The organism is Exiguobacterium sp. s5 (assembly GCF_018618075.1).
In the GTDB taxonomy this organism is placed as follows: Bacteria; Bacillota; Bacilli; order Exiguobacteriales; family Exiguobacteriaceae; genus Exiguobacterium; species Exiguobacterium mexicanum_A.
This window is the reverse complement of the sequence record NZ_JACSLK010000006.1, coordinates 114917-170396: the sequence shown is the minus strand read 5'-3', so window position 1 is coordinate 170396 and position 55480 is coordinate 114917. Positions and strand designations below refer to the sequence as shown.

Below are 55480 nucleotides of genomic sequence, written 5' to 3'. Positions count from 1 at the left end.
CTTTGTTAGAAGATGAGTATGGCATTCAGACGCTCAGTTTCGGGATTGGACCATCCGAGTCTTCGCTTGAAATCGATACGGATACATTCGATTGGGATCAAATCGAGTCGCTAGAACGAGACGTGCAACGCATCATCTTTGAGAACCGACCGGTCCATGTGCGTGAATTCCCAGCCGAAGAAGTCGAACAAGATCGTTTACGAAAAGTGACAGACCGCACCGGAACCGTTCGCATCGTCGCCATCGACGGCCTCGATTACAACGCCTGTGGCGGGACCCATGTGGATTCAACGGGTCAACTCGGAATCGTCCATGTGACCTCGATGAAGAAAGTCCGCGGTAACGTCCGTTTGACGTACGTCGCCGGTCTTCGGGCCTTGGCCGCGGTCCATTCGTCCCGGACCGCACTACGGACGATTCACCAAACGTTGTCGACGACGAACGAGACGGTCGCCGCCCGTGTCATCGAAGAACGGAATCTTCGTCTCGAGCGGGACAAAGAAGTGAAGGCGCTCGAGGCCCGCGTCGCGAAAGCGAAAGTCGCCGCCTTCTTGCAAGAAGACAATTATGTCATCACCCACATCGGCAAGACGGAAGCAGAGACGCTCACGACGACGATCGTCGAACGCATCGCCGCGACCGGACGGATTGCCGTCGGAGCGAACCACTCGGGACAGAAGCTGTGGCTCATGCATGACGGGACACACGACATCGCCATCGGTAAGTTTTTGAAACGGACGCTCGACGACCTCGGCATCGGTCGAGGGGGCGGCAGTCACAAACAAGCGCAAGCCCGTTTCGAGTCTGTCCTCGAGTTAGAACGAGCGACAGCGGAGATTGTGAAGCGGCTACAGGAAGGAATGGTATCATGTTGAAGATTGAACACGGGAACGACTCGAAACTGATTGAACTGGCCCGGTCTGTGCGGGAAACGGTGTTTATTGGTGAACAAGGGATCGCGCCGGAACTTGAGTATGACGAACTCGACCCGGACTGTATCCATTTTGTCGGAATGGTGGACGCTGAGCCTGTCACGACGGCACGTCTGCGCCCAATCGGTGACGGGGTCGGGAAAGTCGAACGGGTCGCCACACTTGCCACGAAGCGCGGCAACGGGTATGCCAAGGAAATCATGCTCGCCATCGAATCTGTCGCGCGGGCTAGGGAGTTACACGAGCTCAAGCTAGGGGCGCAACTGACGGCACTCCCGTTCTATGAACGACTCGGGTACGAGGCGTACGGCGATGAATTTTTAGATGCTGACATTCCACATCGGATGATGCACAAGGCGTGGTGACCATTGTTTGAAATTTTCCTTTTTTCTAAAAAAAGGTTGGCAAGCCGGGAAGCATTTGTTATAACTAAAACTAACAACTGACAGATAGAGGTTGCGAATGACATGAGTAAGCTTGATCGACACGGACGCATTCCGGATCGAGCCGAAAGGGGAAATTCGCCGAAGTCGACGTTCGCATGCGTACGAACGAAGGCTGGGGTAGTCGTGAATAACGCCTACACTGCCATGGATGAAATGCCATGGAGCGCTATCTACGGAACGATTCTTTAATCGTTTTTCAACTGCGCGTACAAGCGGCAGACCGTAGGGAGAGTGCTTCCTACCGGTCTGCCGCTTTTTCTGTTGGTGGACATCATGAAAGTGGGGAACCTGATGACAACCGTATTGAAATTCGGAGGCAGCTCCGTTGCCACGATTGAACAAATCCAGGCCATTTCTGAATATTTACAGACTCGGGCCGCCGCCGGTGAAAAGCTCGTCGTCGTCGTTTCCGCGATGGGGAAAACGACTGACTCACTCTTGTCACTCGCCAAACAAATTACGGAACGCCCGATGATTCGTGAACTTGACCGCTTGCTCGCGGTCGGTGAGGAGCAGACGATCAGCCTGCTCAGCATCGCTTTAAACTCTCGGGGCGTGGCCGCCATCTCGCTCACCGGACAACAAGCCGGCATCGACACGATGGGTATTCACACGAAAAGTAAAATCAAGGCGATTCGAAAAGAAGTGTTAGAAGAAAAACTTCGGACGTATGACGTCGTCATCGTCGCCGGTTTCCAAGGTGTCAACGAGTTCGGTGACGTGACGACGCTCGGACGGGGTGGGTCGGATACGACGGCCGTCGCCTTGGCCGCCGTGCTCAGCAAACGTTGTGAAATCTATACAGACGTCGCCGGGGTCTACACGGCTGACCCACGTATCCACAAAACGGCACGCCGACTAGACACGGTCTCATATGACGAGATGATGGAGATGAGCGCGCTCGGGTCGAAAGTGATGGAGATGAGAAGCGTAGAGCTCGCGAAAAAATTTGATGTGAACATCTTTGTAGGGAAGACGCTTGCAAGCGAAGGAGGAACATGGATCATGGATATGACACAGGCGATGGAACAAAAAGCGGTGACGAGCGTGAGCGTCGTGAAGAACGTGCTCAGTGTCTCAATCAAACACATTCCACATTCGGTGGCAGGAGTTGCCGACATTTTCGAGAAGTTGTCACAGCGTCATGTCAATATCGATATGATCAGTCAGACGGCGTTCGACGGAGAAGTGTTCTTATCGTTCACGTGTCCGCTCGATGAAGAGGCGTTCCTCGAAGAAGCGCTCGCAGAATTGACCGAGACGTTCCCGCAAATCAAAATTGACCGTCATACCGAACATGCGAAAATTTCGGTCGTCGGCATCGGGATGCGTGACGCGACCGGGGTCGCGTCCGAATTGTTCGCCACGTTCCGTGAAAGCGGGATCCCATTCTATCAAGTCACGACATCCGAGATCAGCATCTCGTACACGATTAACGATCAAGACGTTGAAACGGCGGTCGCAGCCATCGCCGAACGTTTCCATTTATAAGGGGGAGTCACCATGTATAATGTAGCCGTCGTCGGCGCGACCGGAGCCGTCGGTCAAAAAATGATTGAAGTCTTGACCGAATACGAGTTTCCAATCAACGAATTATTGCTTTACGCTTCAGCCCGTTCAGCCGGAAAGACCGTGAACGTGAACGGAAAAGATGTCGTCATCCGGGAACTGTCGGACGCGATTTACGCCGACCCGATCGATATCGCGCTTTTCTCAGCCGGGGGGAGCCTCAGTGAACAATATGCACCTCGTCTGAGTGAACAAGGGGTCATCGTCATCGATAACTCGAGCGCGTTCCGGATGCAAGCGGACATCCCGCTCATCGTCCCGGAAGTGAACCGAGTCGAACTGAGCCCGGACAAGACACTCATCGCCAACCCGAACTGCTCGACGATTCAATCGGTCGTCGCACTCGCACCGCTTGCGGAAGTATACGGGTTGACGCGCGTCGCTTACACATCGTATCAAGCCGTCTCCGGGTCGGGTCAAAAAGGGATTGAAGACTTGGAACGTGGAGCGCGCGGCGAGGAACCGAAAAACTATCCGTATCCGATTTACGATAACGTCTTGCCGCACATCGATGTGTTCTTAGAGAACGGTTATACGAAAGAAGAACAGAAGATGATCGAGGAAACACGTAAAATTTTGAACGCGCCGAACCTCGGGGTGACGGCGACATGCGTCCGTGTCCCGGTCCGTAACAGCCACGCCGTCTCGATCACGGTCACGCTCGACCGCGAGGCGACGCTAGCCGAAGTGAAAGCCGTGCTCGCGGACGCGCCAGGTGTCGTCCTCATGGACAACCCGGGCGAACTCGTCTATCCGACACCGCTCGATGCGAACGGGACAGACGACGTGTACGTCGGTCGTGTCCGTGTCGACGAGTCACAGCCGAACACGTTCCATCTCTGGTGTGTCGCTGATAACGTTCGAAAAGGCGCGGCAGCGAACGCCGTCCAAATCGCCCAATGCATGATTGGGCAGACTGCTACAAAATAAGGGGGAGATTATATGTTCACAGGAGTCGCAACCGCACTCGCTACACCGTTTCAAGCAGACGGTCAGCTAAATCTCACAGCGTGGGAAGCGTTGATTCAAGATCAAATTAAAGAGGGTGTCAGCGGTCTGGTGATCGGGGGAACGACCGGTGAAGGCATGACCATCACGGACGACGAGTTCGAGACGCTTCTCGTCAAAGCGATTGAAGTCGCTGCCGGTCGCGCCGTTATCATCGCCGGAACCGGGTCGAACAACACGGCGCTCAGCATTCAAAAGACGAAACGGGCCGCCGAACTCGGAGCCGAGATGGCGATGGTCGTCACGCCTTATTACAACAAGTCGACGCAAGCAGGTCTGATTGCCCACTTCACAGCGATTGCCGACGCGTCACCGATTCCGCTCATGCTCTACAACGTACCGTCACGCACGGGTGTCGCCCTAGATCCGGCAACGGTTGGGGAACTCGCCGATCACCCACGCATCGCTGCGCTCAAGGAAGCGAGCGGGGATATCTCGGTGATGGCTCAAATGATGGCGCACGTGCCGGAAGGCTTCCCAGTCTATTGCGGGAACGATGATCAAATCCTTCCTTATATGGCTTGGGGCGCGCAAGGTGTCGTCTCGGTCCTCTCGAACGTCTATCCGGGTGCGACGGTCGCTTTAGCCGAAGCGCTCCTCGCCGGAGATTTAGAGACGGCACGCACATGGCAGCTCCGACTGCTCCCGGTCATTGACGAATTGTTCGCGGAAGTGAACCCGATTCCGGTCAAAGCGGCACTCAATGCACGCGGCTTCGAGTTCGGTGCACCACGTCTCCCGCTCGTCCCGATGAGCGCGACGGCCGAGGCCCGCTTGTTGTCGGCAATGGAGCAGTTCAATGAGGTGAGACAGTGAACTTACTCATTCATGGCTTCGGAGCGATGGGACAGATCGTCGAAGAAGTCGCCCGGACACAAAACTTGAACGTTGCGGCCATCGTCTCACCGGCCGGAGGGGAGCATCCCGTCTCGTTGCAAGACGTCGAGGCCGACGTCGATGTCGTCATCGACTTCTCGAACCCGGCACTGTTAGATGATGTGCTCGCTTTCGGGAAAGCCAAGCAAATCCCGCTCGTCATCGCGACGACGGGTTTCTCGGAAGCGGAACTCGCCAAAATTGAAGCGGCGTCTCAGGAGATCCCGATTTTCCAGTCGTATAATACGTCTTATGGGATCGCGCTCCTGAAACAGTTGCTCGACCAACTCGTCCCGCTCACGCTCGGTTATGACATCGAAGTGATTGAGGCACACCACCGTAAAAAAGTCGACGCACCGAGCGGCACGGCGGAATTGCTCGCCCGTGCCATCGAAGCCAAACGCGATGTGACACCGGTATATGACCGGACACCGCGTCGCGAAGCGCGTGCAGCCGATGAACTCGGCATGCACTCGGTGCGCGGCGGCACGATCTTTGGGGAACATACGGTGCTCTTCGCCGGAGACGACGAAATGCTTGAATTGAAACATACGGCCCTGTCCAAACGCGTCTTCGCGAACGGGGCACTCGCCGCGGCGGCGACGATTCTCGACCGCCCGGCCGGACTATATAATTTAACGAACCTATACGAGGAGGCCACTCATGTTACTCACAAACGCTTATGAAATCGCGCAATACATTAAAGATGCCAAGAAAGAAACACCTGTCAAACTATACGTCAACGGTCAGTTGGCCGGTCTAGACATCGAAGGGGCGAAAGCATTCGGGACCGACGAATCGAAATTATTCCTCACGACGGCCGAACGCGCAGCCGCTTTCGTTGAAGCGAACGCAGCGGTCATCACAGATACGCATCTCGAATACGACCGCCGGAACAGCGCCGTGCCGATGCTCGACACGACGAAATTGAACGCGCGCATCGAACCAGGTTCGTTCATCCGAGACCACGTTCAAATCGGCAATAACGTCGTCGTCATGATGGGTGCCGTCATCAATATCGGTGCCGTCATCGGTGACGGATCGATGGTCGACATGAACGCGGTCATCGGTGCCCGTGGGACGCTCGGGAAGAACGTCCATCTTGGAGCCGGCGCGGTTGTCGCCGGTGTCCTTGAGCCACCTTCAAAAGACCCGGTCATCATTGAAGACGGTGTCATGGTCGGTGCGAACGCCGTCATCTTGGAAGGCGTCCGTGTCGGTGAAAACGCAGTCGTCGCAGCAGGGAGTGTCGTCACGCAAGACGTCCCAGCAGGAAGCGTCGTCGCCGGTACACCAGCCCGTGTCATTAAGCAAAAAGATGAAAAAACCGCAGAAAAAACACAACTTGTTGATGACTTACGCTCCCTGTAACGTATAATAGACAGAAAATATAAACAATGAATGGGAGAGTTGAACAATGGAACAGTATGGACAATGGATGTGGCAAGACGGGGCTTGGATCGAGCCGAGTGACGCGAACACGAGTATCATGACACACGCGATTCACTACGGTAGCGGGTTCTTCGAAGGGATTCGGGCATACCACACAGAGGAAGGCCCGGCCATCTTCCGACTCCGTGAACACTTGGAGCGACTCGTTCGTTCGTGTGCATACTATCACGTCGACTTGCCGTACACGGTCGATGAGCTCGAACAAGCGACAATCGAATTGATTGAACGCAACGGCTTCGAGGCTTGTTACATCCGCCCATTCGTTTTCCTCGGCACACCTTGGCAGGCACTCATGCCGACGCAGGAAACGAAAGTACACGTCGCGATCTCGTGCTGGCCGCTCGGCGAATATTTCAGCAAGACGGTCGGTATCCGCGCGAAAGTCGCATCGTATCGTCGCGTGTCTTCGACGATGATGCCGATGCAAGCGAAAGCGGCGGCGAACTATATGAACTCGCAACTCCTTAAAGGAGAAGCGGTGCGCGATGGATATGATGAAGCGATCGCCCTCGACATGAACGGAAACGTCAGCGAGGCGAGCGTCGCCAACATCTTCCTCGTCAAAGGAAACAAAATCTTCACACCGTCACTCGATTGCTCGGTGCTCGACGGCATCACGCGTCAAACGGTGATCGAACTCGCCCGTGAGGAAGGGTTCGAGGTCATCGAACGCCACATCGGACGTGACGAACTATATGTCGCAGATGAAATCTTCTTAACGGGGACGGCGGCTGAAGTGACGAGCGTCATCGAAATCGACAACATCTCAATCGGCGGCGGCGTCCAGACGGTCGCGACGAATATGCTCGCGCGTTACCGTGAAGCTGTGACGGGACAAATTCCGACACACCGCGATTGGATCACGTTCGTCAAAGCAGGAGTCATAGAATAAAGGAGTTTTTTGTATGGGAGTCACAATTGACTTGAATGCGATTCGCGAAAACAAACGTCGGATTGAAGCACTTGGCCGACCGGTGTTCGCCGTCGTGAAAAACAACGCCTATAACTTAGGGATGGAGCCAGTTGTGACGACACTGTACGAAGAAGGGGTACGTCACTTCATGGTGACGACGCTGGACGAGGCGAGCGAGGTCCGGGCATCAGCTCAGGAAGCGCGCGTCCTCGTCATGAACCCGGTCTACGACTGGGCAATCGTCCATCGTGACCATCTTGACGTCGCCATCGGTTCCTATGACTGGCTCGTCTCGCAACGGGATCAGTTAGACGGTGTCCGCCTTCATTTAAAGCTCGACGTCGGGATGAACCGATTCGGTGCCAAGACGTTCCAGGAAGCGCTGGCCATCGTCGCGTTTTGCCAAGACGAGGGGCTCGACCTCGTCGGGTTATGTACTCATTTCCCGCTTGCTGACGCCGACAACGCGGAAATCGAACACAGTGTGCACGTGGAACGGTTCGCCGACTGGTCGAATCGTCTCATCGAACGGCATTCGTTCGACATCGTGCACGCGGCCAATAGCGCCGCGACACTACAAGCGGATCCGCGCCTCGGGCATTGCACCCATGTGCGCGTGGGGATCTTCCTTTATGGCTATTCCTCGGTCGAACCGGTCGATTGGCTCATCCCGGCGTTTCACTGGGAAACAGAAGTCGTTGCCGTCCATGACATCGAGGCCGGTACCCACGTCGGTTACGGTACGGGCTACACGGCCGAGACGAAGGAACGCATCGCCGTGCTCTCCGTCGGTTATGGCGACGGACTTATGCGGGCTCGGCGCTTCTTACCGGCCCACATCGAAGGACGGGCCTATCCGTTCATCAGCAACATCTTCATGAGCCACAGTTTCTTGCGCGTCGATGACACGATTCAAGTCGGAGACCGTGTGGAGCTGTACGGCCATATCACGAAAATCGATGACGTGACCCGCACCGGGCACGCCAATAACTCAGAACAATTATGCGCACGCTCATGGCGTGTCCCGCATCGCTTTGAAGGAGGCAATGTATGTACACCACCAACCAATCAGTTTGTATGATCGAAGGCGTGTCCGTCCGTGAACTTCAAGCGACGTACGGGACACCGCTCTATATCATGAGCGAGCCTGAACTCGAGCGTCGCCTCGGCCTCGTCCGGAACGCGTTCCTCGACAAGTATCCGAACACATACGCGCTCTACGCATCAAAAGCGATGTCGATCGCGGCCGTGTACGATAAAGTGATGGCAGCGGGCTTAAGCATCGACGTCGTCTCACGCGGTGAGATGTTCGTCGCGCTCCACGCAGGTGTCCCAGCTGACCGGATTCACGTCCACGGGTCGAACAAGACGGTGCAGGACATCACGTTCGCACTCGAGAACGGCATCACCCATTTCACGATTGACAATATGCGCGAAATCGGACTGTTGTCGGGCCTCGCGGTCGAACACGATGTCGACGTCGACGTCCTGCTCCGCATCGTCCCACAAGTCGTCGGAGGCGCCCATGAGGCGATTCAGACGGGTGGGGTCGACACGAAGTTCGGCTTCCCGACCCACGACGACACGTATCTCGAAGCGATCAAGGCGACGCTGCAGGCGGAACGTCTGCACTTGCAAGGCATCCACTGTCACGTCGGCTCGCAGATTCAAGAACCGACGTTGTTCATCAATACCGTCAAGACGATGGTCAACTTCATCGAGACGATCCGTCAAGAGACGGGATATACGGCCGACGTCTTGAATATCGGTGGTGGCTTCGGTGTCGCCTATCTCGAGTCGGACGACCCGCTCGACTTCGCCGACACGATGACGCAAGTGATGGACACGCTCGTCGCGGAAGTAGAACGCTTCGGCTTGCCGCTTCCGAAAATCGGCATCGAGCCGGGCCGTTGGCTCGTCGCCAACGCCGGCGCGACGCTCTATGAAGTCGGGACGGTGAAAGAAGTGAGCGGTGTCCGCACGTACGTCTCGGTCGACGGAGGCATGACGGATAACATTCGTCCCGCCCTCTATGATGCCGAGTATGATGTGATTGCGGCGACACGGATGGATGAGCCGAAGACGATTGAAGCAAAAATCGTCGGGGCGTGCTGCGAGTCGGGAGACATCATCTCGAACCGTTCGCTCATCCCGCCGGTCGAAGCTGGCGATCTCCTCCTCGTCAAAGCGACGGGAGCGTACAATTTCTCGATGGCGAGCAACTATAACCAGATGCTCCGCCCGGCCGTCGTCTTCGTGAAAGACGGGACACATCGTCTCGTCGTCCGCAGACAGACACTTGAAGACTTGGTCGCCTGTGAGGTCGTCGGGCAATCGACATGACGGTGTAAATCAATAGAGAAAAGGGATTCAGTCACATCACAAGACTGAATCCCTTTTTATATGAATGGCTAATATGGCCTCACCGAATCAATCGATTCAGTTAATCTAGTTGTGCGTTGATTTCCTCTTCATATCGGTCAACGAGCTCGTTGTTATCGTCCGTCTGATACTTCTTTTCCAATTCCAATTTCAACTTAAGCCAAATTGTATTTTTTTCATAGATGTCTCGGTCAAACTGATGGTTTAATTCTTGTAGCGATAACCCAAGCGCGCTCGCGTAGGCAAGATGGTTCGGTAAATCACTTTGATCCGGTCCTTGTTGAATGTAATGGTCAATCTCATCTTCAGTAACATGAATGTTGTATTGATTTTTTGCGATTGTTTTCCATACGACATCCTTTTCCATCGCTTCAGTCGAGAGAGTGATGACTTGTTCATCTGTTAAGTCGGTTTCATAATACAGCCTCTCTTGTGCCAATGTTCGAATAATCCACTTCCGCAACGGCTCCTCGACGTCGAACTGATTTGCTTCAATGATCACGTCATCAAACAATTTTTTGTAATCATCGAACGAAAATTCATCTATGATTTGGCGTTGTTCTTCTTCACTTTTCATTACAATTGTTCCTTGGGGCGATGCCGCTGATTGACATGCTGTTATGAAGATGACGAACGAAAGCGTACATATGAGAAATAATTTGAAACGTGTGGGCACGGCGATCCTCTCCTTTTCCGTGTCATCTATAAACGTAATCAAAAGAGCGTGAAAAGCCTTCATCTTTATATACTTGATTGGAAGGCGTCAGGTTCCCATTCTTTTCGGTCAAATTTCTACACGTGAGAAATGTTTTCAATTATGATGATAGAGAGAATAGAGGGGGAAGTGACTTCAATGGAAAAGACAGCAGGACAACAGTTGATTGAGTCGCGGCGGACGATTCGGATGTTCACTGAAGAACCGATTGCGACGAAAGTACTCTATGGGTTGTTGGCATCGGCGCATCAGGCACCGTTTCATAACAAAGTCGAACCGTGGAATCTCTATTTGTTCAACGGAGATGGAAAAGACGTCTTGCTTCAGGCGCTCGAACCGGCGTTTCAAGATGGACCAGAGGCGAAGCGCGAGAAAATCGCGGGACGCATCCGGAACGCCGCAGCTTGCGTCTACGTGACGACGAAACATTTCGAGACGGACAAAGGGAAGAAAGATGCGCTGCTCGCGACGGCGACGATGATTCAAAACTTTCATTTATTATGTAGTGAGCAACAGATTGGCCTCGTCTGGCGGACGGGCGGTATTTTTGAGGATGCCAGGCTTCAAGAGATGATTGGAGCTGAGGGTGAGACGTTTGTCGGACTGCTCCAGCTCGGTCGTTACGAAGACGTACCGCCGACGAAGCAACGTCAATCGATTGACGCTTGCTTGACGATTTTTGAGTGAACGAAAAGGTCCGAGCGTAGGTGACTACGATCGGACCAGTATTTATAGGTCAATGAGACTGAGCCGTTCATGTGAGCGCTCAGTTTATTTTTTTAACTTGGCTGCGAGCCAGTCTTGAATGACATTCGTTGGAATCATTTTGTTCACGTTCCCTTAACTTTAGTTTCTTCCTCTTTAGTATTATCCGATTGCAATCGTTCCCAAACCTCTCGATGTGTTCCTTGCAGCGTATCGTCGAACGAATCCTCGATATGCAGGCAATAGCTTGGGTTAACGGACGAGGCGTACAAGTCTAACATGAGTTCGGCATGGTTTGGATACATTACAATTGGCCCCTTTCGACACGTCGGCTTGACTACATCCTCAGTATACAAAGGAAACATGAAGAAAAATCGGGATAATCGTTAACAATTTATGAATCTTGTAAACGCTTTCACAATCTTTGTGTCGATGTGAGTGGCTCGCATGTCGTCAAGTACTGCTCAGCCCGTTTCGCGTATTTGTTGACGGTCCGTTCCATGATGAAGCGATCCTCGTCATTGAGCGGACGGACGACTTTGGCGGGCACGCCCATGACCATGACGCCTTCCGGGATTTGCATGTTCGGTGTGACGAGTGCACCGGCTGCGATGAATGAACCTTTGCCGATTTTGGCTCCGTCGAGGACGGTCGCATGCATACCGATGAGACAGCCTTCTTCAATCTCGCATCCGTGAATCATCGCCATGTGTCCAATCGACACCCGGTCATGGATGATGGTCGGGGACCCTTCATATTGATGGACCATCGATCCGTCTTGAATATTCACGTACGAACCAATTTGAATCGGTCCTTCATCGCCGCGGATGATCGTATTGAACCAGACGCCGGAATGGGCGCCAATCGTGACATCGCCGATGACGTGCGCCCCTGGTGCGATGAACACCGTCTCATCAACATGTGGAATCAATTCTCCTAATTTGTATTGCATATGTGTAACCCCTTTCAAACGGATATGCTTTCATTGTCGCATAAGTTGAAAAAGAAATTGCACCGGAAAGATTATTCTTGTTAAGATAGTAAAAATACGTAGAAAAAAGGAGACACACAGATGGAGAAACAACATTTGATCGACATCGCGGCGAAAAAAAAGAAAGCAGCGGTCGTCTTTAAAGATGTGGCGGTCATCGACGTCTACAGCCGTGAGACGATTCGCACCGACGTCGCCATCGACGCCGGCTATATTGTGGCCATTGGGGACGGCTACGAAGGGGAGACCGAATACCATGACCCGTCTTGGACGCTCGCACCGTCATTCATCGACGCGCATGTCCATATCGAGTCGTCGATGGTACCCCCTCACGAGTTCGCCAAAGCGGTGCTTCCGCTCGGGGTGACGACGGTCATCGCCGATCCGCACGAGATTGCGAACGTGAACGGGGCACTCGGCATCGAGTATATGCTCGCCGACGCCAAAGGGTTGCCGCTCGACGTGCGGATGATGCTCCCGAGCTGTGTGCCGGCGACGCCGTTCGAGCACGCCGGGGCGAAGCTATACGCCGAGGACTTGGCGCCGTTTTTAGGGGACCCGGGCGTCCACGGTCTCGGCGAGGTGATGGACTATCCGTCTGTCGAGTCCGGAAGTGAGGATATGCTTCAAAAGATTGCACAAACTGAACACGTCGGGAAAGTCGTCGACGGCCATGCTTCGGGCCTCGGTCCGGACCAGCTGAACGTATACCGGACGGCAGGGATCATGACCGATCACGAATGCACGACGGCCGAAGAAGCGCTCGAACGGGTCCGGCGCGGCTTTTATGTTCAAATTCGAGAAGGGTCGGTCGCCCGGAACGTGGAGAAAGTCAGCCAGGCCATCACAGAAAGCAACGCTCACCGTTTCCTGTTCTGTACGGACGATAAACACTTGGACGACCTCGTCGCCGAAGGCGGGATCGACTACAACATTCGCATGGCAATCAAACAAGGTGTCAAACCAGAGACGGCCTATGCCGTCGCTAGTCTGCACGCGGCCGAGGCATACGGACTCAAAGATGTGGGTGCCGTCGCTCCGGGCAAACGAGCAAACTTTGTTATCTTGTCAGACGTCCAATCGGTAAAAATCGAAACCGTCTACGTGAACGGGGAAGTCGTCGCCAAAGATGGTAAGGCGACGTTCGAAGCCGACGGGATTGAAGTGCCGAAACCGATGAAAGGGGAACTCAAACTACCCGATTTGACGGCGGACTCGTTCCGTTTAGCCGTGAAAGAAGAAGCGGTCGATGTGATTCAAGTATTGCCGAACAGTCTCTTGACGAAGCGACAGCGTCTTGTCTTCACACCGGACGCGTCCGGAGCCGACCTCGCCCAAGACATTGCCACGCTGGCCGTCATCGAACGCCATCACGGGACGGGTCACATGGCCCTGGCCCCGGTGACAGGGTTCGGCTTGAAGCGGGGTGCGCTCGCGGCGACGGTCGCCCATGATAGCCACAACCTCGTCATCGCGGGAGTAAGCCCGGACGACATGTTGCTCGCTGCGGAAACACTTGAAAAAGTGGGCGGTGGTGTCGTCGCGGTGTCAGAAGGGAAGGTGCTGGCGGTCTTACCGCTCGAGATTGGAGGACTCATGACGAAACGTCCGTATGCGGAAGTGGCGGACGTACTCGAACAGTTGAACGATGCGCTCGACGTCGTCGGCGCCCATCGTCATTTCAATCCATATTTGACGATGTCGTTCCTCGCGCTCCCGGTCATCCCGGATTTGAAGTTGACCGATATGGGACTATTCGATGTGACGACGTTCTCATTCATCGAATCGTAAGTCAGTCTAACGTATGATTTTTGTTAAGAACGACCCGAAACGATTGAACGCTCTTGGTTAAGTTGGTATAGTTACGACAAGTTTCATCGGTACAAATGGAAAGGGGGGATATAACAGATGGAACAAGTTGCTTACAACCGGTCGTATGATGAACATGAGGATTTGATCAATTCTGTGTATCGTGCCTTCCAGGATCGATGTGAAGAATTGCCTGATGAGACGCGGACGAAACGGCGGTTGCGTCATCTCGTCTTACTGACGATTAAAGACCATACATCGTCACACGCCGAACGATTCGTCTTGTATCATTTCTTTAGTGATTTCTTTAAAGCGGTCGAGTCTGACGATCAAGCTGCACTCGCTGTGTTAAAACAAATCATCCGAGATGAAAAAAACTATTGATTAGTCACTATGACCTATGATAATTTAGACGTAACTTTAAATGAATATTCGTGCTATCGATGAGGTAGAGGTGCGATGCTGATGAGTAAGTAGTCCGAGGATGACAACGGTGAAGACTACAGAAAGGCAAGATCGCCGAAGTGTAAAGTCATGTCTCTGACTTTGTGCTGGGCTGACGGGAAATACCCGTCAGACTGCCATACATATTTACGTATGGAGCGCTCCAAGTCGGCTAAGAAAGACGGAACATCCAGCGAGGGTGTCGGCTTTGTTGCCGATGCCCTCGCTTTGCGTTTTTTTAAGCATAGGGGGGCCTCATCTCAAACAGAAGAGGAGGAAATCAGCATGGTAGATTATTCAACTTCGGTACTATCACTCGTACCGGCTTTACTCGCCATTATTATGGCCATCACAACACGGAAAGTCATTCCGTCACTCGGTGTCGGGATTATCGCAGGGGTGTTACTGCTTCACAATTTCAACCCGCTCGAATCGATTCAGTATTTATGGTCAAACATCATCGCGCTATTTTGGGCGGACGGGGCCATCAATGAATGGAACGTGCTGTTGATCGCGTTCTTGCTCTTGCTTGGCATCTTGTCATCCATCATTCAAACGTCGGGCGGAGCCCGTGCGTTCGGAGAATGGGCCGCTTCTAACGTCAAAACGGCTCGTGGCGCTCGCCTCGTCTCGTTCGGTCTTGGGATTTTGATTTTCATCGATGACTATTTCAACAGTCTTGCCGTCGGGAATATCAGCCGACCGCTGACGGACCGGAAAAAAGTATCACGCGCGAAACTCGCTTATACGATCGATTCGACGGCCGCACCGGTCTGTGTCATCAGCCCGCTCTCGAGTTGGGGAGCGTACATCATCGCCATCATCGCAGGAATTCTTGCGAAGTACTCGATCGACAGCTACTCGTCATTCTCAGCGTTCATCCAAATCATCCCGATGAACTTCTATGCCATCTTCGCACTTATGTTGACGGCGTATGTCGCTTACACGGGACTCGCGATCGGACCGATGCGTACACATGAGCTACGTGCCCTTCAAGGTGAGCTCTACGACTCATCGAAAGGCGCACCGATGGGGATGAGTGAAGATATTAAAGAACACGATGGCGGGAAAGTCCGCGACTTGATTGTCCCAATCATCGTGTTGATCATTGCCACTGTCTCAGCCATGTTGTACACAGGCGGACAAGCGCTTGCGGCCGATGGTCAAAGCTTCTCGCTTCTCGGTGCGTTCGAGTCGACAGATGTGACACGGTCACTCGTGACCGGTGCCGTCGTCAGCTTGCTCGTTGCGCTCTTGCTCTTGATTGGTCGTAAAATTCCAGCTAAAGACTACGGTCATGCGACGTGGGCCGGTATCCGTGCCATGTGGCCCGCCGTACTCATCTTGCTCTTTGCCTGGACGATCATTGCCGTCATCGGAGATATGAGAACGGGTGATTACTTGGCAAGTTTCGTCACAGATTCGATTGCAGCATCTTACTTGCCGCTCATCTTGTTCGCGATCGCCGGTCTGATGGCGTTCTCGACAGGGACGAGCTGGGGGACGTTCGGTCTCATGCTTCCAATCGGGGCAGACTTGATTATGGCCGTCGATCCGGAACTGTTGCTCCCGACACTTGCGGCGGTGCTCGCTGGTGCGGTGTTCGGTGACCACTGCTCACCAATTTCGGATACGACGATCCTCAGTTCGACGGGTGCCGGATCGCACCATATCGACCACGTGTTGACACAACTTCCATACGCGTTGATTGCGGCTGGTGTGTCAGCGGTCGGGTATTTGGTCCTCGGGATCACAGGCTCGATGTGGATCGGGTTCTTCGCAGCATTCGCGACGTTCGTCGTGGCCCTTGTCGTCGCGCAAATCATTTCTAAGCGCGGACGCGTGCCAGCTGAAATGCGCGCTGAACGCGAAGCGTAATTCATCTAGATCAAAGGCGTGCCACTGCTCGTGGCACGCCTCTTTTTGTGTATTGGCATAGGTGTCGATGCACAAACAAGCCCTGCCACAGGAGTGGCAGGGCTTGTAGGGCTTGTTGATTAGTTGACGTCCAACCACTTGAAGCTAGCGTCAGCTCCGAACGGATGGCGGTGCATGTTTTGAATGTTTGAGCGTTCGAGGTACGCTTCACCTTTTTGATAGATCGGTGCGATCGCGAAGTCATCTTCGAGCAAGATGCGTTCTGCTTCTTGCATCGTTTCCCAACGTTTCATTTGATCGGCTTCTTGTTTCGCGCTTTGGATCAATTTATCGTACTCGTCGTTCGAGTAGGCCATCCGGTTGAACGGACCGTCCGTTACCCACATGTCGAGGTACGTCATTGGATCCTGGTAGTCAGGGCCCCAGCCAGCAGCTGAGACGTCGTACTCACCTTTACCTTCAAGGTCAAGGAAGTTTTTGAACGGCTGTTGCTTGATGTTGAGCGTGAGGCCAGGGAGGTTCTTCTCGAGCTCACCTTTGATGTACTCGTTGACTTTCTTGAACGCTTCTTCATCACGTGAGAGGAATTCAAGTTCGATCGTTTCGACGCCAAGCTCGGCAAGACCTTTATCCCATGCCGCTTTCGCTTCGTCGACGTTGTAGCTTTGAAGGTCTGGATACTTCTCGCGGAAGTCGGCTCCGTCTTCTGTGAACGTGAAGTCTTTCGCGACGATATAGTTGGCCGGCTGTGAGCCGTCTGTCAAGATGACGTCTGTGACACCTTGCTTATCGAAGCCTTTCGCGAGCGCCTCACGAATGTTGACGTTTTGGAGCGCTTCGTTTTTCTGGTTGAAGCGAAGGAAGTTGATGCGTGCGTCGGCACGAGTCTTGAACTCTTCGCTGTCTTGGAATTGTGGCACGAATTCAGACGACAAGAGCGTGTAATCGACTTCGCCCGATTCGAACAAGTTGACACCCGTCGCGACTTCTTTGACGACTTTGACGTTGATCGTCTCCATCTTGACGTTTTCAGCATCCCAATAGTCCGGGTTCTTTTTGTATACCCAACCTTCGTTGTCTTGCCAACTGTCTAAGACGTAAGGTCCGTTGTAGAGCGTCTTATCGACCGCACTCGCGAACGACTCGCCTTGCTCTTCGACGAACTCTTGTTTTTGTGGCATGTACGTCGGGAAACCTGTCAACCCGAGGAAGTAAGGGGCTGGCGCCTCCAATTGAACTTCGAGCGTCTTCTCGTCGACCGCTTTCGCGCCGAGCGCATCGAGTTCTTCTTCGCCTGCAAGGATTTTGTTGGCGTTTTTCAAGTCTTGAAGGATATACGCATATTCCGCACCTGTCTCTGGGTTGAGGGCGCGCTTCCATGAATAGACGAAGTCTTCAGCTGTGACCGGTGAGCCATCTGACCAGTTCGCATCACGCAATTTGAAGGTGTATGTAAGTCCGTCTTCTGAAATCTCAACGTCTTCAGCAATTCCCGGTACCGGCTGGTTGTTCTCATCAAGACGATATAGTCCCTCGAAGACGTTGTTCGTCACGATAATCGATGTCGAGTCCGTTGTGAGCGTTGGGTCGAGTTGTGGTAAATCCGTCGCCGAGACGAGCGTGATTTCCTTCTTCGCATCACCCGATGATGATCCGTCCGACGAGCTCGACGATGATTCTTCTCCGCCGCCACATGCTGCTGTCGCAAGCAAGGCAACACCCGATAAAGCTAACCATTTCTTATTACGCATTGTCATACCTCCCGAAAATTCTGATTGTTTCGAATATATTGCAATTAAACTACAAACAAGATGAATGCGCAATAAAATTTTTTAAATTATTCGAAAATATAAACATTAGTGAAATACCTATCTAAACGTCATTGGATTCAGTAGAATAAGGAAATCATCGAATGATTATACATTATCCATGTATAGTTATTCGTCAGACGTTAACTTTTTTTGGAGGGTTTGGAATGAAGGGACAATCAGCCGGAATCGGCTTTTTCGGGCTTGCTGCCATGGTCGTCGGAACGATGATCGGCGGAGGCGCATTTAACTTGCCTGGTGCGATGGCGCAAGGTGCCGGGGTCGGTTCGGTATTGATCGGTTGGACGATCACGGGCATCGGCATGGTCATGCTCGCATTCGTGTTTCAATTTTTAGCGAATACGCGTCCTGAGCTTGAAGGCGGGATTTATGCCTATGCAAAGGAAGGGTTCGGCAAGTTCGTCGGTTTCAACAGCGGGTGGGGTTATTGGATGTCCGCGTGGATCGGGACGGTGGCGAACATCACGTTGATCTTTAGCACGCTCAGTTATTTCTTCCCGATCTTTTCGGCAGAGCATCGGGCGTTTCGATTGATTATGAGCGCGGTCGTGATTTGGGGGCTGTTCTGGATCATCTCGCGGGGGATGAGAGAAGCGGCACTCCTCAATATCGTCACGACGATCGCGAAGCTCGTCCCAATCTTTTTATTTATCATCCTTATCTTGTTCGCTTTCCGGATCGACACGTTCCAAATCGACTTTTGGGGTCAGTCGGGCTTCAGCTGGTCACAGGTGTTCCCGCAAGTGAAATCGACGATGCTCGTAACGTTATGGGCGTTCGTCGGCATCGAAGGAGCGGTCGTCTTATCATCACGGGCCCGTCATAAACGAGATGTCGGACGAGCGACGGTGATCGGACTGGTTGGGACACTCGTCATTTATATGATGATCTCAATCCTATCGTTCGGGGTGATGACCCAAGAGCAACTCGCGTCACTGGCGGAACCATCGATGGCGTATGTGCTTGAGGCGGTCGTCGGTCCCGTCGGTGCGACCCTCATCAATATCGGCCTCCTCGTCTCGCTCTCAGGTGCGTTGCTCGGTTGGACGATTCTCGCGACAGAGATTTCTTATGTGGCAAGTCGCGACGGGGTGTTCCCGAAAGTGTTCAATCGGCTCAATCGGAATGAGACGCCGGTGAGTGCCTTGTTCATCACGCAAGTCTTCACACAACTCGTCACCATCATTGCACTCTTCTCCGAACAGACCTATTTGGTGCTCTCGAGCATTGCCGGGATTGCGGCCCTCGTCCCGTACTTGTTTTCCGCCTTGTTCGGTTGGAAAGAGGCACGACGCACAGGGACGCGCTCGATGCTTGTCATGTCGGGCATCGCGACCGTTTACGCGGCATGGCTCCTCTATGCGTCGGGTGTCGAATATATGCTCATCGCGATGATTTTGTACGCGCCGGGCGTGTTCGTCTTCATGCTAGCCGAACGTGAACAGGGCCGGCCGTTCCTGAGCCGTCTTCAATATATGATTGCGGTCGTCATCCTGTTGGCAGCCACGTACGGCGTCTATGGACTATGGACGGCCACGATCAGCCTATAAAAAAGTCATCGAACGTCGTGAAGACGTCCGATGACTTTTTTTATTGCTTTCCGCCGGTTAACAGGCGAACGACTTCGATTGGAGGAAGTGGCTTGGCGTACAGGAAGCCTTGGAACGAGTCGCAGGCAGTTTGCTTCAAATGATCGAGCATCTCTTGGTCCTCGACGCCTTCGGCGACGACGTGCAGATTCAGGCTCTTGCCGAGATGGACGATGACATCGAGCAAGTGCGACTTCGAGGCGAGCCAATCGTCTAAAAAGACTTTATCGATTTTCAGCTCGTCGACCGGGAACGACTTCAAGTATTGGAGTGAAGAGAATCCAGTTCCAAAGTCGTCAATCGACAGGCGATAGTCGAGCCGCTTGATTTGATTCATCCGGGCGATGATTTCATCCGTCTGTTGCATGACGAGACTTTCCGTGATCTCGAGAATGATGTCGGACGGGTTTAAATTGAGCTGTTGCTTGATATTTCGGAGCGTATTGATGAAGCTGTCGCTCCGGAATTGGTTCGGTGAAATGTTGACAGCCATCGACAACGGATAATCAACGAGTCGTTGCCATGCTTTCAACTGTTTAGCGGCCTCAAGGATGACCCAGTTATTAATCGGGACGATCAGCGCCATCTCCTCGGCGAGCGGGATGAACTCCGATGGCGGGATTTGACCGAGCTCATCGTGATGCCAACGGAGAAGTGCCTCGAACCCGATGAGCCGGTCGGTCTTCAACTCGAACTTTGGTTGATACTCCAAATAAAAGTGTTTTTCCTCGAGCGCTTGATAGAGCGCTTTTTCGATATGGATTTGCCGTGAGAACGCGTCGTCCATGTCTTTCGTGACGAACTGAATCGTCCCGACGCCAATCCGTTTCCCTTTGAACAAGGCGCTTTCGGCACGCGTATATAGTTCTTCTAATGAAGATGTGGCCGATGGATAGAAGACACAACCGATGGAAATCGACACCATGATCGAGTGATGATAAATCCGGAACGGTCGTTGCAGTTCATGTTGCAATTGACGCAACAACTGGAACACTTCCTCTTTCGACTCTTCAAAGAACAGCAGTCCAAACAAGCCGCCCGACGGATGGAACATGACACTCGTCTCAGGCATGAACTGAGTGGCCCGGTCTTTGATTTGGACGAGTAGTTCGTTGCCGACACGAGAGCCGAACGATTCGTTGATGATCTTAAAGCGATCGATGTCGAACAAGGCGACATGGACCAAACCATCCCCTTGATCGACAGTTTTCAAGACGTGGGCATATTGGCGAAGCCACCCTTTTTTATTTAATAGACCGGTCAAATCGTTATGATAGGCGAGGTAGTTGACCTCTTGCTCGAGCCGTTTTTTATCCGAGACGTCAAATCCGAAGGCGGTATATTGCACGACTTCGCCTTCTTCGCTCAAGATTGGGACGACCGTCAAATTGAGCCAGCACGTGTTCGCCGTATGACGTTCCGAGCGGATGGGCATCTCGCCGTTCCAAATACGGTCGGTCGTAAGCGCTTGAAGCACGTCCTCGGCGATCGGGTCATTCTCGAATGACGGATGGATGAGCTCGAACCAATTACGACCGATAAATTGGTGATCAGGGGCCCCAATCAATCCGCATAACAACGGGTTGATTTCGGTGATTTCCCCATACGCGTTCGCAGCCAGATAATAAGTCGACTGCTCAATCATCGCCTGAAAATGATGGAGTAAGTTGAACTGTTCCGTGCTGATGAGCGGACTAAACCCTTTTGGTAAAAAGGCTAAAAAATAGCCGGTGAAATCGTTGATGGAGAAGGATTGTAAATAGGCGGTCGCATAGACGACCGAACCGTTTTTATGTTTGAACGGCGTCATCGCCGTCGTCGAGAACGGATATTGAAGGAGCAGTGGCGACCACGTCTCGAGCGTATGCTCTAAGTGCTGGACGACCGGGAGTGGGTGGTGAAGGACCTCGTCCCGTTCCCATCCGAAGAGCGTTTCCGCATGCTCGTTCCAAAGAAGGACGTTGCCGTCGAGGTTGATGTAACAGCATGGGACAGATAAAGCATCGATGAACTCGTCAATCGGCAAATCGCGCAATGAAGCCACAGCATTTCCTCCAATCTACATCAAATGAATCGTACTCTACGTTCAGTGTACCTTATTTTCCCAACCCGAGGAATGGGCAAGTTGGTCGTTGTCAAAAGAAAGACGGTCATCATATACTGAAGGAGTAAGATAGTTTTTTGATAAGGGGGAAATCAAATGTCAAAGACACAAGAAGTGATTGAATTGACAGAGAAGTTCGGGGCGCACAACTATCATCCACTTCCAATCGTCATCTCGGAAGCGAAAGGGATCTGGGTGACGGATCCAGAGGGGAACCGTTACATGGATATGTTGAGTGCCTATTCGGCCGTCAACCAAGGTCATTGTCATCCGAAAATCATCCAAGCGCTAAAAGATCAGGCGGATAAAATCACGCTGACGTCACGTGCGTTTTACAATGATCAACTCGGTCGTTTCTACAAAAAAGTGGCAGCGCTTACAAACAAAGAGATGGTGTTGCCGATGAACACGGGTGCGGAAGCAGTCGAAACGGCTGTCAAAGCATCACGTCGCTGGGCGTATGAAGTGAAACAAATCCCAGGCCAAGCGGAAATCATCGTCTGCTCGGGCAACTTCCACGGCCGAACGATGGCGGCGGTGTCGATGTCGACAGAAGCGGAATATCAACGCGGATTCGGGCCGCTATTGCCAGGGTTTAAAGTCGTGCCGTACGGTGACATCGATGCGTTCGAGGCGGCCATCACTGAAAATACGGCGGCGTTCATCGTCGAACCGATTCAAGGCGAAGCCGGGATTATCATCCCACCGGCTGGTTACTTGAAACGTGCCAGTGAGCTCTGCCAGCAGCATAATGTCTTGTTCGTGGCCGATGAGATTCAATCGGGGCTCGGTCGCTCAGGCAAATGGTTCGCCATCGAATGGGAAGATGTGGAGCCGGATATGTATATTCTCGGAAAAGCGCTCGGGGGCGGCGTATTCCCGGTATCATGTGTCGCAGCCAATGAGAGCGTCTTGAGCGTATTCAATCCAGGGTCGCACGGGTCGACGTTCGGCGGGAACCCGCTCGCGGCAGCCGTGTCGATCGCGTCGCTTGAAGTGTTAGAGGAAGAGCAACTGCCACAACGTTCACTTGAACTCGGAACGTACTTCATGGACCGATTGAAATCAATCGACAATCCGCTCATCAAAGATGTACGTGGACGCGGTCTGTTCATCGGAATCGAATTGACAGAAGCGGCACGTCCTTATTGTGAAGCGCTCAAAGAGCGCGGTCTGCTCTGCAAAGAAACGCATGAGACGGTGATTCGTTTGGCGCCACCACTCGTCATCACGAAAGAAGAGCTCGATGAGGCGTTCGAGGCGATTTCGGCCGTGTTCGCACCAGCCGCTATTTCGTGATTGCGCATCGCTTGTTATAATGAATACAGACTCAAACACCTGTCTCGCGACGTGCTCGCGGCAGGTGTTTTTTTGAAGGGAGACGGGGCCATGCTCTATGTATACGTCGGCTTGGCAGGAGCGCTCGGTGCCTTGGCACGTTATGGAATCGGGACAGGCATCGAGACGTTTTGGATCGGTCTGTTTCCGCTCGGGACGCTGCTCATCAATTTATCAGGAAGTTTCGCGCTCGGTTGGCTGACACACTTTCTGTTTCGGTCCGGACGTCTCTCCCCGAGTGTCGTCACTGCGGTCGGGACAGGGTTCATCGGCTCGTTTACGACGTTCTCGACGTTCAGTGTGGAGACGATTGAATTGCTAGAGGCTGACGCATTCGGTTCAGCTCTACTTTATGTGACGCTCAGTCTCGGACTTGGGCTGTTCAGTTCATGGTTCGGATTTTGGTTTGGGCGGCGACGGTTTGATCGGGCTGCCATGCGAGAGGAGGGAGTGCGATGACGCTTCTCGTCATCATGATCGGCGCGTTCTTCGGGGCGATGGCGCGATTCGGGGTCGGTCAGTTCGTCAAAACCCGGACGACATCGGCGTTCCCGTGGGCGACTCTCATCGTCAATGTGACTGGTTCGTTTGGACTTGGGTATTTATACGGGGCGAATGTTCACCAAACGCTCATGCTCGGTCTCGGTGTCGGCTTTCTCGGTTCGTTCACGACGTTCTCGACGTTCAAGCTCGAAGTGATGCGGTTCGTTGCCAAAGACTGGTTTCGTTTCGGGATGTATTTGCTTGCGACCTATGTACTTGGTCTGCTGGCGGCCTATCTCGGTTATCATCTGCCATGAAAAATCCCTCGGAAACTTGTTCCGAGGGATTTGCTTTATTCGCTAAGTTGGAGTTTTTCAGCACAAGATGGGCACGTGTTCTCGTAAGACTCGCACTGCTCATCCATCTGTTTCCCGCATTCTTGACACGTCTTGTCCGGTAACTTCCGATAAAATTCGACGGAAGATTCAAGTCGGCTTGCCCATTCATTCATTGTAACTGCCCCCTTTATTTAAGTAACTTAGCTGTTATGTTGGTTTGATTGTATTATAACAGTGGTGTGTAAGTCAACAATAATATATAACAGATTTATAAATCGGATTTTGTTAGAATGAGAGTACAGAAAACGAGGTGAGACGGATGAAAGCACCCCAGTGTGAAACAATCGCCATTCAAAGTGAAGATGTGACGGTATTACAACGGGCACTGACAGACCTAGATGCGGTTCGAGTCAGTCGATTGTTCAAAGCGTTCGCCGATTCGACCCGGCTCAAAGTGTTGTACGTCCTGACGTTAGAACGGGAACTGTGCGTCTGTGATGTGGCGGCCGTGATCGGACATTCAAACGCGACGGCGTCGCATCATTTACGGACGTTGCTCGAGCAAGGGCTTGTCAAATATCGAAAAGATGGAAAAGTCGTCTACTACTCACTCGACGATGATCACGTCCGGCTACTCGTCGAGATTGCGATGGCCCACAGTGCCGAACAAATTGATGCGTGACAAAGAGCCAGCTGGGATTCCAGTCGGCTCTTTTTTTGGTTGTAATTGTGATGGAACAGCGATACGATATATTCAAATGAACGTTTGAATGTAAAGGGGCGAGATAATTATGAAACGAGATGTATTACCTGTCGAAGGGATCACATGTACGAACTGTGCCGCCAAAATCGAGAAAAGCGTGACGGGAGAGGACGGTGTCGCCGCTTGTCAAATCGATTTTGCGACAAGTCGAATGATTATCGAATGGGATGATTCGAAGGATCACACGAAGACGCTCCGCACCATCGAAGCGACGATGGGGCGAATTGAACCGGGTGCACATTTTGTCAAAGACGAGGCGGAAGTGCCGATGTCGGGTCGCTTATTGTGGCGGTTTGGCGTCGCGTTCGCCCTGCTGCTCGTCGGTCTGTACACCGATTCGCTCTTTGTGTACGCGATTGCCTATGTGGTCGCAGGCTATGACGTCGTCTATGCCGCAATTCGTAACGTATGGCATCGGGAATGGTTTGATGAAAAATTTTTAATGACGATTGCGACAATCGGTGCGATTGCGATTGCGGAGTATCCGGAAGCGGTCGCCGTCATGCTGTTCTACCAGCTCGGTGAATACTTCCAAGCACGGGCCGTCCACGCCTCGCGACGGTCGATTCAATCGCTGTTGAACATGAAACCGACGATTGCGCGCGTGTTCGAAGATGGACGTGAAGTAGAAAGACGTCCTGAAGAGGTCGCGGTCGGTAGCATCATCATCGTTCGAGCAGGCGAACAGATCCCGATGGACGGTCGTGTGCTGCGAGGCTCGAGCTCATTGGATACGGCGTCGCTGACAGGTGAGTCGTTACCACGCCCGATCGGTCCCGAGGAAGACGTCCTTGCGGGAATGGTCAACCTTGACGGGCGGCTCGAAGTACGAGTCGAACGCCCGGCGACTGAATCGAGCCTGCAAAAAATGATTGCCCTCGTCGAACAAGCGAGCATGAACAAGGCGAGAACGGAACAGATGATCACACGGTTGGCGAAAGTATACACGCCGGTCGTCGTCGTGCTCGCGGCGGTCGTCGCATTTGTTCCACCACTGTTTGTCGGAAATCTCGAGGAATGGGTATACCGGGCCTTGATTTTCCTCGTCATCAGTTGTCCATGCGCCTTGGTGATCTCGATTCCACTCGGCTATTTTGGTGGGATTGGAGCAGGTTCACGGCGGGGCATCCTAGTGAAAGGCGGCGAATATTTAGATGTGCTCGCCGAAGTCGATACGGTCGTATTCGATAAGACCGGTACGCTCACGACCGGCCGCTTTGAAGTGACCGATGTCGTGACAAACGGGGAGCTGACGACAGACGAGTTGCTTCAGCTTGCCGCCCGTGTTGAGATGGCCTCCACGCATCCGCTCGCAAAAGCAATCGTCGAGCATGCGGGTCCGGTCGCACCGTTCTCGATGATTCAAGAAGAACCGGGATACGGGTTGATGGCGATCGATGGTGAAAACCGCATTTACGTCGGCAGCGCCCGCTATGTTCAAAAATTGGGTTATCCAACCCCGGCGGAGACATCGGGGACGATCGTCCATATCGTCAAAAATGACCGTTGGCTCGGCCGAATCGAGTTGAGAGACCAAGTAAAGCCAGATGCGCAAGAAACGATTCAAGCTTTGAAGCGCTATGGTTATCAGACGGTCATGTTGACCGGGGACCGGCAAGAAGTCGCAGCCGCCGTCGGTTCGGCAATTGGAATCGATGAAGTGAGAAGCGAATTGCTTCCGCATCAAAAAGTCGCAGAAGTCGAGCGGTTGGCGGCAACCGGCAAGGTCGCTTTTGTCGGTGACGGATTGAACGATGCGGCGGCGCTCGCACGAGCCGATGTTGGACTCGTGATGGGCGGCGTCGGGAGTGATGCAGCGGTCACGGCAGCCGACCTCGTGCTGATGAACGACGCTCCGCGCGACGTCGTGGCAGCGATTGAATTAAGCAAGCGGACACGGCGGATTGTTTGGCAAAACATCACGTTCGCGTTCGGTATGAAGGCGCTCTTCCTCTTGCTCGGTCTCTTCGGGCTCGCCTCGATGTGGGAAGCCGTGTTTGCTGACGTCGGGGTTGCCTTGCTCGCCATCGGGAACGCCGCACGTCTCATTCATTCCAAATAAAAAGACCTCACAATGGAAATTGAGGTCGAGGGATCGTCTCATTGGAGACGGTCTTTTTTTCGTGTTTTGAAGAGGAGAAACAGCAAAACGAGCAGTGCGGCGATGAGCAAGATGGCAATCGACGTGAGGGCTTGAATCAACACATCGATTTGATTCTCGGTCGCGACGAGTTGTTTGCGGATGTCTTCATACTGTAGTTTCTTCAATGCGCGCAAATCTTCGAGGATCGTTTGGCGCTGATCGGTCATCGTCTCGGCTAGCTCGGTCGCGGCCTCGAGATCGCCGCGCTCATAAAAGACAAGCACTTCGGCGGCGCCTTGCTCCCATATTCCGTCACGGTAAAGCAAATCAATCAGCGAGCTCGGTGTGCGCGGGTCGTTCGTGATCGAAGTCTTCAACTCTTCAGCTTGCTGGGACATACTGTAATACGATTCTAAAAAACGCCGGTCTTCGTAGGCGAGCAACCCGCGAATGGCGTTGGCTCGTTCAATGTTAAAATACATGATCTCTTCGATGGCATCATAGGAATCGAGGCGTTGACTATGAATCGACTCGAGTTGATGTCTCGTGTCTCGAAGTTGAAACCCAAAACCCGCCAGGATTAGCGCGGATAAAAGTGATAACAAGATGAGTAAGGTCAGCCATTTCTGTTGGGACACGGTCATCCCTCCTTCCATACAATCGTACAATATTTACCGATTTCGTCGCAAAATATTTTTTTGGAAAAGGAAAATTTCGGGTAAAGGTATAAATATATAGTAAAGCGTTTCTTGTTATCGTTTACAATGAAATGAGGAACGATTTCATTCATAAGGAGAATACACATGCCAGAGAACTCATCGTTACACAAGTTACACCAGGTCTTGAAAGAAAAACGAACGAACATGGAATACGACATTCCGGCCTTGTGGAACCGCCTGCAATTCCCTTCAGAGCCTGTCCGAGATGGCGTCGAACGGGTCAATCCTTACGATTTTTTAATCGAGACGATTGAAAAAGCGATTCTCCCGCATGCGGTCGACGGACGGGATTATCATCAGTCGGTCGCCCAAGCGGATGGATATCTTCAAACGGGCGGCGATTGGATCAAGCGTGCCTCCGTCTATTCGATGCAAGTCCGGACCTCGACGTCATGGGATCATGATGGTTCAGGTTATGTCGAGATGGAGAACTCGGTCGGGATGAAGGACACGGGAACGTTCGTCAAAACGCTCGCGCTAATCCCGCACTTGCTTTATATGGGAATTGACACGTTGTTCCTATTGCCGATCTCGCAACATAGCCACAAAAATAAAAAAGGCGAATTTGGTTCTCCTTATGCCGTGCAAGACTTCTTTGGAATCGATGAAGAACTGAAAGAGACGTTGACGGGAGACGGGTTGACGGTCGAAGAAGAGTTCGCCGCGTTCGTCGAGGCGTGCCATATGGTCGGGATTCGTGTCGTCATCGATGTCATCCCGCGCACATGCGCCCGTGACAACCGTCTCATTCTAGAAAACCCGGAATGGTTTTACTGGATCCCGGTGACGGAACTCGACTACTATCACCCGCCGCACGTGCCTGGTATCGGAGAAAACGTAAAACCAGAGCACGCTTTCTTGCCAATGATTTACGGGTCGGAAGACGTATGGGCGCATTTGCGTCGCTTCTCGATGGCGCCGAACCTCGTTGACGCGGACAAGTGGGAGACGGTGAAGACGTACTTGCTCGAGCACCCGGAAGAGAACTTACTCGCGGTCATCGAGCGTGAGTTCGGTTTGACGACCGCTCCAGCTTTTTCGGATTGTATCAATGACCCGCAACCGCCATGGTCGGACGTCACATACTTCCGTCTGTTTCTCGATCATCCGACAGCGGCAGCGCCTTACGTCAGCGAGGCGAACTTGGCTCCGTACATTCTGTTCGATTCGATCAAGTCGAATCAATTCCGGGGCGATCAAATCAATGAGCCGCTATGGGCGATGCTCGCCGATATCATCCCGCACTACCAGCGCGAATTTGGAATCGATGGGGCCCGCATCGATATGGGTCACGCCTTGCCGGTCGATTTGGCACAACGAATCCTTCAACAGCCACGCGCACTCGACGCCAACTTCAGTTTCATCGCTGAAGAATTGATCGAAATCGGAGCGTGGGCAGCGAAAGAAGCGGGCTATAACATGATTATCGGCTACGGGTTCTATAAAGAACCTCGATTCGATACGCATGAGACACACCAGTTCATTTATGACTCACGTTTCTTACCGTTGCCGGTGTTCGCGGCCGGAGAGACAGCGGACACGCGCCGCGTGGCGACACGGGACGGGGGACGGCAAGCGAGTCGCTTGCTCACTGTGTTGAACGGCTTCGTGCCGAACGGGGTCCCGATGACGAACTCGGGGCTCGAACTGTATGAGACGCAACCGATGAACACCGGGCTCGACTGCCGCCCGGAAGAAGCGTACCAACTCTTCCCGACCGATCCGTACTTTGGTAAGCTCGCCTTCTTCGACGCGTATCAGTTCCATTGGGATCACCCGGAACGAGACGAGATGATCGAACTCATGCATCAAGTTGCCGAAGTGCGTCGTCGTTGGTTGGACGTCCTCGTCAACCCGAGTCATTTCGAACCGCTCGCGATGACGTACATGGATGCGCCGTTCATCGGCCTCGCTTGGCTGCGTCCGGATACGAACGAGACGCTCCTTGTCGTTGCCAACACGAGCATGCATCATCCGCTGCAGGGGAAAGTCCCGCTCGACGGGGTGCGCCGCCGTAACTGGAACGCAAGCCGTTTCGCCGAGATGGTCTACTCACCGACGTCATGGCCGTATGCCGAGCACTCGTTCGATGAGAATTGGGACCTGTGGGTCGATTTGAAGCCGGGCGAAGTCAAAATTTATGAGATGAAATAAGCAAATGCCCCGAACCGGTAAACCGATTCGGGGCATTTTTTGTCACATCGTCTGCTTCATGTAGTAGATGACAAACTCATCGAGCGGCATCGGCTTCGCATAGCGATACCCTTGCATCGAATCACAGCCGATCTTTCGTAAGAAATTCTCTTGATATTCTGTCTCGACCCCTTCGGCGACGAGTGCCATCCCAAGTTGTCGGGCCATGGCGACGATCGTCGCGGTGACGGTTTGATACTCCCGGTTCTCTTCGAGTTGCATCGTGAACTCGCGCGGGATTTTCAGCTCATCGATTGGATAGCGGACGAGGTAGGCGAGCGAGCTGTAGCCGGTCCCGAAGTCATCGATCGACAGTTTGATGCCGAGCGCCTTGAGTTCGAGGATCCGGGTCAACACGCGGTCGGAATGGTGGGCGGCGACGGTCTCGGTCAACTCGAAGTTGAGTCGGCTCGGTTCAATCGGGAACCGCTCAAACAAAGTCGTCAAATACTCGATTAAATGTTCATCGAACAATTGACGGACGGATAGGTTGACCGACAATTTTGGCAAATTGATGTCGCCTTGCTCGAAGGCGTACATCAATTGGAACGTCTCATGAATCATCCAGCGACCGAGATCGTGGATGTGGCCCGTCTCTTCAGCAATCGGGATGAATTGGCTCGGCGGGATGAAGACGCCGTCACGTTGCCAGCGCATGAGTGCCTCGGCCCCGATGATGGCTTTCGTTGAGGCATCGACTTGAGGTTGGAGGTAAAGCGAGATCTCGCCTTTTTCAAGGGCGGTGTCGAGTCCTTCCATCAACAGCTTACGCTCTTCCTTATCCGCACGTAGCTCCGGTGCGAATAGGACGGTCTCGTTGCGTCCTTTGTCCTTTGCTTTATACATCGCGAGGTCTGCGTTGGAGAGCAGGTGTTTGAGCGTTGACCCGTGATCGGGATAGCGGACAATCCCAATCGACGCATGGATCTCGACGAGCGTCCCGCCCATAAAATAAGGTGGGCGATAGACGAAGCGTCGCAACCGTTCGACGAGCATCTCATCGTCCCCGTGTTCAGCGACGACGATGAACTCGTCACCGCCGAGGCGTCCTGCATACTCGTTCGGTAATAAGGCGCCTCGGAGTCGTTTGCCGATATGTTGCAACAACTCGTCACCCATATGATGGCCGAACTGGTCATTGATTTCTTTAAAACCGTCAAGGTCTGAGAACATGAGCGAGAACGGTCGCCCTTCGGCGATGAGCCGTTCGATCTGTTCTTGCAGCGCATAACGGTTGTGTAGCCCGGTCAGGCTGTCGTGGTTCGCCTGATAGTAGATTTGTTCTTGTTGGACGATCATTTGAGTGATGTCTTTGACGATTGCATAAATGCCTTCGACTTCACCGTCGATGATCATCGGGATGTTCATCAACTGCCATACCCGTTTCGACCCGTCCTCGGTGACGACATCGACGTCGAGCGTGCGCGGACGACCGTTCTTTAAATCATGCAACACCGTCGCGTAGGCGGACCGGTCTTTTTGTTCGATGATATCTAATATGTTGGAGCCGATGAGCGTTTCTGTGTCATGACCGAGTACGGAGCTCCCGGCTTCGTTCACAGACAAGACTTCGCCGTGAAGATCGAACAAGAAAATCGGTTCGGCATGGTAGGCGAACAGCGATCGATACTGTTGTTCCCGGATTTCAAGTTCATGCGCTTTCGTCGTCACTGCGACTTCGAGGTCGGTATTGACGGTATGTAAGCGGTGGCTGATCAAGGCGTTTTGCTTGGCGACGACGAACTGACGAATGAGCAGCAATAAGACGGCGTTCGCCGTCATCGAGTCGAGCACGGATGTACCGAGCAACCGGTCGGAGGCGAGCATGAACAGCATGACGATCGTGCTATAGACGACGTAATCGAATACGGAATCATGGACGAGGGCGTCCTCGGTCGATTCGTCAAACACGTAACTGATGGAAATGATGAAAATACTGCTCACTTGAAGCAAGTGCACCAGCTCATGGCCGATGCCGTTGAAGAGGAGCAACTGGTTCACGATCGAAGCGGTCGTGAATCCGAGAACGCCGATCAATAAGAGCACGCGGAAGCTCTGACCGGCCGAAGTGATTCGATTCAAATAGAGAAAGCCGAGCATCATGTACAGGCTGATCAACACCATCTGCTCTTCAAACCCATTCAAGTTGGCGGCATAACTTCCGTTCTCGCTCGAATAAATGAACAGATGCAGAGCGCCAATCAACAGAAAACTGAGCAAGGCGAAGATATCAAACGTTCGCAGTTTCAATGTCCGAATCTCAATCGACTGGGTGATGACGATCAATGACATGATCAAATAAAAGAAGTTTTGAATAAATGGCATAAGCTCGATTCCGGTCGACATGACGAAGCGATGACCGACCAAATAGGCGATGAAACAAACATTGCCGGCGCTAACCAGTAAATGGATGTACCGGCGCATTCCGCGATTCCGCAAGACGGCGGTAATGCTGAAGGCGGTCGCTGTGAGCGTGACCACCGTGAAATAGACGAATAAACTCGTCTCCCTCAAGTCATAAGGGGTGAACAGGATCAATAAAAGGCCGAGAAAAAAGGTCCCGACGAGCAAAGCGGGGACTGTTTGGCGCAACGAGTGGTTGGACAACTCATGCACCTCCTTCTGTATATGTCTAAGAGGCTCATCATTATTATCGGATTGTGGATGCATTTATTACACAAAAAAATCGACAGCAAGCTGCTGTCGATTAAAGCGTATAGGAATGTTCCTTAAAGTTACCGACGACTGAATCGATTTCCGAGACGGTGACGAACGCTTCCGAATCAATCTCGGAGACGATTTGACGCAGTTTCGGAATCTCGTTGTTCTGTACGACGACATACAACATCTTCTTCGAATCGTTCGAGTAACCGCCGATCGCGTCCATGATCGTGACGCCGCGTTTCAAGTTCTGCTTGATGACGAGGTTGATCTCATCGGCTTTTTGACAGATGATGAAGCACTGTTTTTGCGCCGAGAAGAAGCGGTGGATTGTCAACAGCGTCCGCGATCGGACGAAACTGAGCACGAGCGCGTACATGACGGCTTTAATGTCGAACGTGATGAACACGAGAATGTAGACGATGATATCTTGTGTCAAAAAGATTTTCGGGAGTGATAAGTTCCGATTGTTCGTGTAAATGACTTTCCCGAGAATATCGAGTCCGCCGGTAGAAGCGCCTGCGAACAATAACAGGGCGAGCCCGAGCCCGGAGACGATTCCACTGAACACCGAGGCGACGAGCGGATCGTCGAGCGGGGTCGGCGGGATGAGCACGGGCAGCGTGTCGATCAAGATGGATGACAAGACGACGACAAGGCCGGTCATGAGGATGAACCGTTTTCCGAGATATTTAATCCCGACGATGAAGAGCGGGATATTCAACACGAGTTGTGTGAATCCGATTGGCGTGTTGAACAATTCATTGACGATCAATGTGATCCCGACGATGCCCCCGGACCCAATCTCGTTTGGTTTGAGCAGTAGACCGACAAAGATCGATTGTAAGATCGTTCCGGCGATGATGAACAAAGTCGTCTCGACGGCGATCCGTTTTCTAGTTTTTGCGTACATAAATAATGGCTAGGCGCCATACGCCCCCTTTGATATAAACTCACTCAAGCGTACTCCGACGATGGCGGAATTTCAAGCGCCGAACGATTACAATTCGTTGTGGAAGCGGTCGATATCGCTTGCGAGTTGCTCGTGTACGTAATCGATGACTTGAGCGTCATCGAATAAGCCGAGTGGGGCGTCGTCCGGAATCGCATCGAATGGGGATACGAAGTATAAGACGGCCGCAACGAGGGCATGTTGTTTGTCCGGCTGCATCTCGAACTGGTGATTATAGACGGCACGCAACATGTTGAGTAACTGTTTCATTTGGAAGTAGAGCGTCAGTTCTTCTTCGCGCTCGATATTGCTAATCTCGTTTGAAGCGACGTCGACCGTCACTTTAGCGAGAGCGAGTTCGCCTTGGACCAAAAGGTCACCTAATGTTTCATTGTCGGTATAGTCCTCGGTCGCGCTCGTTAAAAAGTGTGTGTACGTTGTTTTCCAATCTGACATGTATATTCCTCCTTCTGTCTTCATCTACTAATATGCCCGTTTTTGCGATTTGGTTGCAACTTTTCCGAAAATTTAAGAAAATAGAAATAAGTGAAAAAGGAGGAACTGTACATATGTCTACTGTAACCATGCCGACTGAGGCAGAATTTGCCCGCTACGCTGAGCTTGCCGTCAAAAAAGGCGTCAACATTCAGCCGGGCCAACAGCTCGAAGTCCGAGCTGATATTAGCCAAGCACCGCTCGTCCGTCAAATCGTGAAAGCAGCTTACGCGGCTGGCGCGAAACAAGTGTATGTCAACTGGAGCGACGAAGAGACGACGAAAGTCCGTTACTTCAACGCCCCAGCGGATGCCTTCAAAGAATACCCGGAATGGCTCAAGGCCCGCTTTGAGCAATTGGCCGAAGAGAAGACGGCATTCCTATCGATCGTCAGCGACGACCCGGACGCACTGAACGGCGTCGAGTCGTCACGCATCGCGGACTCGAACCGTGCTGCCGGCGTGGCGCTCGCGAAATGGCGCAAATATGTCATGAGCGACAATGTCAGCTGGTCAATCGTTGCTGGCGCTTCGGAAGCATGGGCGAAGAAAGTCTTCCCAGACCGTGAAGATGCCGTACCAGCCCTTTGGAAAGCGATTTTCGAAGCGACACGCATGGACCAACCGGATGTGGTCGCGGCGTGGGATACGCATGACGCATCGCTCCGTGAACGCGCGACGTTACTCACGAACAAGAAGTACACGAAGCTCCATTATAAAGCACCGGGCACGGAGCTGACGATCGGTTTGCCGAAGAAACACGTCTTCCTTGGCGGCGGTGGTCCGAACATCGACGGTGTCGATTTCATCGCCAACATGCCGACCGAAGAAGTGTTCACGCTCGCCGATAAAGATTCGGTCGAAGGTCACGTGTCGAGCACGAAACCGCTCAGCTATAGCGGCAATTTGATCGATGGGTTCACGCTCTGGTTCGAAGGCGGGAAAGTCGTGAAGGCGGAAGCGAAACAAGGACAACAGGCACTCGATGAGTTGTTGAACCTCGATGAAGGGGCGCGTCGTATCGGAGAAGTCGCGCTCGTGCCGGACGACTCACCAATCTCGAACTCGGGTCTCCTTTTCTATAACACGTTGTTCGACGAAAACGCATCGTGCCACTTGGCGCTCGGACGCGCGTACTCGACATGTCTCGAAGGCGGACCGCAAATGTCAGCCGAAGAGCTCGCCGAGAACGGTGCGAACGACTCGATGACACACGTCGACTTCATGATCGGCTCGGCCGAGATGAACATCGACGGCGAACTCGAAGACGGTTCACGCGAAGCCATCATGCGTGACGGCAACTGGGTCATTTAATCAAGCAAGAGACGAATCCCTTCGTGGAATTCGTCTCTTTTTTCATGTCAATTCATAGAGGAAGGCGAGGGCGTTCGGTAGCCGACGCCGCCACGCGATCTCGTTATGGACGGCACCGGGCTCGACTTCATAGCGGAAGGCGATCCCTGTTCGCGCGACCGTCTCGACGAGTTTCGCATTCGTATAAAGGTAATCCTCGGGCGTGATCGGTCCGCTCGTCTCGTTCGTCCCGATGTCCATATAGAGACGCGCCGTCACATCGGCCTGCTTCACTTCCCGAATGAGGGAGTCGAGATTGGCCCAAGCGGCTGTCGAGAGCGAGCCGACGCGCCGGATGGACGGATAGGCCGTCATCATATAGAGCGAGATGACCCCGCCCATCGAGCTGCCCATCACGCCGACGTCGTCCGGGTCGGTCGCGTAGCGCTCATCAATCCACGGCTTCAACTCTTGCATGAGCCAGTCGGCGTAAGCACGCCCTTTACCCCCGAGCGTGGGCCGTGTCTTGGCGAGTTCCGGTCCGATCCGCCGGTATAGCATCTCATCCTCATAAAATGAATACTCATCGTAGCGGTCGAGCCAGTCTGGGGCACTCGCGATGGCGACGACCATGAGCGGCAATTGTAAGTCCTCGATGTGGCGGTCGATCGACCAACCTTCGCCGATTGTGGCGGTCTTGCCGTCGAACACGTTTTGACCGTCGTGCATATAGAGGACCGGGATCCGCTCGTCAGCCGAAACAAAGTCGGGACGATAGACGCGGACGATCCGTTTCCGGCCGCGTGTCGTCTCGGTCGGTAACGTAAAGCTGAATTGCTCAAGCATATAAAGCGCTCCTTTCCCATTCACTTTCTCCATTTTGCCGGGTGGAACCGGGGAATGCAATCCGTACACTTGACTACCTACCGTTCGTTAGGTAAGGTAGTGAGAGAGAAAGGGGACGATCTGTGATGAATACGAAACAACGAATCGAACTGGCGGCGCGGCGCCGGTTTGCGCTTGAAGGATATGAAGGCTTGTCGCTCGCCTCGCTCGCTGAGGATGTCGGCATCAAAAAGGCGTCGCTATACGCCCATATCGAAGGGAAAGAACAATTGTTCAAGCAAGTCGTCGAGGACATGGGGAACCGTTATGCACACATCTGGCAGGAGGCACGGGACGCTTCCGTTGACGCTGCGCCGCTCGAGCGGATCGAGGCGATCGTCGAGGCGTTGATTCGCTTCTTTGAAGAGGAAGAGACGTGGATGCTGACGAAGCGGATGTTGCTCGTCCCACCGCCCGAGTTGCGATCGTTCATCGAGACGACGCTCGGTTCGGTCGAGACGGAATTGCAAGCGTTCGAGAAAGAACAGTTTCGATTGGCGATGGAACAAGGCGCCTTACCCGAACAGTCACTCGAGGACGTGTATGACGCGTACTATTGTTTTCTAGACGGGGCGCTTCTTTCGCTCTTCAAGCTTGAGACGAATCGCGTCAAACGGCAACGGGCCGCATTCACGATTTTTAAGAAAGGAGTCGGTTGGACATGAAACAAGATCAACTAGCCTGGGTTTGGCTCGTGCTCGCCGGTCTGCTCGAAATCGTTTGGGCGACGACGATGAAGCTGTCGAACGGGTTCACGGTGCTCGGTCCGAGCGTGATGACGATTCTATTATTGATTGTGAGTTTTGGATTGTTGGCGATGTCGTTCCGCACCTTACCGGCCGGGACGGGGTACGCCGTCTTTACCGGCATCGGAGCCGTCGGAACGGTCATCGTCGGGGCGCTCTTGTTCGACGAGGCGCTCACCGGGATGAAGCTCGTCTTTATCATCACGCTTCTGATCGGTGTGGTCGGACTGAAACAAGTGACGGGAGGTGAGTCGGCATGAGTTGGGTATTTTTGATTGGTGCGGGTCTTGCTGAGATGATGGCCGTCTTTTGGATGGGTAAATCAAAAGGCTATCAGATTGTTAAATGGTCGATCTTGTCGGTCGGAACGTTTGCCTTAAGCTTTTATTTATTGTCGCGTTCGCTCGAGACGCTCCCGCTCGGATTGGCGTATTCGATTTGGGTCGGGATTGGGGCGGCCGGCGGGGTCGTGCTCGGCATGCTGTACTTGAACGAATCCCGGGACCGGTGGCGCATCTTCTTCTTATTGCTTATTATCGGAAGCGTCATCGGATTGAAAGTTGTCGCGTGATCAGGATTAGCTTCGAATAAAAACGGGAATTGAATAGTTCAGACTGTGAACGAAAGGGGCGGGGACGATGAGTCATATCAAACTGCAATCCGAGCGTCTACGACTCGAACCTTACACGATTGCTGATTTTTATTTCGTGAAATCGCTACTCCAAGATCCGCGCGTGATGCGTTTCATTAGCCCGGACGGAAAGCCATATACGGATGAACAGACGATCGAATGGTTCGAGCGCCAGTTGGCCCGCTATCAGACGGGTCGTCAAACCGGGTTGCTCAAATTGATGTCGCATGAAAATGACGAGCCGATCGGTCATGCCGGCACGTTGCTCCATGAACTCGACGGCACGATTGAACTTGAAGTCGGATATTGGTTGGCGCCGAAGCATTGGCATATGGGCTACGGACGCGAGGCAGCGGCTCGCCTTATGCGTCATGCGTTCGAAGAAGGTGAGAAAGAGATCATTTCCTTGATTCATCCGGATAACGTCCCATCGCAACGAGTCGCGAAAGCGAACGGATTGCATTGGGACCGTGACACCGAGTATCAAGGCATGCTCGTCTCGGTATATGCCGGTGATTTAGAGCGGTTATGCCGCCATATGAAACGGGAAGAAATGACGCGTTGAAAAAAAGTAAAAAAAGTTTTAAAAAACAGTTGCCAAGGCATTAGTTTCTTGATATATTAATAGTGTCCTTAAGAGAGGACACGACCTGATTCTGTAGCTCAGCTGGGAGAGCGCTACCTTGACAGGGTAGAGGTCGCTGGTTCGAGCCCAGTCAGAATCACTTGGGTGCCAAACCCGATGCGAAACCCATAGGAACGTGGGTTTCCGCGACGCCACTTCTTGCGAGAAGTGGCTTTTTTTGTTTTTCTTTCAATTGACAGTCTACATACACAGTTGGTATATTCCTCTCAATACATACAGAAACGGGGAGTTATACGATGGTCTTAACCGGAACAATCGTCAACGCGGCGTTGATCGTGATTGGCACATTACTTGGACTTTTATTTCACCGCATCCCCGAACGAATGAAAGAGACGGTCACCGCAGCCATCGGTCTCGCCGTCGTCTTGCTGGGGATTCAAATGGGGATGAAGAGTGAGAACTTTTTAATCGTCATCGGCAGTCTCGTCATCGGGGCGGCGCTCGGCGAATGGTGGAAACTTGATGAGAAGTTGAACGAGGTCGGCTATCAATTAGAACGCCGACTCGGCGGCAAGAGCAAGTCGAGTATCGCCGAAGGCTTCATCACGGCGACGCTCATCTTCGTCATCGGGGCGATGGCGGTCATCGGTGCACTCGACAGTGGATTGCGTGGGGACCATGATGTCCTCTATACAAAAGGATTGATTGACGGCTTCACGGCACTCGTCCTTAGCTCGACGCTAGGGATTGGGGTCATGTTCTCGGCCGTCCCGGTTCTCTTATACCAAGGGGCAATCGCCTTGCTCGCCATCCAAATCATGAAGTTTATCCCTGAATCGCTCATGGATGACTTTATTTTAGAAATGACAGCGACCGGCGGCGTCATGATCGTCGCAATCGGTTTAAATTTGGTCGGCATCACTCGGATTCGCGTCGCGAATCTATTGCCGGGGATTTTGATGGTCGCCGTCATCGTCACCGTGTTACATATCTTTCAATGAACAAATGGACGGGCGCAAAAAACGCGCCCGTCCATTTTTGTATAGGTCATGACTTTTTTGAGTTGGAACGTAAAGCCTCGGTGATGAGTTGATCCCAGTCGGCGGCCTCACAGGATGATGTGCACGTCGGTTTGATCTCACAAGTGGCACATTTCCCGGCTTTTGCTTTTCGTGTGTATCGATAAAGCGCATAAACGGCGTATCCGAAGACGCCAAGGCCAATCAATAGATCAAATAAAGACATCTCATTTCCTCCTTGTCACGAAAATCCGAGTAGACGGCCGATTTGGTAGATGAGCAACGATACGACATACGCCACGCCTAATCCGTAAAGGCTAGCGACCCATGTCAGCTTGGCGCTTCCTACCTCACGCCGAATGACAGCAACGGTCGCCAGGCACGGCACATAAAGCAAGACGAACGCCATGAAGCTATACGCGCTCAACGGAGTGAACACGGGAAATAATGAAGCCGACAAATCGGATTCACTGACCGCATAGATGATCGCCATCGTCGAAACGACGACTTCTTTCGCCAAAAAACCGGTGATGAGTGCAGCGCCCGCTTGCCATGTCCCAAATCCGAGCGGTACCAACAACGTCGCGATGACGCCACCGACCATGGCGAGAAAACTCTCGTCCATCGGCACGTCGAACCCATTTGGGCCGGAATAAGCGAGCAACCAAATGAAGACGGAACCTCCAAAGATGAACGTACCGGCTTTTCGGACGAACCCTTTTGCTTTTTGCCACGTGCTGCGCCAAAGCGTCAACCCCTGAGGGACCCGGTAAGGAGGTTGTTCGACGATAAAGAGGCTATTTCGGTCTTCTGCGGCCAAGAGGGACGTAAAAATTTTAGCGATGATCAATGCCAAGATGATTCCTAACATATAGAGCGACAGGACGACGAGCGCTTGATTCGATGCAAAAAAGCTAGCAGCAAAGACGGCGTAAATCGGTAGACGTGCAGAGCAAGACATGAACGGTGAAATGAATATCGTCACCAGCCGTTCGCGCTCCTCCTCGATCGTTCGGGCGGCCATGATACCCGGGACGTTGCAGCCGAAGCCGATGATCATCGGGATGAAGCTTTTCCCGTTCAGTCCAACGAGTTGCATGAAACGATCCATGACGATGGCGACGCGCGCCATATACCCTGAGTCCTCTAAGAATGAGATGAAGAAAAAGAGCACAAAGATTTGCGGTACGAAGACGAGGACGCCACCGACACCGGCGATCACACCTTCGATGATCAATGCCTGGATGAAGGACGAGGTCCCGAGCGTTTGTAACAACCAGCTCGTTCCCGATGTGACGGGACCGGTCAACAATCCATCCAATACATCGGATAAGGGCGCGCCGACCCAGTTGAACGTGATATGGAACAAGCTATAGAGCACCGCGAAGAAAATCGGTAAGCCCCAGATCGGATGTGTGACGACGGCATCGATGCGATCAGTCAGCGTGACGCGCCGGGTATTCCGTTCCTCGACGACGTGCTGACGAACGTCTTTCGTCCACTCGCGTCTTCGTTCCGTGATATGGGCATGAGCGAAGCGACCGAGTTTCATTTCCAACGTCTTTCGAATCGCGAGAACGGTTGGTGCTGAAGACTCAAGTAGCTCGGAAATGACACGGTTTCCAGCCAAGTATTGGACAGCGACCCAGCGGTCACGGTCGGAGCGGCCGGTCGCGTCCAAAATTTGTTGAATCGCTCGTTCGGTATCTTGCCCGTAATCAAGGATGAACGGGTCGCGTGGTTTCGATTGAAGCGAGGATAAAAGGACATCACAACCGGCTCCGGTGCGCGCTGTGATGGGGAAAATATCGACGTTCAACCGTTCGCGCAACCGTTCTAAATTGATGGTGATGCCTCTTCCTTCGGCGACATCGACCATGTTCAATCCGATTTGGAGCGGGCGCCCCATTTCGAGCAGCTGGAGCGTCAATTGTAAATTGCGTTCGAATTGTGAGGCGTCGATGATGTTGAACAGCCCATCGAACGGTTCCTGTAACAGGAACCGCGAGACGATCGCTTCGTCAGCCGACAGCGGGTCTAAGTCATAGACACCCGGCAAGTCGATTAGCTGCCCGATGTTGCCATGCAATTGTCCGACTTTCTGTTCGACGGTGACGCCGGACCAGTTTCCGACGTGGGCGAAAGAACCTGTCAATCGATTGAACAATGACGTTTTTCCGGTATTCGGGTTCCCGATGAGGGCGATTCGTTGGGTCATGGGACAATCACCTCGATTTGTTCGGCGTCACAACGACGAATCGCAATCATTTGTTGATGTTCGATTTGTTCGATGGTGAGCGGTCCGGATAGGATGGCCCGACGTTTGATCCGTATGGAACAGCCCTCATAAAACCCTAAAGCAATCATGCGACGGCGCAGACGATCATCAATTCTCGTCAAATCGGATATGAACACAGGCTGATGCAACGGAATGGCAAGTAGTGAACGCATTGAGATCTCTCCATATTCATTAAATGATAATTGTTCTCAATCAGTAGCATACCATGCCCTTTGTCGTTGGAAGTTCCCATAATATGTGGATTTTATGACTTATCGAGCATACGAAGGGAAACGAAAAAACACCCGCTAGACGTCAGAACGTAACGTTCGACTTCTAGCGGGCATTTCATTCAATGGTTACGTTCTTTCAATCGGTACGTCAATCGCTTCATGGTCTTCTTTCGCGCTTTCACGTAGTGCGGATGACATGACGTCAGCCAAGTCGCGTGTGCGAAGGACACCGACACCCCGATCGGTCGGACCGTCCGGCGCGGCCACATCTGCGATCAAGTCGTTCGTCGGCCGTGTCTCATGGAGGAGAAGCTCAGCTGATCCTTTCATCGCTTGGGCGACGATTTGACGGGCTGTCGTTTCGTCAAATCCTGCTTCCGTCAAGACCGGTGTCATCGACCCGACAATCTCGTAAAAGAAAGCGGGGCTACAACCGGCGGCGGCCATAAAGGCCGACATCGTCTTCGCATCAGTCACAGCTGTACGACCAACACGCTCAAACAACGCCGTCGCCGTTTCACGGACCGTATCATCGGTCTCGGGTCCGAACCAGAGTCCGGTCATCCCGTTTTGATAAGCCACTGGCGTATTCGGCATCGCGCAGACGGCAGGGAGACCTGACGCCTCTTCAATTTCGCTCGGTTCGATATGAGCCGCTACGGAGACGAGGAGCGGTGTGGTCCACGTCTTCGAGCTTACATATGGAAGCACCCCGTCCGGTTGCATCGCAAGGACGACAATGTCATACGCGTTGACATCCTCTTCGTCGACGATTTGCACGCCGAGCTCAGTGTGAAGTTCTGTAAGACGTGTCCGGTCACTCCGGTTCGTCATCGTGATTTGTTCAGGAGACAGGCCTGAGGCTAACCATCCGCGGACGAGTGACTCGCTCATCGATCCTGCTCCTACCATTAAAATATTCATAATCGTCACCTCTTCATATAGATTCGGTCGTGTACATGTTGCCTATCATAACAAATGATACGTCAAATAGCGCCTCTCGTGCTCAAATTGTAAAACAAAGGAAAAACGTGACACCGTCTTGTCACTGGATTGTCGCAGACGTCACGGATGACAAGTCGAACCGGTCGAGCTATCATGGCAGTAATCAATCAGGAGGCGATGAAACGTGAAACGAGTGTTAGTCCGGGGGATTCAAGGGTATCAACGCTTCATTTCTCCGTTGAAACCACCGACGTGTCGGTTTTATCCGAGTTGTTCGCATTATGGGATCGAGGCGATCGAGAAACATGGTGCACTCAAAGGTGGTTATTTGACGACGCGCCGGCTCATGCGTTGCCAACCGTTCCATTCGGGCGGGCTCGACTACGTGCCGGACGAGTTCGATTGGAAGGCGCCGTTACAACGTGAAAAACCCCCATCTCAGCGAGACGTCTAATCGACGGCTCGCTGTTTTAGATACAGCCCCTCTTTCTCTGACTTGTTTTATCACAATACTTTTGACAATCTTCTAAGTATTCTGAAAAAATAGAGATGTACTCATTACATACGGGGAAAGGGGAATACAACATGGGTCAATCGTTCAGTGAACTCATCGGTACGATTTCAAACTTTGTGTGGGGACCACCGTTATTGATTTTGCTTGTGGGGACAGGCATTTATTTGACGGTACGTCTCGGGGGAATTCAAATCACGAAGTTGCCTTACGCATTGAAGCTCGCATTCTCTAAAAATCAGGACAAGTCATCGAAAGGGGACATCAGTCACTTCCAAGCACTCATGACCGCGCTCGCGGCTACGGTCGGTACGGGGAATATCGTCGGGGTCGCGACGGCCGTCGTGCTCGGTGGGCCAGGCGCGATCGTCTGGATGTGGGTATCCGGTTTCTTCGGAATGGCGACCAAATACGCGGAAGCCGTGCTCGCGGTCAAATATCGGGTCACTGATGAGCGGGGACAAATGGCTGGGGGACCAATGTATTACTTGGAGCGCGGCTTGAAACAGCGCTGGCTCGCCGTCGCCTTCGCGGGGTTCGCTTCCCTCGCGGCGTTCGGGATTGGAAACGGGGTACAGACGAATTCGGTGGCGATGGCACTCCAAACGACGTTTGATGTGCCGCTTTACGTATCCGGTATCTTGATCATGATCTTCACGGGTGCGGTCATCTTAGGTGGTGTCAAATCGATCGGACGCGTCGTCAGTTACTTCGTACCGGTCATGATCGTCTTTTATCTCGGCAGTGGATTATTGATTATGATTATGAACTATACGCTCATTCCAGATGCGATTTCACTCATCTTCAGCAGCACGTTAAGCGCCGAGGCAATTGGTGGAGGAGCGATCGGGGCGGCGATTCGTTACGGGGTGGCCCGCGGCGTCTTCTCGAACGAGGCCGGTCTTGGATCGGCCCCAATCGCGGCGGCGGCGGCCAAGACGGATATGCCAGGACGTCAGGCACTCGTCTCGATGACGCAAGTGTTCCTCGATACGCTCATCGTCTGTTCGGTCACAGGGATCACGCTCGTCATGGGCGGACAAATCGGGTCGGGGCTCGAAGGGGTCGCGTTGACGACGGCGACGTTTGAGCAATTCTTAGGGCCGGCTGGCGGATATATCGTGACAATCGGCCTCGTCATGTTCGCCTATTCGACGGTGCTCGGATGGTCGTATTATGGAGAACGTTCGATTCACTACTTGTTCGGCCAGAAATCGATTATTCCGTATCGCATCGCCTTCGTCCTCGTGGCCGGACTCGGCGCGATGACGACGAACCTTAACTTGGTCTGGGCCCTTTCCGATGTGTTTAACGGTTTGATGGCCATCCCGAACTTGATTGGTCTGCTGTTCTTGTCGGGTGTTGTGATCGCCGAGACGAAACGGTTCAATCAGCAACTCGAGCTCGAAAATCGAAATCGAAAAGCATCTTAACGAAACACGCCACCGTCTTCAAGGAGACGGTGGCGTGTTTCGTTTGCGGACCTCTTCGAGTCGCGCTTGCTGGAGGTGGTCAAAGACTTTGGTGATGAAGCCGACCATGATGCCGACACCAGTAATGACGTAGCCGATCGTGAACACTTTACCGAGATCGGTCGTCGGGACGAAATCCCCATAGCCGATCGTCGTGAGCGTGACGACGCTGAAATACAAGGCGTCAAGCCAACGCATGTCCTCGAACCGTGAATAAAATAGTGTCCCCGAGACGATGGTCAGAAGGGCGAGACTGAACAACACTTGAAACTCAGCGTCTTTCAGACCGCGCCAGATTCCGCGAAACATGCGACGAAATGTCAAAATAAATGAGAGCATTCGCCCGCCTCCTTTCTTTATAGGTTTGTTCGCTAATAACAGGGGAACATCCTCTATAGAAAAGTTGGAAAGGATGATACATCATGACACGACCGATCCCGAAAGAACAAGGGCTCGACCATAGCTTGGCGTTCCTCCGGGAGGGCTACTTGTATGTCCCGAACCGCAGAAAAAGCTTTCAGTCAAACCTATTCGAAACGCGTTTGCTTGGGGAGCGAGCAATCTGTCTCGGTGGTGCCGAGGCAGCCGCTTTATTTTATGACGCGGACAAATTCGTTCGGCAAGACGCGGCACCGAAGCGGTTGCTGAAGACGTTGTTCGGGGAGGACGGGGTGCAGACGCTGGACGGTGCGGCGCATGCACATCGAAAAAAGATGTTCATGTCGCTCATGTTCCCAGGAAATATCGAGCGACTGACGAGACTTGTCAGCCGTGAATGGGAACGAGCGCTCGATGCGGCCGAAGACGAAACAATACTCTATGATATGGCGCAAGAAGTCCTCATGCGGGCCGTTTGTGAATGGGCTGGGGTCCCGCTCGGCGAGCATGAAGTGAAACAGCGGACGGATGAGATGCGGTTGTTGTTCGAATCGGGGACGGCCCTTGGACCAAAGCACATACGTGGACGAGCGGCCCGGTCGTCGGCCGAGTCTTGGGTTCGGAAGATGGTCGAGGAAGTGCGGACGAACCGGTTGCTTCCGAACGAACAGACAGCACTGTATGAATTTTCATGGCATCGTGATGAGGCCGGGGAGCTGCTTCCGGCTGATGTCGTGGCGGTCGAGGTGATCAATATTATACGACCGACCGTGGCGGTGTCGATTTACGTCTTGTTCACTGTGCTCGCGTTGCATCAGTTTCCGGAGGCTCGTGCCCGGTTGGCCTACGGCGAGACGGATTCGACATGGTTCGTCCAAGAAGTCCGGCGCTTTTATCCGTTCTTCCCGGTGACGGCTGCGCGCGTCAAACAGGACTTTGAATGGGATGGGTTTGCGTTCGAGCAAGGGACGCTCGTCTTGCTCGACTTGTATGGGACGAACCACGACCCAGCGCATTGGACGGAACCCGAACAGTTCAATCCAGACCGGTTCAAAGGTTGGACCGAGAGCCCGTTCACGTTCATCCCTCAAGGTGGCGGGGATGTGGATTTTGGGCATCGCTGCGCCGGGGAACATGTGACGATCGCCATCATGCGGGAAACGATCGACGTGTTCTTGAACCGCTATCGCTATGAGGTACCGTCTCAAGACCTTAGTTATAGTTTTGTGGACTTACCGAGTTTGCCGAAAAGCGGGCTCGTATTGAAACAGATTGAACGCAAATGAGTCGCCGAGAGGCGACTCATTTTGTGTGCAAGGCTAACCGTTTCGTGATCGGTTGGATTGTGATGTTCGTGTCGACCATACGGTTATCCCGTTTCGGTTCGTCGGTTCGTTCGATTTGCCATGATGTGTCATGCAACTCTTTCAAGCCGAGTGCGATGTCATAGAGGGAATGGCTCGGGTTGCCGTTCAATTGATACAGTCCCGGCCCACGTTTCGTCAAAATCTCGAACAAGGCGTCCGCCGTATCTTCTAAAAACGAGCAGGACGGGTACCAGTGTGCGCTCGCGACGATTACACCTTTTCGCTTCATCTCGGTCTCGAAATAATCCATCATATTGTTCGAACCGGGACCGTCCCCGATTTGCCAACCGAGGCGGACGATTTGGGCACCGGGATTAGTCCGGGCGATGGTTTCTTCACACGCCCGTTTATAGGTACCATATTCATCTGTTGCATCGGGCGGTGTGTCCGGGGTGATTGGTCCCGTCACACTGTCGGAGAAGACGGAGACGGTGCTCGTGAAGAGGAAGGGGATTTTATATTCCCCGCATAGGCGTGCGAGCGTATCGGCCCATTCGGCGGCGCCCATGCCGATATGAAGAAAATAAGTCGGGCGGACCGATTCGATAAAGGCTCGCATCTCAGCCTCGTCAGATGTGGACACTTTCGTGCGGTCCCACGCGACCGGCTCGATGCCGTGCCGCTTTAATGTACGGGCGACGACAGGGGCGACCGTCCCGTTCATGCCTGTCAAAATTGCTTTCATTACTTATTCCTCCCTTCTGTTTGTATCATCCCACACTTCACTGTCCGACAAACCCTTTGAAAGAAGCTTTGTGCTAGACTGATGGGTGGAGGCGATAAAGATGAATATTCGAAAAGCGACACCGGATGATAGCACGCAAATCGCACCGCTCGTTTACGCGGCGATTCACGAAATTGCGTATTCGTTGACCGGTACGTCAGACCAACAACAAGTACTCGAACGACTCTCGATGTGGATTGGTCAGCCCGGAAACCGCTTGAGCTACGAAAACGTTTGGGTGGCGGAAAACGAGACAGTGATGGCGGGCATTCTGATTGCCTACCACGGGGAACGGGCATCGCAGTTGGATGAACCGATCAAGGCGTGGCTCCGGACCCAAAGGCAACCGGACACGTTAGACGTCGAAACGTCAGGGGATGTGCTCTATATCGATTCGGTCGCTGTCGACTCGTCGTTCGGCGGCCGTGGGATTGGGACGAAACTGATTCAACAAGCGATTGACCATGCCCGTGAGACAGGCATCCCACAAGTCACGCTCAACGTTGACCAGACGAACCCGGCAGCCGGGCGGTTGTATGAGCGGCTCGGCTTTAAAAAAGTGAAAGAAATCGATATCTCCGGAGGACGGTTTGATTATATGGCGCTCGCGCTTTGACTGAACCGTCAATCGGTCAATTATCAGTCTTAAAACCGATGCAAAATGATTGCGACTCGGCTATACTAAATGCTTGAAATGAATCAGTAGCGAAAAAGGAGATCATGTATGGAATGGAAAAATATCCTGCGCGGCATCGCGATGGGGACGAGTGACTTGATTCCCGGTGTCAGTGGTGGGACGATTGCAGTTATTTTAGGGATTTATGACCGGTTGATCGAAGCGATCAGTGGGATTTTCAGTCGACATTGGAAACAGCATATCTTGTTCTTGATTCCGCTCGGGATCGGGATGGCGGGTGCGATTTTAGGTCTTAGCCGCGTGATCGAATTTTTGCTGCTTGAATATTACGAGCCGACCCAGTTCTTTTTCATCGGGTTGATTCTCGGGATAATCCCGTTGCTCCTGTTTGAATTTCGATCGCGTGCGGTCATGCGTCCGGTACATATCGTCGCCATGGTGATCGGGGCCATTCTTGTGGCGAGCATGGCTATCATTAAACCGGCAGATACGGCCATCATTACAGAACTTTCCACAAGTACGGCGATCTTGTTGTTCTTCTCAGGATGGCTCGGAAGTATGGCCATGTTGTTACCAGGGATTAGCGGCTCGTTCGTCTTGCTTCTCATCGGGGTCTATCCAACCGTCATCAGTGCGTTATCGAACTTGAATATTCTCATCATCGGTATCGTCGGTCTTGGGGTGGCGGTCGGTTTCATCGTCAGCAGTAAAGTGATCCGCTATTTGCTCGGCCATTTTCCAGGCATGACGTTTTCCGTCATTTTAGGCCTCGTCATCGGCTCGCTCGCGGTCGTATTCCCGGGTCTCCCGGACACGACGCTCATGTGGGTGCTCAGTATCCTCTCATTTGGGGCAGGCTTTATGATCGTCCGTCTGCTCGGACGCTTCTCTGTATAAAAAAACATGCACGACCGTCATCGATTGACGGCGTGCATGTTTTTGTTTATTCAGCGATTGTTGCTCAATAGATGAACGGGATCAATCGTTTACGCGATTTGGCCCACGTTCGATACGCGCTCCCGAAATGAGAGGTCAGCATCTTCTCTTCGATGTGAATTCGCCATAACAGCGCTAAACCAATCGAGAATGTGCCGAATAAGGCGATGCCCCAATGCGTGAAGTAAAGTGAAAACCCGAGTGTGATAAACAAGAGCCCTGTGTAGAGCGGGTGACGTAAATAGCGATACGGCCCCGAACTGACGAGTTCATCCTCGGGACGGACGACGACGTGACGGGTGAACTGATGGCGCAACTGCCCGATGCCCCAATAGCGGAGCGACACTCCGGCTACGTAGCAACCGAGTCCGAGCAGACGTTGGGGAAGCGGTTGACGTACATCTGTCCAGACGGATAATCCGATGGAAACCGCAAACACGATGACCATGATCAATGAAACGATGTAAAAACTGGCGTGCTCACTGGCGCCGTCGGTCGGCTCGGACCGATTTCGGTAACGCCAAATTTCATATAGCCAAGCGACTGAGATGAGAATGAAGAACCCGTCTAACCAATCCATAGCGTGCCTCCTTTCTCAGTATCTTCCACTCAATACCCGCGTCTTCCTCCCCAAAAACGCACGCTGAATGAAAAAACGTCTCGCAATGTGCGGGACGTTAAGTAGTGCTCAGCCGATTAATGCGCGTTGGCAAGCAGTGCTGCGGCGACCTGTTTGTCGTGTTTCACTTCGTTTGTCTCTTCTTTGATCAAGTGATACGTGAGACACATCGGCTTCTCGGTCCGCGGGTCGCGACCGATGATGGCATCGATGTGGAATACTTGTCTGAGGACGAGCGGACAGATGACTTCTTCGGCCGTTCCTGTCGCGAGTACTTCGCCGTCTTTCATCGCGACGATGTGATCGGCAAAGCGAGCGGCCTGATTCAAGTCGTGGAGGACCATGACGATGGTTCGCCCTTGGTCTCGATTGAGCGTCTCGAGCAGTTCGAGTACTTCGAGCTGATGGGCCAAGTCGAGATACGTCGTCGGTTCATCCAAGAAAATCAAATCGGTCTCTTGGGCGAGCGCCATCGCAATCCATACACGCTGACGTTGTCCGCCTGAGAGGGCATCGACGCTGCGGTCTTTATAGGCGAGCGTCCCGGTCACGTCAAGCGCCCAATCAATCACTTCATGATCATGTTTCGAAAGGCGGCCAAATCCGGATTGATAAGGGAACCGGCCGTAGGAGACGAGTTCTCCAACCGTCAATCCGCCGGCACCTTCTGGCGTTTGCGGCAGGATCGCCATTTTTCGGGCGATCTCTTTCGTGTTACATTTGGCGATGTCGGCTCCGTCCAAATGGACTGAACCGTTAGACGGAGAAAGAATCCGGGTCATCGCCTTCAAGAGCGTCGATTTTCCACAGCCGTTCGGTCCGATGATCGTCGTGATTTTATGGTCGGGAATCGACAAGCTCAATTGTTTTACAATCGTCTTGTCGCCATATCCGACCTCGATATCTGTCGTATGTATCCGTGACATGATGGATTCCCCTTTCCGTAGATGACGCCCGTGATAATGATTCTCAATATCGAATCTACTATAGCAAGTGCCACACATCGTGTCAATGTTTGTTTGATGTCAAAATAGATTGTCGACAGGCGTGTTTCAAGGTATAGTGAATGAGAATGAGAATCAATGGCGCTGGAGTTTCAAGGAAGGGTGAGGGCGATGAGCGAACAAGATGTATATGATGTAACGATTATTGGGGGCGGACCAGCCGGACTATATGCGACGTTTTATAGTGGGCTTCGTGGGATGAAGACGAAATTGATTGAGTTTCAACCACATCTCGGCGGCAAAATCCATGTCTATCCAGAGAAGATGATTTGGGACGTCGGCGGGGTCACACCGACGACCGGTGCTCGCCTTATCGAACAATTGGTGGAACAAGGCTTGACGTTTGATCCGACCGTCGTGCTCGGAGAGAAAGTCGAATCGATGACGAAGGACAACCAAGGCCATTTCGTACTCGATACGACACATGGACAGCATGTTTCCAAGACGGTCATCGTCGCGACAGGAAGCGGCATCCTACAACCACAGAAAATCGATATCAGCGGGGCAGAGCGCTTCGAGGTCTCGAATTTACACTATACGGTCAAATCGCTCATGGCGTTCAAAGGAAAGACGGTATTGATCTCAGGGGGCGGCAACAGTGCCATCGACTGGGCCAATGAGCTCGAACCGATTGCTGAGCGCGTCATTTTAACGTACCGGAAAGAAGCGCTCAAGGGACATGAGTCACAAGTCGATAAGTTGCTTTGTGGCCGTGTCGACTGTCGGTTGCATACGCAAATCGAAGACCTCATCTCTCGGGATGGGACGACGATTCATGCGGTTTCGCTCGTCGATTGCGGGACGGGGGAACGTGATCTCGTAGAAGTCGACGAAGTCGTCATCAACCATGGGTACGAGCAGGATACGGCGCTGCTCGGTGATTGCGAGTTACAAGTCGAGATGGTGGATGGTTTTTACGTGAAAGGCAATGCGAGCAGCGAGTCGTCGGTGCCAGGTTTATATGCGGCTGGCGACATTTTGACGCATGAAGGGAAAGTCCACCTCATCGCGGGCGCTTTCCAAGATGCGGCCAATGCCGTCAACCGTGCAAAGACGTTCATCGATCCGGACGCCACGAAAGCGGCGATGGTGTCCTCGCACAACGAACGGTTGAAGACAAAAAACCGTGATATCATCGAGCAGGCATTACAAAAGCAGTGAGGGGCTCCCTCACTGCTTGCTTGTTGTCGGATAGTCGCACAGTTCGACGATGACGCCGCCCGAATGACGTGGGTCCATATAGATGAGACGTCGGCCTTTTGCCGTCGTCCGCAACGTGTCCTCTAAAAAGGAAATGCCGTCTCGTTTGAGCGACTCGATCGATTGAGTTAAGTCATCAACCTGGTAGGCGATATGGTGGACGCCTTTGCCTCGTGCTTTCATGAAGCGGGCGATTGGACTCGTTGGGCTCGTCGGCAACAACAGTTCAATCACATCGTCACCGACGTGGATGACGGCGATTTCCGTCTCGACGCCGACCGCTGTGTTTGTGTAGCGATCGACGAGCTTCCCTTGTAGGACGGTCGTGTAAAATGAAATCGCTTCGTCTAAATCACGGACAGCGATTCCGGTATGGTCAATGTGCATCTTGATCCCTCCTCACACTCTAGTTTGACGAAACTTGAACAAAATGTCACTTCACAACGTTTTGTCGGAATCCGATATACTGAAAGAGGGAGGGACGGCGAAATGAACGGAAAGATCACTCTTGGATTGATCAGCGCGTTCGCGCTGGTGTCATTTGTGTTTGGACTCTCACTTGCGACGTTTGTCGATTATCGGATCAATGAAGAACAAGTCGTCCTGGAACGATTGACGACACATAAAAAAATTGGTCCTGCTGAAATCTTGTCGACGGAAGTGGACTTTCATTTGAACGGTTCCAATTATGCCCTGCGTTTTACAGACGAGCCACATATCACCTATTGGTTCAGCGTGGCGGACCGCGAGATCCAATTCGATCGAATCGAATCGTTGGATCGGCGCGATACAGGACTTAGAACCGATCTTTTTGAACAGATGCCACCGCTCGCGATGGAATCGACAAACGCTGCCGAATGAAAACACGAAACGAACGAGTCCGATGAAGGACCCAGAACGTTTCGTGTTTTTTTACTGTTTACTGTACAGAAGGATAAGGGACCAATTCTTTTAAAAATGTATGAGTGCTGACAGATGTTTGGGTGGCTTTTTGTTTTAGTAGGGCGTCTCGCAAGCTTGGTTGGAGCGATGTCACTGTGACCTTGACGTCTTGAATCTTTTTCAACCTTATGAAAGATGATTGTTGGAGGAACGAGAGACCTTCTCGGGTCGTGAATGAGTCGCACGTCATGTGGAGCTCATGAATATGCAAGCGCGAGAACTCGATTCGGCTATACATCGTGCCCACGACAGCACCGTTCCGTCTCAATGAATGGAACGCACCTTGATTTCGATGACATTCGTCGATGGTTCTAGCCGAAACCGGTAAGGCGCCTGGCAAAAGACGGGCGTACTGATTGCGGGTCGATGACCATAACGCATACGTTTCCGGATGCTCAAGGCAGAGTTGCCATTGCGCGTATGTCTCTTTTTGGAACGGTAGTACAGGTAAATCAAAAACGGTCGACTCAAGATGAGGTGTGAACCCGATGGCGGTGAACGAATCGAGTCGTTGAAGTGCCTTTGCGTTTTGGACATTTAAAGAGACCATCGTTTTTTGTCCGATATGCGGATGGAATTGATACAAGACGCGATCGATCAACCCACGCAATGCCGCGAAGTTTGTATAGGCTGCATCAGTCATGCGAATCTGTTGGGTGGTGGGGAGGTCACGATAATCCACGGTGATGGCGGCCATGAGCTCATTTCCTAGCCAACCGGTATACAACGAGCACTGTGGTGGAAAGCTGAACAGATTCGGGACGTGCTGAGGGTTATAAAGATTGTGGAGCAATGGTCGAAGATGGGGTGGAAGTTCACGACTTTCTTTGATGGTAAAGGTCTGCTTCATCCGAGCGGTCCTACTTTCTATATAAAATGAGATACCCTTAAATTGTAAGCGTTACCACATATAAATGCTCGTATTAAATTGATGAACATTTATTGGGAAATCAAGGGCGTATTTGTTTCAAAAAACACCCAAAAATCTTCCCGATTTGACGTGGAAATGGCTCAAGGACGAGACTCTATCTGGCTAAGACATACATAAAGAGGTTTGATGGCGGAGGATGAAACAGGGTGTGATATTTGTTAAAACGTAGAACAATCCAATTCATGTTAAATGAAAAAGACATGATATACTGATGGGTAAGAAACGAGTCAAGGAGACGACTATGCGATACGTAATAAGTTTTTGGTTATTAGCAGTAGTGTTGATGGGTATACCGCATACGGCGCAGGCGGAAACGAATCCGATCGTTGTCCATGAGAACGTCATCGTTGACGAAGCGGTAGAACTATATGAAGGGTTTCGCTCCCCGAACGAGATGGTGTTCATTTTTGTATTGATTGTATTATTATCCGTGATCGGGCTAGGGATTATCAATGCGATTGAATAACGTGAAAACGTTCACAAAAATGCAATATCTGAATCGGAAGCGGTTTCAAATCTGATTTATACTAAACGTGTAGGAAGGAAGTTCTGCACCAACTTCCCCTCCTTTTCAGATGAACACCCCTCGTTCATATCATGTTTTGGAGTCAACCGACGTTGTCGATTGACTCCCTTTTTTGTATGATTAAAATTGGATTCGTTTTTCTTTGGCGAGTCGTCGCAATCGTTTCGTTTCATTCGCATGGCCACGACTTTCGAGCATATTCACATATACTTTGAACGGTTCTGAACGATGGGAGAAGAAAGGGATATATTCGGCGAACAACTTTTGTTCGGCTTCTGATAAATGGCCGCGCTCCACGAGTAATTCCAGCTCAAGCATCTTTAAGGCTTGATAATCGGCAAGGGCGTTCTCGTCTGTGTGGGCTTTGGCTAATGTGCGGTCGCACAACGTGGTCAAACGTTCACGGAGCAAATTCCATTCGGACGAATTATAAGATTGATCGAGGAGTGTCGAGAGCAGGTCGACCCGAGTCGAGTCAACATCTTTTGGGACATGGAGTGCGGTGTATAAGGAACGATCGATCCAAACGGCGGTCGTGGGGGCATCAAGTTGATAATACTGAATCAGTTGGGATAACATCGTGGTTTGAGACAATTTTAACAACCGGAAAGGATCGCTCGTTGTGAAGAGCGGTTCTTCTCCCGCTGAAGACGACAGCAACAAAAACATTTCTTCGTACATCGTCCGGGCCTCGGGCTCGTCATCCGCGTAATAGGCTAAATCGCGAATGATTTTTTTCGCATGAATGTACCAATTTTTTTGGTCACGTTCACTCATCACTTGGTTCGGGACTACATATAAGTGATCATAAGCCAATTCGACAAAACGTTCAGCGAGGACGATGGTTTGTGAGAGCGAATGACGTTCGTCTGACGATTTTTGTTCTTTATATCGTGTGAACTGGCTGACCATAAAGTCGATGTCTTTCTCTTCAATCACGGTTTTAGGGATGTTTCGATACATCTCGACAATCACATCGCGAAGCGTGGCTTCGCCGTACTGTTCTAGCAACATCCGTAACTTCCCGATACGCATTAGCTCTCCCTCCTTTCAAGAGGACGTCGAACAAAGTAACTGTCCGCAGATGGGCAGACACCAATTATTATTCCTTTCCCGCTTTCGATTCAAAACAACCCTTCCGTCTCATGCTTGAGACGGATTTTTACGTTAACCGTTGTCAGAAAAACGTTTGTCGATGATAATGTAGAAAAATCTAACCATAATTGAGGTATTGCATATGAATGACGATCAACACTTATCACGTGTCGAACGCAGAAAGCGTGAGCTCGAACGGGAACGGTTGAGTGAAGAGGCTCAGCTAAACGAACAAGCTCGACACGAAACGATAAATCATCAAACAAACGAAGAGAACCCGGAAAGATGGGAGACGGGCCGGCAAGCAGAGACGACACAAGGCGAGCATCCGTTTCTAAACCGAGCGCATGAACAGTCGTCTGAACCAAAAAAGAAAGCGCGCGACGTCCGGAAACCGAAAGCGAAGTTAACTCTTCCGTTCGGCACGAAACGTAAATCAAAGCCACGTCGAGAAGAACGACGGGAACCGAGACGCCAAACACGTGAACCGGAACGAACTCACGTCAAACATGAGGCGACCGCACCGAAAGACAAACCGCGCCGCCGGAAGTGGAAAGGGAAGCTATTGCTTGTCATGTTGCTCCTCCTCATCGGAGTCGGCTATATGGCAACGCGTCCTGTCACGTTTTTAGTGATGGGAAGTGACGCCCGCGTCGGAGAATCATTATCTGGATCACGGACGGACTCTTTACAGTTGATGGAATTTGTACCACGTTCACGCACTGTTCAAAACGTCTCGATTCCGCGGGACACGTATACAGCGATTCCTTGCGAACCAGAACGAGAAGGCGATAAGATCACCCATGCGTTTGCCTATGGCGGTGCGGATTGTACGGTCGGGGCGGTAGAAGGACTG

57 protein-coding genes, 1 tRNA gene and 2 riboswitches (2 of these 60 cut by a window edge) are annotated in these 55480 nt (G+C 52.4%); of the genes, 37 read left to right on the top strand and 21 right to left on the bottom strand.

Annotated elements, in window-relative coordinates:
- The 10 genes from KNP60_RS12915 to lysA all read left to right on the top strand — a co-directional run.
- Positions 1-875, top strand: the 3' portion of a protein-coding gene (locus tag KNP60_RS12915; protein WP_214797629.1) for an alanyl-tRNA editing protein. 286 nt of this gene lie to the left of the window's left edge; the window shows 875 of its 1161 coding nt (coding positions 287-1161); the start codon falls outside the window, past its left edge; its stop codon occupies positions 873-875.
- Positions 869-1297 carry a GNAT family N-acetyltransferase gene (locus KNP60_RS12910; RefSeq protein ID WP_214797628.1) on the top strand — a complete coding sequence of 143 codons (429 nt, stop codon included), beginning with the start codon at positions 869-871 and terminating at the stop codon, positions 1295-1297. The genes KNP60_RS12915 and KNP60_RS12910 overlap by 7 nt, the downstream gene beginning before the upstream one ends.
- Positions 1298-1374: 77 nt before the next feature.
- Positions 1375-1555, top strand: a riboswitch (Lysine riboswitch).
- Between the two features lie 114 nt (positions 1556-1669).
- Positions 1670-2869, top strand: a complete 1200-nt coding sequence (locus KNP60_RS12905) for an aspartate kinase (protein ID WP_214797627.1) — start codon at positions 1670-1672, stop codon at positions 2867-2869.
- 12 nt (positions 2870-2881) lie between these two features.
- A complete protein-coding gene (locus tag KNP60_RS12900; protein ID WP_034781260.1) occupies positions 2882-3877 on the top strand; it encodes an aspartate-semialdehyde dehydrogenase in 996 nt (331 codons plus the stop codon).
- A 12-nt stretch (positions 3878-3889) separates the two neighbouring features.
- Positions 3890-4771 carry a 4-hydroxy-tetrahydrodipicolinate synthase gene (gene dapA / locus KNP60_RS12895; protein WP_214797626.1) on the top strand — a complete coding sequence of 294 codons (882 nt, stop codon included), beginning with the start codon at positions 3890-3892 and terminating at the stop codon, positions 4769-4771.
- Positions 4768-5517, top strand: a complete 750-nt coding sequence (gene dapB / locus KNP60_RS12890; protein WP_214797625.1) for a 4-hydroxy-tetrahydrodipicolinate reductase — start codon at positions 4768-4770, stop codon at positions 5515-5517. Before dapA ends, dapB begins: the two co-directional genes overlap by 4 nt.
- A complete protein-coding gene (gene dapD / locus KNP60_RS12885) occupies positions 5495-6202 on the top strand; it encodes a 2,3,4,5-tetrahydropyridine-2,6-dicarboxylate N-acetyltransferase (protein ID WP_034781255.1) in 708 nt (235 codons plus the stop codon). The genes dapB and dapD overlap by 23 nt, the downstream gene beginning before the upstream one ends.
- 46 nt (positions 6203-6248) lie before the next feature.
- Entirely contained in the window at positions 6249-7175 is a 927-nt protein-coding gene (locus KNP60_RS12880; protein WP_214797624.1) for a branched-chain amino acid transaminase, read from the top strand.
- A gap of 13 nt (positions 7176-7188) precedes the next feature.
- A complete protein-coding gene (alr, locus tag KNP60_RS12875) occupies positions 7189-8277 on the top strand; it encodes an alanine racemase (protein WP_214797623.1) in 1089 nt (362 codons plus the stop codon).
- On the top strand, positions 8247-9539 hold the full coding sequence (gene lysA, locus KNP60_RS12870; RefSeq protein WP_251131402.1) for a diaminopimelate decarboxylase: 1293 nt from the start codon (positions 8247-8249) through the stop codon (positions 9537-9539). The genes alr and lysA overlap by 31 nt, the downstream gene beginning before the upstream one ends.
- A gap of 100 nt (positions 9540-9639) precedes the next feature.
- On the opposite strand, the gene KNP60_RS12865 is transcribed toward lysA, so the two are convergent.
- A complete protein-coding gene (locus KNP60_RS12865; protein ID WP_214797622.1) occupies positions 9640-10155 on the bottom strand; it encodes a hypothetical protein in 516 nt (171 codons plus the stop codon).
- A 276-nt stretch (positions 10156-10431) separates the two neighbouring features.
- On the opposite strand from KNP60_RS12865, the gene KNP60_RS12860 reads away from it, so the two are divergent.
- On the top strand, positions 10432-10980 hold the full coding sequence (locus KNP60_RS12860) for a nitroreductase family protein (RefSeq protein WP_214797621.1): 549 nt from the start codon (positions 10432-10434) through the stop codon (positions 10978-10980).
- Between the two features lie 433 nt (positions 10981-11413).
- On the opposite strand, the gene KNP60_RS12855 is transcribed toward KNP60_RS12860, so the two are convergent.
- Positions 11414-11950, bottom strand: coding sequence for a gamma carbonic anhydrase family protein (locus KNP60_RS12855; protein ID WP_034781244.1), 537 nt, complete (start codon positions 11948-11950; stop codon positions 11414-11416).
- Between the two features lie 120 nt (positions 11951-12070).
- Here KNP60_RS12855 and ade point away from each other — a divergent pair, with 120 nt between their 5' ends.
- From ade to KNP60_RS12840, 3 genes are all read left to right on the top strand, one after another.
- Positions 12071-13780 (top strand): adenine deaminase, encoded by a 1710-nt coding sequence (gene ade / locus KNP60_RS12850; protein ID WP_214797620.1) that lies wholly within the window; start codon positions 12071-12073, stop codon positions 13778-13780.
- Between the two features lie 117 nt (positions 13781-13897).
- A complete protein-coding gene (locus tag KNP60_RS12845) occupies positions 13898-14182 on the top strand; it encodes a hypothetical protein (RefSeq protein WP_214797619.1) in 285 nt (94 codons plus the stop codon).
- Positions 14183-14239: 57 nt separating this feature from the next.
- Positions 14240-14414: riboswitch (Lysine riboswitch) on the top strand.
- A 113-nt stretch (positions 14415-14527) separates the two neighbouring features.
- Complete coding sequence (locus KNP60_RS12840; RefSeq protein ID WP_214797618.1) at positions 14528-16120, top strand: Na+/H+ antiporter NhaC family protein; 1593 nt, start codon at positions 14528-14530, stop codon at positions 16118-16120.
- Positions 16121-16239: 119 nt separating this feature from the next.
- Here KNP60_RS12840 and KNP60_RS12835 read toward each other — a convergent pair whose 3' ends face one another.
- On the bottom strand, positions 16240-17871 hold the full coding sequence (locus KNP60_RS12835) for a peptide ABC transporter substrate-binding protein (RefSeq protein WP_152567785.1): 1632 nt from the start codon (positions 17869-17871) through the stop codon (positions 16240-16242).
- Between the two features lie 224 nt (positions 17872-18095).
- Between KNP60_RS12835 and KNP60_RS12830 the strand changes: the two genes are divergently transcribed.
- Complete coding sequence (locus KNP60_RS12830) at positions 18096-19499, top strand: basic amino acid/polyamine antiporter (RefSeq protein WP_214797617.1); 1404 nt, start codon at positions 18096-18098, stop codon at positions 19497-19499.
- A gap of 40 nt (positions 19500-19539) precedes the next feature.
- Here the strand turns inward: KNP60_RS12830 and KNP60_RS12825 are convergent, their stop codons facing one another.
- Positions 19540-21582, bottom strand: coding sequence for an EAL domain-containing protein (locus KNP60_RS12825; protein WP_214797616.1), 2043 nt, complete (start codon positions 21580-21582; stop codon positions 19540-19542).
- Between the two features lie 156 nt (positions 21583-21738).
- Here KNP60_RS12825 and KNP60_RS12820 point away from each other — a divergent pair, with 156 nt between their 5' ends.
- The 3 genes from KNP60_RS12820 (at position 21739) to KNP60_RS12810 (ending at position 23780) form a co-directional block, all read left to right on the top strand.
- Positions 21739-22941 (top strand): ornithine--oxo-acid transaminase, encoded by a 1203-nt coding sequence (locus KNP60_RS12820; RefSeq protein WP_034781234.1) that lies wholly within the window; start codon positions 21739-21741, stop codon positions 22939-22941.
- 90 nt (positions 22942-23031) lie between these two features.
- Positions 23032-23439 carry a fluoride efflux transporter CrcB gene (gene crcB, locus KNP60_RS12815; protein ID WP_214797615.1) on the top strand — a complete coding sequence of 136 codons (408 nt, stop codon included), beginning with the start codon at positions 23032-23034 and terminating at the stop codon, positions 23437-23439.
- Positions 23436-23780, top strand: coding sequence for a fluoride efflux transporter FluC (locus KNP60_RS12810; protein WP_214754289.1), 345 nt, complete (start codon positions 23436-23438; stop codon positions 23778-23780). Before crcB ends, KNP60_RS12810 begins: the two co-directional genes overlap by 4 nt.
- A gap of 35 nt (positions 23781-23815) precedes the next feature.
- Here KNP60_RS12810 and yhfH read toward each other — a convergent pair whose 3' ends face one another.
- Complete coding sequence (gene yhfH / locus KNP60_RS12805) at positions 23816-23974, bottom strand: protein YhfH (protein ID WP_021065246.1); 159 nt, start codon at positions 23972-23974, stop codon at positions 23816-23818.
- A 146-nt stretch (positions 23975-24120) separates the two neighbouring features.
- On the opposite strand from yhfH, the gene KNP60_RS12800 reads away from it, so the two are divergent.
- Both KNP60_RS12800 and KNP60_RS12795 read left to right on the top strand, forming a co-directional pair.
- The gene (locus KNP60_RS12800; RefSeq protein WP_214797614.1) at positions 24121-24483 is read left to right on the top strand and encodes an ArsR/SmtB family transcription factor; all 363 of its coding nucleotides are present in this window, start codon (positions 24121-24123) and stop codon (positions 24481-24483) included.
- A 109-nt stretch (positions 24484-24592) separates the two neighbouring features.
- A complete protein-coding gene (locus KNP60_RS12795; protein WP_251131401.1) occupies positions 24593-26626 on the top strand; it encodes a heavy metal translocating P-type ATPase in 2034 nt (677 codons plus the stop codon).
- 38 nt (positions 26627-26664) lie between these two features.
- Here the strand turns inward: KNP60_RS12795 and KNP60_RS12790 are convergent, their stop codons facing one another.
- Positions 26665-27291, bottom strand: a complete 627-nt coding sequence (locus tag KNP60_RS12790) for a hypothetical protein (RefSeq protein ID WP_214797613.1) — start codon at positions 27289-27291, stop codon at positions 26665-26667.
- Positions 27292-27450: 159 nt separating this feature from the next.
- On the opposite strand from KNP60_RS12790, the gene KNP60_RS12785 reads away from it, so the two are divergent.
- Positions 27451-29520, top strand: coding sequence for an alpha-amylase family protein (locus KNP60_RS12785; protein WP_251131400.1), 2070 nt, complete (start codon positions 27451-27453; stop codon positions 29518-29520).
- A gap of 42 nt (positions 29521-29562) precedes the next feature.
- Here KNP60_RS12785 and KNP60_RS12780 read toward each other — a convergent pair whose 3' ends face one another.
- The 3 genes from KNP60_RS12780 to KNP60_RS12770 form a co-directional block, all read right to left on the bottom strand.
- On the bottom strand, positions 29563-32166 hold the full coding sequence (locus KNP60_RS12780) for a putative bifunctional diguanylate cyclase/phosphodiesterase (RefSeq protein WP_214797612.1): 2604 nt from the start codon (positions 32164-32166) through the stop codon (positions 29563-29565).
- A 100-nt stretch (positions 32167-32266) separates the two neighbouring features.
- Entirely contained in the window at positions 32267-33133 is an 867-nt protein-coding gene (locus tag KNP60_RS12775) for a YitT family protein (protein ID WP_214797611.1), read from the bottom strand.
- Between the two features lie 87 nt (positions 33134-33220).
- Complete coding sequence (locus KNP60_RS12770; RefSeq protein WP_034781220.1) at positions 33221-33628, bottom strand: YkvA family protein; 408 nt, start codon at positions 33626-33628, stop codon at positions 33221-33223.
- A 113-nt stretch (positions 33629-33741) separates the two neighbouring features.
- Here KNP60_RS12770 and KNP60_RS12765 point away from each other — a divergent pair, with 113 nt between their 5' ends.
- The gene (locus KNP60_RS12765; RefSeq protein ID WP_200860057.1) at positions 33742-34980 is read left to right on the top strand and encodes an aminopeptidase; all 1239 of its coding nucleotides are present in this window, start codon (positions 33742-33744) and stop codon (positions 34978-34980) included.
- Between the two features lie 42 nt (positions 34981-35022).
- On the opposite strand, the gene KNP60_RS12760 is transcribed toward KNP60_RS12765, so the two are convergent.
- Positions 35023-35805: an alpha/beta hydrolase gene (locus KNP60_RS12760; RefSeq protein WP_138859981.1), complete on the bottom strand. Its 783-nt coding sequence runs from the start codon at positions 35803-35805 to the stop codon at positions 35023-35025.
- 125 nt (positions 35806-35930) lie between these two features.
- On the opposite strand from KNP60_RS12760, the gene KNP60_RS12755 reads away from it, so the two are divergent.
- From KNP60_RS12755 to KNP60_RS12730, 6 genes are all read left to right on the top strand, one after another.
- Positions 35931-36509 (top strand): TetR/AcrR family transcriptional regulator, encoded by a 579-nt coding sequence (locus KNP60_RS12755; protein WP_214797610.1) that lies wholly within the window; start codon positions 35931-35933, stop codon positions 36507-36509.
- Positions 36506-36850 (top strand): DMT family transporter, encoded by a 345-nt coding sequence (locus KNP60_RS12750; protein WP_167491846.1) that lies wholly within the window; start codon positions 36506-36508, stop codon positions 36848-36850. The genes KNP60_RS12755 and KNP60_RS12750 overlap by 4 nt, the downstream gene beginning before the upstream one ends.
- A complete protein-coding gene (locus tag KNP60_RS12745; protein WP_021065258.1) occupies positions 36847-37161 on the top strand; it encodes a DMT family transporter in 315 nt (104 codons plus the stop codon). Before KNP60_RS12750 ends, KNP60_RS12745 begins: the two co-directional genes overlap by 4 nt.
- 67 nt (positions 37162-37228) lie before the next feature.
- A complete protein-coding gene (locus tag KNP60_RS12740; protein WP_029596076.1) occupies positions 37229-37786 on the top strand; it encodes a GNAT family N-acetyltransferase in 558 nt (185 codons plus the stop codon).
- Between the two features lie 87 nt (positions 37787-37873).
- Positions 37874-37946 (top strand) — tRNA-Val (locus KNP60_RS12735).
- Between the two features lie 157 nt (positions 37947-38103).
- Entirely contained in the window at positions 38104-38808 is a 705-nt protein-coding gene (locus tag KNP60_RS12730) for a DUF554 domain-containing protein (protein WP_034781214.1), read from the top strand.
- Between the two features lie 46 nt (positions 38809-38854).
- Here KNP60_RS12730 and KNP60_RS12725 read toward each other — a convergent pair whose 3' ends face one another.
- The 4 genes from KNP60_RS12725 to KNP60_RS12710 form a co-directional block, all read right to left on the bottom strand.
- Positions 38855-39052 carry a FeoB-associated Cys-rich membrane protein gene (locus KNP60_RS12725; protein ID WP_214797609.1) on the bottom strand — a complete coding sequence of 66 codons (198 nt, stop codon included), beginning with the start codon at positions 39050-39052 and terminating at the stop codon, positions 38855-38857.
- 15 nt (positions 39053-39067) lie between these two features.
- Positions 39068-41044 carry a ferrous iron transport protein B gene (gene feoB, locus KNP60_RS12720; protein ID WP_214797608.1) on the bottom strand — a complete coding sequence of 659 codons (1977 nt, stop codon included), beginning with the start codon at positions 41042-41044 and terminating at the stop codon, positions 39068-39070.
- The gene (locus KNP60_RS12715; RefSeq protein ID WP_214754283.1) at positions 41041-41277 is read right to left on the bottom strand and encodes a FeoA family protein; all 237 of its coding nucleotides are present in this window, start codon (positions 41275-41277) and stop codon (positions 41041-41043) included. Before KNP60_RS12715 ends, feoB begins: the two co-directional genes overlap by 4 nt.
- Before the next feature lie 186 nt (positions 41278-41463).
- Positions 41464-42261 (bottom strand): pyrroline-5-carboxylate reductase family protein, encoded by a 798-nt coding sequence (locus KNP60_RS12710; RefSeq protein WP_214797607.1) that lies wholly within the window; start codon positions 42259-42261, stop codon positions 41464-41466.
- 205 nt (positions 42262-42466) lie between these two features.
- On the opposite strand from KNP60_RS12710, the gene yidD reads away from it, so the two are divergent.
- Together yidD and KNP60_RS12700 are read left to right on the top strand one after the other, a co-directional pair.
- The gene (yidD, locus tag KNP60_RS12705; RefSeq protein ID WP_034781204.1) at positions 42467-42736 is read left to right on the top strand and encodes a membrane protein insertion efficiency factor YidD; all 270 of its coding nucleotides are present in this window, start codon (positions 42467-42469) and stop codon (positions 42734-42736) included.
- Positions 42737-42867: 131 nt separating this feature from the next.
- A complete protein-coding gene (locus KNP60_RS12700; protein ID WP_214712218.1) occupies positions 42868-44226 on the top strand; it encodes an alanine/glycine:cation symporter family protein in 1359 nt (452 codons plus the stop codon).
- An 18-nt stretch (positions 44227-44244) separates the two neighbouring features.
- Here the strand turns inward: KNP60_RS12700 and KNP60_RS12695 are convergent, their stop codons facing one another.
- Positions 44245-44604: a potassium channel family protein gene (locus KNP60_RS12695; RefSeq protein ID WP_034781199.1), complete on the bottom strand. Its 360-nt coding sequence runs from the start codon at positions 44602-44604 to the stop codon at positions 44245-44247.
- An 83-nt stretch (positions 44605-44687) separates the two neighbouring features.
- Between KNP60_RS12695 and cypC the strand changes: the two genes are divergently transcribed.
- Positions 44688-45929 (top strand): CYP152 family fatty-acid peroxygenase CypC, encoded by a 1242-nt coding sequence (cypC, locus tag KNP60_RS12690; RefSeq protein ID WP_214797606.1) that lies wholly within the window; start codon positions 44688-44690, stop codon positions 45927-45929.
- A gap of 16 nt (positions 45930-45945) precedes the next feature.
- Here cypC and KNP60_RS12685 read toward each other — a convergent pair whose 3' ends face one another.
- Entirely contained in the window at positions 45946-46695 is a 750-nt protein-coding gene (locus KNP60_RS12685) for a sugar nucleotide-binding protein (protein WP_214797605.1), read from the bottom strand.
- 100 nt (positions 46696-46795) lie between these two features.
- Between KNP60_RS12685 and KNP60_RS12680 the strand changes: the two genes are divergently transcribed.
- On the top strand, positions 46796-47350 hold the full coding sequence (locus tag KNP60_RS12680; protein ID WP_214797604.1) for a GNAT family N-acetyltransferase: 555 nt from the start codon (positions 46796-46798) through the stop codon (positions 47348-47350).
- 108 nt (positions 47351-47458) lie between these two features.
- Positions 47459-48268 carry a DUF368 domain-containing protein gene (locus KNP60_RS12675; protein ID WP_214712213.1) on the top strand — a complete coding sequence of 270 codons (810 nt, stop codon included), beginning with the start codon at positions 47459-47461 and terminating at the stop codon, positions 48266-48268.
- 64 nt (positions 48269-48332) lie between these two features.
- On the opposite strand, the gene KNP60_RS12670 is transcribed toward KNP60_RS12675, so the two are convergent.
- Positions 48333-48887 (bottom strand): methyltransferase family protein, encoded by a 555-nt coding sequence (locus tag KNP60_RS12670; protein ID WP_034781189.1) that lies wholly within the window; start codon positions 48885-48887, stop codon positions 48333-48335.
- A 116-nt stretch (positions 48888-49003) separates the two neighbouring features.
- Positions 49004-49852 carry an ABC transporter ATP-binding protein gene (locus KNP60_RS12665; protein WP_034781188.1) on the bottom strand — a complete coding sequence of 283 codons (849 nt, stop codon included), beginning with the start codon at positions 49850-49852 and terminating at the stop codon, positions 49004-49006.
- 189 nt (positions 49853-50041) lie between these two features.
- Between KNP60_RS12665 and KNP60_RS12660 the strand changes: the two genes are divergently transcribed.
- Positions 50042-51091 carry an NAD(P)/FAD-dependent oxidoreductase gene (locus tag KNP60_RS12660; RefSeq protein ID WP_034781187.1) on the top strand — a complete coding sequence of 350 codons (1050 nt, stop codon included), beginning with the start codon at positions 50042-50044 and terminating at the stop codon, positions 51089-51091.
- Between the two features lie 9 nt (positions 51092-51100).
- Here KNP60_RS12660 and KNP60_RS12655 read toward each other — a convergent pair whose 3' ends face one another.
- A complete protein-coding gene (locus KNP60_RS12655) occupies positions 51101-51517 on the bottom strand; it encodes a VOC family protein (protein ID WP_214754276.1) in 417 nt (138 codons plus the stop codon).
- Between the two features lie 102 nt (positions 51518-51619).
- Here KNP60_RS12655 and KNP60_RS12650 point away from each other — a divergent pair, with 102 nt between their 5' ends.
- Positions 51620-51991, top strand: coding sequence for a hypothetical protein (locus KNP60_RS12650; RefSeq protein WP_034781184.1), 372 nt, complete (start codon positions 51620-51622; stop codon positions 51989-51991).
- Positions 51992-52049: 58 nt separating this feature from the next.
- On the opposite strand, the gene KNP60_RS12645 is transcribed toward KNP60_RS12650, so the two are convergent.
- Positions 52050-52769: a hypothetical protein gene (locus tag KNP60_RS12645; RefSeq protein ID WP_214797603.1), complete on the bottom strand. Its 720-nt coding sequence runs from the start codon at positions 52767-52769 to the stop codon at positions 52050-52052.
- Between the two features lie 475 nt (positions 52770-53244).
- On the opposite strand from KNP60_RS12645, the gene KNP60_RS12640 reads away from it, so the two are divergent.
- Positions 53245-53469 (top strand): hypothetical protein, encoded by a 225-nt coding sequence (locus KNP60_RS12640; RefSeq protein ID WP_034781182.1) that lies wholly within the window; start codon positions 53245-53247, stop codon positions 53467-53469.
- Positions 53470-53649: 180 nt separating this feature from the next.
- Here KNP60_RS12640 and KNP60_RS12635 read toward each other — a convergent pair whose 3' ends face one another.
- Positions 53650-54564: a hypothetical protein gene (locus KNP60_RS12635; RefSeq protein ID WP_034781180.1), complete on the bottom strand. Its 915-nt coding sequence runs from the start codon at positions 54562-54564 to the stop codon at positions 53650-53652.
- Positions 54565-54766: 202 nt separating this feature from the next.
- Between KNP60_RS12635 and KNP60_RS12630 the strand changes: the two genes are divergently transcribed.
- Positions 54767-55480, top strand: partial view of an LCP family protein gene (locus tag KNP60_RS12630; protein ID WP_214797602.1) — the 5' portion only. 516 nt of this gene lie beyond the right edge of the window; the window shows 714 of its 1230 coding nt (coding positions 1-714); the start codon lies at positions 54767-54769; its stop codon lies beyond the right edge, outside the window.

What these genes read in the sequence shown, in the direction of transcription:
- KNP60_RS12910 (WP_214797628.1), top strand. Translation starts at nt 869, where the DNA reads ATGTTGAAGATTGAACACGGGAACGACTCGAAACTGATTGAACTGGCC.
- KNP60_RS12905 (WP_214797627.1), top strand. Translation starts at nt 1,670, where the DNA reads ATGACAACCGTATTGAAATTCGGAGGCAGCTCCGTTGCCACGATTGAA.
- KNP60_RS12900 (WP_034781260.1), top strand. Translation starts at nt 2,882, where the DNA reads ATGTATAATGTAGCCGTCGTCGGCGCGACCGGAGCCGTCGGTCAAAAA.
- dapA (WP_214797626.1), top strand. Translation starts at nt 3,890, where the DNA reads ATGTTCACAGGAGTCGCAACCGCACTCGCTACACCGTTTCAAGCAGAC.
- dapD (WP_034781255.1), top strand. Translation starts at nt 5,495, where the DNA reads ATGTTACTCACAAACGCTTATGAAATCGCGCAATACATTAAAGATGCC.
- KNP60_RS12880 (WP_214797624.1), top strand. Translation starts at nt 6,249, where the DNA reads ATGGAACAGTATGGACAATGGATGTGGCAAGACGGGGCTTGGATCGAG.
- alr (WP_214797623.1), top strand. Translation starts at nt 7,189, where the DNA reads ATGGGAGTCACAATTGACTTGAATGCGATTCGCGAAAACAAACGTCGG.
- lysA (WP_251131402.1), top strand. Translation starts at nt 8,247, where the DNA reads ATGTACACCACCAACCAATCAGTTTGTATGATCGAAGGCGTGTCCGTC.
- KNP60_RS12865 (WP_214797622.1), bottom strand. Translation starts at nt 10,155, where the DNA reads ATGAAAAGTGAAGAAGAACAACGCCAAATCATAGATGAATTTTCGTTC.
- KNP60_RS12860 (WP_214797621.1), top strand. Translation starts at nt 10,432, where the DNA reads ATGGAAAAGACAGCAGGACAACAGTTGATTGAGTCGCGGCGGACGATT.
- KNP60_RS12855 (WP_034781244.1), bottom strand. Translation starts at nt 11,950, where the DNA reads ATGCAATACAAATTAGGAGAATTGATTCCACATGTTGATGAGACGGTG.
- ade (WP_214797620.1), top strand. Translation starts at nt 12,071, where the DNA reads ATGGAGAAACAACATTTGATCGACATCGCGGCGAAAAAAAAGAAAGCA.
- KNP60_RS12845 (WP_214797619.1), top strand. Translation starts at nt 13,898, where the DNA reads ATGGAACAAGTTGCTTACAACCGGTCGTATGATGAACATGAGGATTTG.
- KNP60_RS12840 (WP_214797618.1), top strand. Translation starts at nt 14,528, where the DNA reads ATGGTAGATTATTCAACTTCGGTACTATCACTCGTACCGGCTTTACTC.
- KNP60_RS12835 (WP_152567785.1), bottom strand. Translation starts at nt 17,871, where the DNA reads ATGCGTAATAAGAAATGGTTAGCTTTATCGGGTGTTGCCTTGCTTGCG.
- KNP60_RS12830 (WP_214797617.1), top strand. Translation starts at nt 18,096, where the DNA reads ATGAAGGGACAATCAGCCGGAATCGGCTTTTTCGGGCTTGCTGCCATG.
- KNP60_RS12820 (WP_034781234.1), top strand. Translation starts at nt 21,739, where the DNA reads ATGTCAAAGACACAAGAAGTGATTGAATTGACAGAGAAGTTCGGGGCG.
- crcB (WP_214797615.1), top strand. Translation starts at nt 23,032, where the DNA reads ATGCTCTATGTATACGTCGGCTTGGCAGGAGCGCTCGGTGCCTTGGCA.
- KNP60_RS12810 (WP_214754289.1), top strand. Translation starts at nt 23,436, where the DNA reads ATGACGCTTCTCGTCATCATGATCGGCGCGTTCTTCGGGGCGATGGCG.
- yhfH (WP_021065246.1), bottom strand. Translation starts at nt 23,974, where the DNA reads ATGAATGAATGGGCAAGCCGACTTGAATCTTCCGTCGAATTTTATCGG.
- KNP60_RS12800 (WP_214797614.1), top strand. Translation starts at nt 24,121, where the DNA reads ATGAAAGCACCCCAGTGTGAAACAATCGCCATTCAAAGTGAAGATGTG.
- KNP60_RS12795 (WP_251131401.1), top strand. Translation starts at nt 24,593, where the DNA reads ATGAAACGAGATGTATTACCTGTCGAAGGGATCACATGTACGAACTGT.
- KNP60_RS12790 (WP_214797613.1), bottom strand. Translation starts at nt 27,291, where the DNA reads ATGACCGTGTCCCAACAGAAATGGCTGACCTTACTCATCTTGTTATCA.
- KNP60_RS12785 (WP_251131400.1), top strand. Translation starts at nt 27,451, where the DNA reads ATGCCAGAGAACTCATCGTTACACAAGTTACACCAGGTCTTGAAAGAA.
- KNP60_RS12775 (WP_214797611.1), bottom strand. Translation starts at nt 33,133, where the DNA reads ATGTACGCAAAAACTAGAAAACGGATCGCCGTCGAGACGACTTTGTTC.
- KNP60_RS12770 (WP_034781220.1), bottom strand. Translation starts at nt 33,628, where the DNA reads ATGTCAGATTGGAAAACAACGTACACACACTTTTTAACGAGCGCGACC.
- KNP60_RS12765 (WP_200860057.1), top strand. Translation starts at nt 33,742, where the DNA reads ATGTCTACTGTAACCATGCCGACTGAGGCAGAATTTGCCCGCTACGCT.
- KNP60_RS12760 (WP_138859981.1), bottom strand. Translation starts at nt 35,805, where the DNA reads ATGCTTGAGCAATTCAGCTTTACGTTACCGACCGAGACGACACGCGGC.
- KNP60_RS12755 (WP_214797610.1), top strand. Translation starts at nt 35,931, where the DNA reads ATGAATACGAAACAACGAATCGAACTGGCGGCGCGGCGCCGGTTTGCG.
- KNP60_RS12750 (WP_167491846.1), top strand. Translation starts at nt 36,506, where the DNA reads ATGAAACAAGATCAACTAGCCTGGGTTTGGCTCGTGCTCGCCGGTCTG.
- KNP60_RS12745 (WP_021065258.1), top strand. Translation starts at nt 36,847, where the DNA reads ATGAGTTGGGTATTTTTGATTGGTGCGGGTCTTGCTGAGATGATGGCC.
- KNP60_RS12740 (WP_029596076.1), top strand. Translation starts at nt 37,229, where the DNA reads ATGAGTCATATCAAACTGCAATCCGAGCGTCTACGACTCGAACCTTAC.
- KNP60_RS12730 (WP_034781214.1), top strand. Translation starts at nt 38,104, where the DNA reads ATGGTCTTAACCGGAACAATCGTCAACGCGGCGTTGATCGTGATTGGC.
- KNP60_RS12725 (WP_214797609.1), bottom strand. Translation starts at nt 39,052, where the DNA reads ATGTCTTTATTTGATCTATTGATTGGCCTTGGCGTCTTCGGATACGCC.
- feoB (WP_214797608.1), bottom strand. Translation starts at nt 41,044, where the DNA reads ATGACCCAACGAATCGCCCTCATCGGGAACCCGAATACCGGAAAAACG.
- KNP60_RS12715 (WP_214754283.1), bottom strand. Translation starts at nt 41,277, where the DNA reads ATGCGTTCACTACTTGCCATTCCGTTGCATCAGCCTGTGTTCATATCC.
- KNP60_RS12710 (WP_214797607.1), bottom strand. Translation starts at nt 42,261, where the DNA reads ATGAATATTTTAATGGTAGGAGCAGGATCGATGAGCGAGTCACTCGTC.
- KNP60_RS12700 (WP_214712218.1), top strand. Translation starts at nt 42,868, where the DNA reads ATGGGTCAATCGTTCAGTGAACTCATCGGTACGATTTCAAACTTTGTG.
- KNP60_RS12695 (WP_034781199.1), bottom strand. Translation starts at nt 44,604, where the DNA reads ATGCTCTCATTTATTTTGACATTTCGTCGCATGTTTCGCGGAATCTGG.
- cypC (WP_214797606.1), top strand. Translation starts at nt 44,688, where the DNA reads ATGACACGACCGATCCCGAAAGAACAAGGGCTCGACCATAGCTTGGCG.
- KNP60_RS12685 (WP_214797605.1), bottom strand. Translation starts at nt 46,695, where the DNA reads ATGAAAGCAATTTTGACAGGCATGAACGGGACGGTCGCCCCTGTCGTC.
- KNP60_RS12680 (WP_214797604.1), top strand. Translation starts at nt 46,796, where the DNA reads ATGAATATTCGAAAAGCGACACCGGATGATAGCACGCAAATCGCACCG.
- KNP60_RS12675 (WP_214712213.1), top strand. Translation starts at nt 47,459, where the DNA reads ATGGAATGGAAAAATATCCTGCGCGGCATCGCGATGGGGACGAGTGAC.
- KNP60_RS12670 (WP_034781189.1), bottom strand. Translation starts at nt 48,887, where the DNA reads ATGGATTGGTTAGACGGGTTCTTCATTCTCATCTCAGTCGCTTGGCTA.
- KNP60_RS12665 (WP_034781188.1), bottom strand. Translation starts at nt 49,852, where the DNA reads ATGTCACGGATACATACGACAGATATCGAGGTCGGATATGGCGACAAG.
- KNP60_RS12660 (WP_034781187.1), top strand. Translation starts at nt 50,042, where the DNA reads ATGAGCGAACAAGATGTATATGATGTAACGATTATTGGGGGCGGACCA.
- KNP60_RS12655 (WP_214754276.1), bottom strand. Translation starts at nt 51,517, where the DNA reads ATGCACATTGACCATACCGGAATCGCTGTCCGTGATTTAGACGAAGCG.
- KNP60_RS12650 (WP_034781184.1), top strand. Translation starts at nt 51,620, where the DNA reads ATGAACGGAAAGATCACTCTTGGATTGATCAGCGCGTTCGCGCTGGTG.
- KNP60_RS12645 (WP_214797603.1), bottom strand. Translation starts at nt 52,769, where the DNA reads ATGGCCGCCATCACCGTGGATTATCGTGACCTCCCCACCACCCAACAG.
- KNP60_RS12640 (WP_034781182.1), top strand. Translation starts at nt 53,245, where the DNA reads ATGCGATACGTAATAAGTTTTTGGTTATTAGCAGTAGTGTTGATGGGT.
- KNP60_RS12635 (WP_034781180.1), bottom strand. Translation starts at nt 54,564, where the DNA reads ATGCGTATCGGGAAGTTACGGATGTTGCTAGAACAGTACGGCGAAGCC.